This window comes from Chitinophaga caseinilytica (assembly GCF_038396765.1).
Lineage (GTDB): Bacteria > Bacteroidota > Bacteroidia > Chitinophagales > Chitinophagaceae > Chitinophaga > Chitinophaga caseinilytica.
The window spans coordinates 6,446,845-6,504,515 of the sequence record NZ_CP150096.1; the positions used below are offsets into that span (position 1 = coordinate 6,446,845).

Below are 57,671 nucleotides of genomic sequence, written 5' to 3' on the forward strand. Positions count from 1 at the left end.
GATGTGTTTCCCGTTTTTAGAAATCCTCAGCACCAGCTCGCATTCATAATGAAGGTTATCCGTGAATTCCGGATAATAAAATGGATGGTTGTTTTGCAGCAGGGCATTCTTTGGTTTCATGAAAATCACGGGTTCGGAGGGCACTTCGTTCTTCAATTCTTCTGCATGTTTGGCATAGTTTCTTCCAACGCAGATAATTTTCATAATGCGTGTATTTTGTAAGGTTAATAAAGCCTATGGTTAGACCCATAGCCCACAACACATTGCCCACTGTACGCACTATCATCCGGATGTTTGGAGAAAATATGCCGGTTGATATAACGATCAGTGGTACACGGATCATGACCTATAGCGGTTAAGGTAGGGGCACCTTTCGGCATGAAATATACAATTTACATTTCTATAATGGAAAAGTAAGGTTGTTATAATTGTTCATCGTGCGCGGCAGGCCGATCGCGGCGAAACTTTCCACGATTTCCACACATGTATTGATCTTCTGTTGTACGACCGGCTCTTCTTTGGCCGACCATCTGCCAAGCACATAATCTACCTGCCGGCCTTTCGGAAAATCGTTGCCGATGCCGAACCGGAGGCGGGGATACTGGTTGGTGGCGATGCTGTCCTGTATGCTTTTGAGGCCGTTGTGGCCGGCGTCGCTGCCACCGGGGCGGAGGCGGAGCGTTTCCAGCGGGAGGGCGAGCTCGTCCATGATCACGAGTACGTTTTCGACAGGGATCTTCTCCTTGTCCATCCAGTACTTCACGGCACGGCCGCTGAGGTTCATGTAGGTAGTGGGTTTGATGACCACGAAGATTTTGCCCTTCCAGCGGACGTCTGCCACGTCTGCCAGCCGGTCGCTCCGGAAAACCGCCTGATGTTTGGCGGCGAACGCGTCTGCCACATCGAACCCGATGTTGTGACGGGTGTGGTGGTATTCCGGCCCGATGTTCCCTAATCCTACGATCAAATATTTCATATGGGAGGCGATGAAAAATATCCCGGTTATACGGGATGCCAAAAATAAAAAGCCCGGCCGATATTCTGCCGGGCTTTTTAATATAATTATTTTGCCAATTTATTTCTTCTTGGACTCCTTCTCTGCCGCAGCTTCTTCCTGTTTCAGCTGACGGGTCATTACCACGGAAGCAACAGGGATACGGGGAGAGTTGATCAGCTCGATGCCATCAGCCTTCACGTCTTCTACACGGAGGTTTTCGTTCAGGTCGAGGTTCGTGATGTCCAGCTCCAGGTATTCGCGCAGATCTTTCGGGAGCGCTTTTACCTTGAGGGTTTTCAGTTTTACCACGAGTTTACCGCCGGCTTTAACACCTACGGACTGACCTACGACGCGGAGGGGCAGGGAAGCTACCACTTTCTTGTCTTCAACCAGTTCCAGGAAGTCGATGTGCGTGAGTTCGTCGGTAACGGTGTCGAACTGCAAATCTTTCAGGATCGCGCGGTAAGTTTTACCTTCCAGTTTGATTTCAGCAATCTGGAAATCGGGTGTGTACACCAGATTTTTAAAAGCAGTAGCCGGAGCGGAAAAAGCAACGATTTCTGCACCCCCATAAATAACGCAAGGCACTTTTTCCTCAGAACGGAGAAGGCGGGTGGCTTTTTTGCCGAATTCGCTTCTGAGTTGTCCTTCGATGGTTATTGATTTCATTGTTTAAACATTTATGTTGTAAAAAAATACACTTGGTTAAGGCATCCGGCGCTGGCTGTGAATGAACAGGCTGGTGATGGATTTGTTTTCGTACATGTTGCGGATGGCAACGGCGAAAAGTTCGGCCACGCTGATCACTTTTATTTTCGCGCTTTCCTGTCTGAGCGGAATGGTGTCGCAGACAACCAGCTCTTCGAGGACGGAGTTCTCAATATTTTCGTACGCCTTGCCGCTGAATACGGGGTGGGTACAAAAAGCCCTTACGCTGCGGGCGCCTTTCTCTTTCAGCAAGGCGGCGGATTTGGTGAGGGTGCCGGCGGTGTCGCAGATATCGTCGATCAAAACGATGTCCCTGTCCGTCACATCCCCTATCACCACCATGGAAGCGATCTCGTTGGCACGTTTGCGGTGCTTGTCGCAGATCACCATTTCGGCGCTGAAATAGCTGGCCACTTCACGCACCCTGGTGGTAGAGCCCACGTCCGGGGACGCAAAGGTAAGGTTTTTCAGCTTGAGATTCTCTATATAGGGAATAAAAATGGCCGAGCTGTCGAGGTGATCTACCGGGATATCAAAGAACCCCTGGATCTGCGGAGCATGCAAATCCATGGTAATCACCCTGTTAGCTCCCGCTGCGGTCAGCAGGTTGGCGATCAGCTTGGAACCGATGGCCACGCGGGGCTTGTCTTTCCGGTCTTGCCGGGCAAACCCGAAATACGGGATTACAGCGGTAATATACCCGGCAGACGCGCGCTTGGCGGCATCGATCATCAGCAGCAGTTCCATGAGATTGTCGGACGGGGCGTTGGTGCCCTGGACGAGAAAAACATAGTCACCACGGATGCTTTCCAGGAAAACCGGCTGGAATTCGCCGTCGCTGAACTTCTGGATATTCACTTTACCCAGACCGTTTCCATACCTGGCGGCGATACGCTCAGCCAGAGCGGGGTTACTGTTACCCGTAAAGATTTTAACCGATGGATTCATGACAAAGACAAAGACAAAGAAAAGAGGTTGCAAAACTAAGGATTTAATCATGGATATGCAGAAAAAAATCCAGGCAATGAGGGAAATGATTACTAAAAATTTTAGCATTTGCGAAAAAATGCGTACTTTGATGGACAATTCCTAAGATATATGCAAGCCGTTTTTGTTAACCCCGCCTACCGCGAACCCGCGCCGGTAAGGCATTTGAAGGTGCTGAGGCGCCGTCGCATGAAAGAATGGCCGGAAGATGACCGGCCGCGGGAAAAAATGCTGGCTACGGGCGCCGCATCGGTCAGCCTGGCCGAGTTGCTGGCTATCATCATCAATACGGGAACGCGGGATCAATCGGCGCTGGACCTGGCGCGGGAAGTGCTGGCTTACTGCGGCAACAACCTGCGGGAGCTGGGGCGCCTGAACATCCGGCAGCTGCGGAGTTTTCCGGGGATCGGCCTCAAAAAGGCCGCAACCATCCTGGCGGCGCTGGAGCTATGCCGCCGGCGCCAGCAAAGCCAGCAGCGGGAGCAGCGGGAAGTGACGTCTATCCCGGAGATCGCGGATTATTTCCGGTCGCTGTTGTCGGAGCATGCCTGCGAGCGATTTTTCGTGCTTTATCTCAATCATGCCAACAAGGTGGTGCACGAGGCTTGCATCAGTTCGGGCGGTATCACTTCTACTACCGTTGATCCCCGGATCGTGTTCGGTATTGCGCTCGAGCATCGGGCCACGCGGCTGTTGCTATGCCACAATCACCCTTCCGGTACTTTGCGGCCGAGCAAGGCTGACATGAGCACGACCCGCCGTTTCCAGGAAATCGGGCGCCTTTTCGATATCGAGGTACTGGACCATCTGATCGTCACGGAAAGCGGTTACCACAGCTTGCGGGAAGATGGGGCGTTGTGATGATCGGGGGTTTGGGATGAGTTACATCAGCCACGATCGGTTGCGCACCGGGTCAGAATTCAGGTACGTCGTTTACAATGAAATTTACTGCAGAAAGTAACTGTAAACTGTGGTGATTTCCCGGTCTTTTATGTACGGGAAGAAGTTGAAGCGCATACGATAATGATGGTATTTATCTGTAAGCTGTGGTGAATTCACGGTCTTTTATGTACGGGAAGAAAATGAAGTATAGCGCATACGATAATGATGGTATTATCTGTAAGCTGTGGTGATTTCACGGTCTTTTATGTACGGGAAGAAGATGAAGCGAAGCGCAACGCACACGATAATGAAGGCATTTTCTCCGGATTATCGCAGCAATGTCGTGACGCCTTTCTGGAAAATCCTGGTGTTCAGTTCGGTGTTCGTGAACTCGAGCACCCAGGCGTAAGTGCCTACAGATGCAGGTGAGCCATTGATCCGTCCATCCCACTTGTGCTGCCAGTTCCGGGATTCGAAAATGAGCTGCCCGTTTCGCGCGAACACCCGGAAAAGGAGGTCCGCCGTCTTGTATCCATTAACCGGGTACAGGAAATCATTGATCCCGTCATTATTCGGCGTAAATGCCGTGGGCACGGTCACATAGCAGCTGGGCACGGTTTTCAGCACATGAATGGCCGTATCCTCGCATTGGAGATTATCGGTTACGATCAGCCTGACGTTATAGGATTCCTCCCGCGAAGACATCGGGTAGCGCCATGCGGCCGGGGTCCGCAGGATCGAACCAGGCCCGACGCCCATGCTCCAGCGATAGGATGCGATGTTCCCCCGGCTCTCGTTCGTAACACGCACCATATCCAACGGGCATAACACGGTAGCGCCCAGCGTAAAGGCCGCCACCACTTCCACCGGCAAAGTAATCCTTTCGCTATGGACCGCCTGGCATTGCCTGTTGGCGACCGTGAGCCTTACGTCCCGGAAATTACTGGGCCCACGCACGAAATTTTTGGTGGCTTCGCGAGTGGACTGTGTAGTACCATCGTCGAATTCCCAGGTCCATTTCGAGACCTGGTGGGCACCGTCGTGCCGTAAATACAGGGTATCGGCATCGCAGTCCAGGCTCGTCCGGTAAGCGAATGCTGCATTCACGGTATCGCTGGTGGAAAAAGGGATGAATTGGCCAAGGGGCGTTTCCACACGGCATTCGCTGATCAACGTATTGCCATCGCTGCCGCGCACAAGGTTCAGGCGGTAGTCGCTTTCCCGTAAAATGGTCCCGCTGAGCAAAATCTCGATGCTGTCCGTCAACTGGTTATCGCAGAACACCTTCGCGCTTACGACGGAAACATTGGGACCGGTGCCCAGGTTCGCGATCACGAAATCGCTACCGTTTGCTGCTACGGAGTTACAGCGAACGGGCGACTTCAATCTTACCATCAGCCTGTCTGGCCGGCATTCTACGGGCTTGATGGAATCGAAAGGCGCGGGTTGAAAGATGGGAATGTCCAGGTTGATGGTTTCCCCTGCCGTCATGGGGTTATCACAGGCATCGAGCAGGGTATTGCCGTCGCTGCCCTGCTTCAGGCGGACCGTGTAGTTGCCGGGCGTCAGGGGCCGGTCGAGCTGAAGGATTACCGAGTCCATATCGAACCCGCTTCCACAGTTTACACCCTGTGCACCGGTGATACGCGCCGCTGTGCCCAGCAGCTCGAAATCGCTGCCATTGGCGGCCAGTGTGGCGCAACGGAGGCGTTTGGACAGTTTTACGGCCACGCGGTTATCGAGACATTTGTAGGCGGCAGACACGAAATCCCCGGTTTTGGGATCGGTAATCACGGCCGTGCCACCACCAAACGCCAGGGAGTAGCCGCTTTGCGTATTGGTAAAATGGCTGATGAGCAAAAGGTATTCGTGCCCCACTTGCAACGTGGGCATACTGCTGAAGTTGGGGTACGTAGGCCCGGCGCAATTGATGAGCCCCTGCCCTGCCGTGCTGGCACCCGTAACGCCGGGGTTCGAGCTCCAGTTCCCGCATACCTGCATAGACATGTCGGTGAAAATATCATTGACGTTCCTGCCCGTCACGTCGAAAACATGCCAGTCGTAATCATCGCCCAAATCTTTCGGCGTGATCGTGAAGCCCAGGGTGCCGGCCTGGTAACAGGTAAATTTGTAATAGTAAGGGTTACGATCGGTGTAATCCGTCCTGGGATCGACCCTGCTGCAGAAATCCAGCCGGAGCACACGCCCGCTGCAAAGCGGAACGGAATTTTGCACCAGGTTCCTCGTGCCGCAAATGGGAAATGCGCTCTGAGGCGTCTGCCCAAGGTTGGGACATGCCTGTCCCGCTGCCCGAAGCGAGCATAATAGCGGTAAACATATGGCCAGTACTAGAAAACGCATTTGGTTGTTACGGGGTCCTGCGAATATATATAAAGTAATAACATGTCGTTTTGTTACATTTGCAGGAATTTTCATAAAAATAACAGCGAATGCTTAAAATCGGCTTGTTTGGAGTAGGGCATCTGGGAAAAATTCACCTGTCCCAATTATCGACGATGAAAGACGTGGAAGTGACAGGCTACTTCGATCCCAGCGATGCCAACGCGGAAAGTATCCGGGAAACGTACCCTGATCTCCGCCGGTTCGAAGCCGCAGAAGAATTGATCCGCGCTTCCGATGCGATCGATATCGTGGCGCCTACCACACAGCACTTCCAGCTGTGCGAAACGGCCATCCGGATGGGCAAGCATGTTTTTGTGGAAAAACCCATGACCAACACCATGGAAGAAGCCAGGCTGCTGGTGAAACTGGTGGAAGAAGCCAATATCAAATTCCAGGTGGGCCATGTGGAACGATTCAACCCCGCATTCCTCGCCCTGAAAGGCGTCGATCTCAAGCCCATGTTCATCGAAGTGCACCGCCTGGCGGAATTCAACCCCCGCGGTACCGACGTGAGCGTGATCCTCGATCTCATGATCCACGACATCGATATCGTGCTCAGCATCGTACAATCCAGCATCAGCCGCATCTCCGCCAGCGGGGTTGCCGTGATGAGCGACACACCCGATATCGCCAACGTTCGTATAGAATTCCATAACGGCTGCGTCGCCAACCTCACTTCCAGCCGCATTTCCCTCAAAAAAATGCGGAAAATGCGCCTGTTCCAGAAAGATGCCTATATCGGTATCGACTTCCTCGATAAAAAAACCGAGATCATCAAACTGAAAACCCCGGAAGACGAAGGCCTGTTCACGCTCGACATCGCTACCAACAACGGCAAAAAAACCATTGCCATCGCCAATCCGGAAATCAAACAGTCGAACGCCATCCGCATGGAACTGGAATTTTTCCGCGACAGCATCCTCGAAAACAAACCCGTGCCGGTCAACGTGCGCGACGGGTTCCAGGCGCTGGAAGCGGCTCACCAGATCCTGCAAAAAATCGGGAAAGGCCAGTCGGAATAGCCTTTTCGGTCGCATCATCACTCAAAACCCGCCCCAATTAAATACTAGATATCATGAAGTTCGGAAGGATGCTATTTTTCGCAGCTGCTATGTTGATGATCGGATCATCCTGCAAAAAAAGTGAGCAGATACCTACATTAGACCACTCGCTGCAGTTTTCCGAAACCTATTGCAACGATCCCTGGTCTAACGACATACAGCGGACAGACCCCGACTTTCTCAAAAAACTGGACGCCTGGCTGGAAGCCAAAACCGGCGTCGCAATTCCCGAGCCGCTACTCAAATTCCATCCCGGAAACGCCGGTACGTGCTCGGCCTGCACCTGCAAAACAGGGAATGTGCTGACCATCTGGCTCCCCAAAGGCGTAGACGCCAAATTCACCGCACTGGGTTTTAAATAGCCGATGGCCCCAACTTCAGTTTCCCGTAACTTATCGTCGTAAAATGACGGTTAGCAGCTGTTATTTTCAGGTTTGTCCGCCAGCCATCCTGTAACCTTTCGAATTCCGGGGACGTTTCAGGAATAAATCACGCGTTTATGAAAAACGGCTACCTGTTATTCCTCGCTGCCGCTTCCCTCCTCCTTTTCTCCTGCCGGAAGAAAGATAAACTCAGCATGAAAGGCGCATTGGTTTTTAATGAAACCCAATGTTCGGACCCATGGCGCGGAGAAGTAACGGGGCCCAACATAGAAACATTTGTGCAAAACCTGGAGCTGTGGCTGGAGAAGGAAACCGGTGTCGCCATCAACAACATCAAACGCATCCCGCCCCGCCGCAACCTGATCGTATGTGAAGCCTGCACCTGTGCTTCCGGTTATCAGCTCATAATCTGGCCGCCCCCGGCTCGGAACAGGCATTCATCGACCTCGGCTTCTCAAAACCACAATAAACTGCTACTCCAAAAACTATGTTCATGCGTTACACACTGCCGCTGATGCTCGCCATCTCCCTCTTTACCGCCTGCAAGAAGGACAAATCCCCCGATCTGAAAGACGCCCTTCAATACACCGAAACCCAGTGCAGCGACCCCTGGGCCAAAGATGTAGAACGCGGCAACGATTTCGCGGCCCGACTGGAAAGCTGGCTGGAAACCAAAACCGGCGCGGCTATCGGGAAACCTTACATGAAATTCTTCAAAGACAAGGCCACTCTTTGCTACGCATGCTCCTGCACCACCGGCAACGTTATTTACGTTTGGCCGCCGGCAGGGTCGGAACAAAAATTCCTCGACCTGGGATTCACGAAACCGTAATTATTTTTTCAGGAAAACTTCCGCGATGGCAAGGTCCAGCGGACGGGTGATCTTGATATTCCGCTCCTCACCTTCCACCAGGTGGATTTCCGCGCCGAAACGCTCTGCCACGCTGGCTTCGTCTGTAAACAGGGGATCGTAGGGCTGTTCGAAAGCGGGTAAAAGTTGTTCGGACAGGAAGGTTTGCGGCGTCTGGATGATCCGGAAGCGGCTGCGGTCTACGGCCAGGTTGCCTTCGTCGTCGACCTCGCGCAGACTATCCTTCACTTCGATGGCGGGGATGGCGTTCCCTTTCGCCAGGGCACCTTCGCAGCAACGGCGGACGAGCTCCGGGGAAATAAGAGCGCGAACGCCGTCGTGCACAAATACCACGGCCGGTGCGGTGATGGTGGCAAGACCGTTTTTCACGGAATGGAAGCGGGTTTCGCCGCCATGAACGATGGTCATGGAAGGCGGTTCGTCGAAAGAAACCAGCAGTGGCGCGATGAATGCGCTGTGCGCTTCGGGGATGACGAGCACGATGCGGATGTCTGGATAGGCGGTCCGGAAGGCGTTGATAGTGTGATGGAGAACGGGCTTTCCGCCGATTTCCATGAATTGTTTGGGAATGGCGCTACCCATTCTCAGGCCGGAGCCGCCGGCAACGATGACCGCTATCTTATTCCTGTCTGGCATATTGCGAAGTAAGGATATTTTGACAAAAAAAGGCAAACAGCGGAAACTGTTTGCCTTTTACACATCCGGAAACCGGATTAAAGAATGAGCATGGCATCGCCATAGCTGAAGAACCTGTATTTTTCCTTGATGGCCTGCTGGTAGGCTTCCATGATCAGGTCGTAACCGGCGAAGGCGCAAACCATGATGAGGAGGCTGGTTTTCGGCAGGTGGAAGTTGGTTACCAATGCGTTAGGGATCGAGAAATCGTACGGAGGATGGATAAAGGTGTTCGTCCAGCCTTCGGCCGCTTTCAGGTGATTCTGCGCGGTAACGGAAGATTCTACGGCACGTACGGAAGTAGTACCAACGGCGCAGATCTTGCGGTTTTCTTCTTTCGCCTTGTTCACGATTTTCACGGCATATTCATCGATGTGGAAATATTCCGCATCCATTTTATGCTTGCTCAAGTCTTCCACCTCGATGGGGCGGAAGGTGCCCAGGCCGGTGTGAAGGGTCACTTCGGCGAATTTCACGCCCTTGATCTCGAGGCGTTTGATCAGTTCGCGGCTGAAGTGAAGACCAGCGGTGGGAGCGGCTACCGCACCTTCGTACTTGGCGTACACGGTCTGGTAACGTTCCTTGTCTTCTTCTTCCGGCTTGCGTTTGATGTACTTCGGCAGCGGGGTTTCGCCCAGGCTGTCCAGCACGGCCTTGAACTCTTCGTCGTTCCCTTCGAACAGGAAGCGGATGGTACGGCCGCGGGAAGTGGTGTTGTCGATCACTTCCGCCACCAGGCTCTCATCGTCCCCGAAATACAGCTTGTTGCCTACACGGATCTTCCTGGCCGGGTCCACGATAACGTCCCACAGACGGTTTTGCTTGTTCAGCTCACGGAGCAGGAACACTTCGATCTTCGCACCGGTTTTCTCCTTACGGCCGTATAAACGCGCAGGGAACACTTTCGTGTTGTTCACGATCATTACGTCTTTGTCGTTGAAATAACCCAGAATGTCTTTGAAAACCTTGTGCTCGATTTTGCCGGTGGCGCGGTTTACTACCATCAGGCGGCTCTCGTCTCTTGTCTTGGAGGGATGTTGTGCGATCAGGTTTAAGGGCAGATCGAACTTGAATTGTGATAATTTCATATTACGGTATGAATGAATTTAAAGTCTGCAAAGGTAGGAATAATAACGCATATCATGAAATAAGGTTCACCGGCCCGGGATCGCAGCGATCAATTCGCGCGTGTATGCTGAAGCCGGACGGTGGTACACCGCCTCCGCAGGCCCCATTTCCGCGATCTTTCCCCGCTGCATGACCATCATGGTATCGCTCATAAAATTCACAACCGACAGATTGTGAGATATAAATATATACGTGAAATTAAACTCTTGTTGAAGCGCCCGCAGGAGGTTCAGCACCTGCGCCTGCACGCTCACGTCCAGCGCCGAAACCGACTCATCGCAAATAATGAACTCCGGGTTGAGCGCCAGCGCCCTGGCAATGACGATCCTTTGCCGCTGACCGCCCGAGAATTCGTGGGGATACCGGTTGTAATGCTCCGGCAACAGGCCCACCTTTTCCAGTAAAGACAACACCCGCTCCCGGCGATCCCTGTCGTTGCCGAACATCCCATGCACCTGCATGGGCTCCAAAATGGCCTGGCCCACCGTCATCCGCGGGTTCAGCGAAGAATACGGGTCCTGGAAAATGATCTGGATATGCTTGCGCATCTCCCGCATTTCCCCGGCGGAAAGCGATAGCAGGTCGCGGCCGCGATAGCGTATAGCCCCGCGCGTTGGCTCCACCAGCCGCAGGAGCGTCCGGCTCAACGTGGTTTTCCCGCAACCGGATTCGCCCACCAGCCCCAGCGTTTCCCCTTCCCGCACCGTGAAACTGATATCGTCCACGGCTTTCGTCCAGCTTTTGGGCTTCCCGAAGAGCGATCGCCCCGTCGGGAACCAGGTGCTCAGGCCCTCCACTTCCAGCAACGGCGGCCTCTCCGCCAGCATTTCTGCCCGCGCCTTCGTTTCCTCCGCCGGCATTTCCAGCGAACGGACGAACGCCTCCACCTCCACCGGCTCCCGGCTGCCCGTGAAATCTTTCACAACGGGCAGACGGCGCAGGCGAAGGCCCATCGGCGGGCGACAAGCCAGCAACCCTTTCGTATAGGCGTGGCCGGGGCGCGAGAAAATCTGTTCCACCGTTCCTTCTTCCACGATTTCCCCTTTATACATAACGGCAACCCGGTCTGCGATATCGGCGATCACGCCCAGGTCGTGTGTGATGAAAACCACGCTCATCCCCATTTCGCGCTGCAATTCGCGCAGCAGTTCCAGGATGGTTTTCTGGACGGTGACGTCGAGCGCGGTGGTGGGCTCGTCGGCGATGAGCAGGCGCGGACCGCAGGAAATGGCCATGGCGATCATGACGCGCTGCTTTTGCCCGCCCGACAATTCGTGCGGATATTTATCGTAAGCTTCTTCCGGCCGGGGCAGTTTCACCCGTTCGAACAGGGCGATGGTTTGCCGGCGGGCTTCGCGCGGGGATACTTTTTTATGGAGGATGATGGCTTCCGCCACTTGTTTGCCGCAGGTGTGCAGCGGGTTCAGGCTGGTCATGGGCTCCTGGAAGATCATCGCGATCTCGTGCCCGCGGTAGCTGCGCATGGCCGCTTCCGGCAGGCGAAGCAAATCCACCGCCGGTTTGTTTTCCGGTTGATAGATGATTTCACCGCCGCTGATGCGCCCCGGTTCCGCAATGAGCCGCATGATGCTCAGCGACGTGACGGACTTTCCCGAACCGGATTCTCCCACGATGCCGAGGATTTCGCCGGTCCGAACGTCCAGCGAAATGCTTTTCACGGCCGTGACCGTATGGCCGTCGCCAAGGAATTCGACGGTCAGGTTGCGGATGGAAACCAGCGGTACAGGGCTCAAAATCGGAGATGTTTAACGGTTTGGTGACTGTTGATGAGATTTTTCAGGGAGTCGATCCCGATGCGGAGGTGCCGGTCTACGAATTCGCTCGTCACTTTTTTATCGCTTTCCTCGGTTTTCACGCCTTCGGGCACCATGGGCGAGTCGGAAACCAGGAGGAGCGCGCCGGTCGGGATCTTATTATAGAAACCTACCGAAAAGATGGTCGCCGTTTCCATATCGATGGCCATGGCGCGGATTTTTTCGAGGTATTTTTTGAAGTCGGCGTCATGTTCCCAAACGCGGCGGTTGGTGCTGTAGCAGGTGCCGGTCCAGTAATCGCAGCCGTATTCGCGGATAGTGGTGGAAATGGCTTTTTGCAGGGCAAACGCAGGAAGGGCGGGCACTTCAGCGGGGAAATAGTCGTTGGAGGTACCTTCGCCCCGGATCGCCGCGATGGGCAGGATGAGGTCGCCGATGGTATTTTTCTTCTTCAGTCCCCCGCATTTCCCCAAAAACAGCACGGCTTTCGGCTGGATGGCGCTGAGGAGGTCCATGACCGTGGCGGCGCCGGGGCTTCCCATCCCAAAGTTGATGATGGTGATGTCTCCGGCGGTACAGCATTGCATGGGGCGGTCGGCACCCACGATCTTCGCGTTATGCCACTGGGAAAATTGCAGTACGTAGTTGGAAAAATTGGTCAGCAGGATGTGTGAACCGAAGTTCTCCAGCTTCTCGCCCGTGTACCTGGGCAGCCAGTTAGCTACTATCTCTTCTTTCGTCTTCATAGCCTTTTGACAAGTGAATGTAATGTTTTTTCGGCAATCGGGCATCAATCCCTAGTTTTACGGCATGATTTCCATCCGTTTCCCGCAACCCGACTTCAAGATCACGGCCAATGGCGGTAAAGACATGATTTATGATGCTTACCGGAAGAAATATGTGGTGCTGACGCCGGAGGAGTGGGTCAGGCAGAATTTCCTGAATTACCTCGTAAAATCCCGCCAGTATCCGGGGGCGCTGCTCAGTATCGAAAAGGAACTGCATCTCGGGGAGCTCCGCAAGCGGTGCGACATCGTCGTGTATTCCCGCGAAGCCACGCCCTGGATGATCGTGGAGTGCAAGGAAATGGGCGTTCCGCTGAAACAGCCGGTCCTGGAGCAGATCGTTCGGTATCACATGGCACTTCCGGCGCCCTGGCTGGTGATCACCAATGGCGTGAACACCTGGTGCTGCCGGTTAGACGGGGCCGCGGGTAGCTGGGTTTTCGAGCAGGATTTACCGGATTATCCGCCGGTGGATGCGATCTCGCCGCTTCAATAACCGTTTTTTTATTCATTGACAGAGTAGGCTCGCGTATCAACCACAAATAGTTGATAATCAATCACGTCCATCCTTCCATAATCGATTTTTTCACCAGCTCAAGCGGCGTTTTAACATTACTCTTCGCCAGAATATTCTTGCGATGACTATTGATCGTATGAATGCTTACAAATAATTCACCGGCAAGCTGCCGGCTGCTTTTACCTTCAACGATGCCTTTGAGGATTTCCTTTTCCCTGGCGGTGAACAAGCTTTTTGAAGAAGTGCAGGACATCGATTTCTGAATGTCGTAGTAGCATGGCAGGCCGTTCATGCCTATCAGGGATAAATGGGGCTCCCCTTCGCCTTCACCTTTAATATGTGTAATATCCGTGTGCAAATGAAAACTATGCTTTAAGTCATGCCCCTGATGATTTACAATAATATACTGTATGAGCATCCTTGCATAATTCCCGTCCTTTTTCTTAATCCGCAGATCATACTGCATCTTATATTGGCATATCAGATCTACAGCCAGCTCGTTATAGAAATTGGTGATATGTTGCTCAAATTTTAAGAAGTAGGGCATATCCTGCGGATGAATTCCGTTCACATATTCCTCCATGGTCAGTTCTCCCTGGCCGTAGCCCAGTACATCCATCAATCCGGGGCCTACTTCCGCAATCTCACCATTGTAGATGTCGACCAACAGGAAAAAGTAGTTCCCTGCCTGAAAAATGTTGAATAAACGCTTATGTGTTTCAATTTGCAACTGGAGAGACCGGAAGTCTACATGGCCTTCTTTGCCCGCTACATTTGTCCAATACTTTTTAACCTCCAGGTATAAATCACTTTTACTGCTCATGTTTGGGGATTTGAAAAGTTAAATAGCTGCCCTAATTCCTGCTTTGAAAAACAGCGACATATTAGAGGTGATCGGAAGGAAAAATCATGTGATACGATTATCAAAAAATAAACGGATTTCAATTGTTCACCTACATACAAAACTGACTACTTATGATATTGCCAATTTAAAAAATTACTGCTTAATGAGGAAAAAACCATCACTGCTGTCATGAAAATAGCTAGAACTAGCTATATCGATGGATAAAAAAAGGGTGACCCATTTGGGCCACCCGATGTCGTACAGTCCATATCGGTGCAAAATCAGGGGAAAATGCCCAGCTGCTCATAAGCGGCGCCTACCTTGTCGATAGCGCATACGTAAGCGGCGGTACGCATGTCCTTGATTTTTTTATGTTCGAGGGATTTTTCGCGCACTTCGTGGAGGGCGGTGATCATGGTTTCTTCCAGGCCGGAATATACCAAGTCTACTTCGTCGGCACCGTGCGCGATGAATTTCCTTTCTTTCTCGGATACTTTTTTGCCGGTCAGTTCTTCGATCTGGCCGAGGATGTGGATGTTCATGTTTTCGTCGAAGCGTTTGCCGAGGCGGCCGTAACGCACGTGGCTGAGGTTTTTCAGCCATTCGAAGTAAGACACGGTAACGCCGCCGGCGTTGAGGAACATATCGGGTACAACGATCACGCCTTTTTTGGCGAGGATGTCGTCTGCTTCGGGAGTGAGGGGGCCGTTGGCGGCTTCGCCGATGATCTTCGCTTTGATTTTGGGTGCATTTTCAGCGTGGATCACATTTTCGAGGGCGGCGGGGATGAGGATATCGCATTCCACTTCGAGGCCATCGGTGTTCTTTTTCAGGTTTTTGGCGCCGGGGAAGCCGGTGATGGAGCCGGTTTCCATTTTGTGTTTCAGCACGGCGTCGGGGTCGAGGCCTTTGTGATTGTAGATGGCGCCATCCCATTCGATGAGGCATACTACTTTGGAGCCGGCTTCATGGAAGTATTTGGCGGCGTGGTAGCCCACGTTGCCCATACCCTGAACGGCTACGGTTTTGCCTTCGAGGCCGGGCTCGAGGCCGATGCGTTTCATATCTTCCTTCACGTTGCAGAGCTCGCGCAGGCCGTAGAACACACCGAGGCCGGTGGCTTCCTTGCGACCGCGAACACCGCCCTGGGACACGGGTTTGCCGGTCACGCAGCCGTAGCCGTCGATCTCTCCGGGGCGGAGGCTCATGTAGGTGTCGAGGATCCAGCTCATTTCGCGTTCGCCGGTACCGTAGTCGGGGGCGGGAACGTCGATACCGGGGCCGATGAAGTTTTTCTTCACGAGTTCGGCGGTGTACCGGCGGGTGATATTTTCGAGCTGGAAGGGGGTGTAGTTACGGGGATTGATGCGGATGCCGCCTTTCGCGCCGCCGAAGGGCACGTTTACGATGGCGCATTTGTAGGTCATGAGTGCGGCGAGGGCCATCACTTCGTCCTGGTTCACTTCGTCGCTGAAGCGGATCCCGCCTTTACAGGGCAGCTTGTGATGGGAGTGCTGCACACGGTATGCCTCGATCACTTCGATCCCGTCGCCCACGCGAACGGGGAATTTCATGCGGTATACGGCGTTACAGGCTTTGATCTGCTCCAGGATGCCATTCTCCCATTTGGTGAATTGCGCAGCCTTGTCGAAACTCATTTCCACGCTGTGGAAGAAGTTATAATGCGGTTCTTGCGTCAGCGCTTTTGCTTTAGCCATAAAAAACGGTTTAGATATGTTGTTTTGGTGTTGTAAGCAGACTTGTATTTGGGGCGGCGTAGCGGGCTATTTTTCTTTTTCGAGCCTGGAGATCTTCCGGTCGAGCCGGACGAGGTAGATCGTGATACAGCTGAAGATGATCACCAGAATGCCCACGGCCACATAAATTTTGCTGTTGCTGCGGAAAAACTCGTTCACGGGACCGGTCTCGGTATTTTGCTGGGTAGCAGCCTGTTGTACGGTTTCGGCGCTTTCCTGGCCGAAAACGGCGGTTACGAGCAGCATGAGAGCGGTGAAAATGGAAAAGGATATTCTGTTAACCATGAAGGATATTTTTAAGAGCCAATCTTTTATAACGGTTGCGAAGGGTGTAGATCCAGATGCCGAGGAGCGTGAAGCCGATGAAGGCGGGCCAGAGCACCATTTTGATAGTGCCGGCGGTGTCTTTATCGCTGAAGCCGGGGCTGCTGGCGCTTCCCGGGTGAAGGGAATCCACCGTTCGGGGGATGATGTAAGTGAGGGGGATGAGCAGGGCGAAGGCGAAAACATTGTAGATCGCCGAAACGCGGGCCCTTTTGTCGATATCGGTGAACGACATGCGGAGCACCAGGTACGCCATGTAGATCGCCAGGGCGATGGCGGTGGTCATCTGCTTGGGATCGTTCACGATGGTGCCGCCCCAGGTATAGGTGGCCCAGAGCATGCCGGTCAGGAACCCCATCACACCGAACAGTACGCCAACGCTACCGGCGCTGGAAGCGCGGACGTCCCTTTTGAGATCGTTGGTTGCGAGGTACCATATGGAATTTACGACGGAGATCGTGAGCAGGGTATACATTGCCATCCACATCGGCAAGTGAAAGAAGATGCTGCGGGCAGCCTGCTGGTTGTTGCCGATCACCGGCACCGGGACCATGAACCCTCCGATGATCACATAAAGGAGCAACATCACGGAGAGTATTTTCCACCAATTTCTAGCCATTACTCAAATTGAAATATTGGGGGCAAACCTACACGATTCTCCGCTAACGGCAAAGCAAATTGCGGATTTTGATGAACCTGCAAAGCATCCGTTCCGCATTGAATAATCCGCACCCCGGAAGGTATTTTGTTAAAAATTATTCTTTCCAGAGGAAGGGGAAGAGGATGAGCGCCAGCGCCACCACCAGCAGGTCCATCCCCGCCAGCATGAGGAACATCCCCCCCAGCCCCGGCTGCACCACCGGCGAAAACGCGCTCTGGGAAACGTTGCTGAGCAAAATCAGGATGGGCATGATCAGTGGGAAACCCATGATCGCCATCAGCGCCGCATTCTGGCTCGCCTGCGCCGCAATGGCCGCCAGCATGGTAAACAGCAGGCTCAGGCTCACTCCGCCCAGGAGCACCACCCCCAGGAAATACCAGGGCTTCACCAGGGGGTTGCCCAGGAACATCATGCAGCAAAGCAGCGTCACCGCGCTGAACAACAGCATCAGCAACACATTGTAAATCAGCTTCGCCGCGATGAAATAACGGGGGTGTACCAACGAATAAAAGTACAACAGCCGCCCCCGGCTCTCCTGCAAAAAACTCTTCGCCACCGCATTCACGCACACAAACAACTGCACCACCCAGAACAACGCATTCCACATCCGCTCCTCCGGCTCCCGCACCATCAGATTGATGACGAACACCGTCGAGAAAACATACAGGAGTATGCCGAAAAGAGCGTGGCGCTGGCGCCATTCGAGCAGCACATCCTTGCGGACCAGTGCGTAAATCTGGGAAATGGGACTTTTCACAAAGGCAAAGATAACTTTGATCCGCCAATTTGAAATCCATTAACTTTAGCGTTTTATCGCAATGCCAAGCATATGAAGAAAATCGTTGTCGCCAACCGGGGAGAGATCGCACTGCGCGTCATGCGCTCTGCCCGCGAGATGGGAATCGCTACCGTAGCCGTTTATTCTGAAGCCGACCGTACCATGCCGTTCGTTCAATATGCAGACGAAGCCGTGTGCATCGGCCCCGCCCCTTCTTCGCAGAGCTATCTGCTGGGCGACCGGATCATCGAAGTAGCGAAATCCACCGGCGCCGACGCCATCCATCCCGGTTACGGCTTCCTCAGCGAAAACGCGAAATTCGCACAGGCCGTGGCCGACGCAGGGCTCATCTTCATCGGGCCTTCCGCTTCCAGCATTGAGACCATGGGCAGCAAACTCGCCGCCAAACAGGCCGCGCAGAAATTCGGCGTACCCATGGTGCCCGGCACCGAAACGCCCCTCACGAGCATCGACGAAGCAAGGGAAGTGGTCAAAAAAACCGGGTTCCCCATTCTTATCAAGGCCTCCGCAGGCGGCGGCGGCAAAGGCATGCGCGTGGTGGAAAAAGAAAGTGAACTGGAAGAACAGATCAGGCTGGCCAAAAGCGAAGCCCTCAGCGCCTTCGGCGACGATGCCGTTTTCATCGAAAAATATGTGGGATCGCCCCGGCATATCGAGATCCAGGTGTTGGGAGACCAGCACGGCAACGTGGTGTACCTCTTCGAAAGGGAATGCTCCATCCAGCGGCGGCACCAAAAACTGATCGAAGAAGCCCCCTCCTCCTGCCTCACCCCGGACATCCGCCAGGCCATGGGCCAGTGCGCGGTAGACGTGGCGCGCGCCTGTAATTATTATGGCGCAGGAACGGTGGAATTTCTCGTCGACGAAAAACTGAATTTCTATTTCCTCGAAATGAATACCCGCCTGCAGGTGGAACACCCCGTCACGGAAATGATCACGGGGCTCGACCTGGTGAAGGAACAAATCCGCGTAGCCCGCGGAGAAAAACTCCCTTTCGGGCAGAACGACTTGAAAATCAACGGTCACGCGATCGAGCTGCGGCTTTGCGCGGAAGATCCGGCCAATAACTTCCTCCCCGACACCGGCAGGCTGGAAACCTACATCCGGCCGCAGGGCCCCGGCGTGCGGGTTGACGATGGGTATGAAGCGGGGATGGACATCCCCATTTTCTACGACCCCATGATCTCCAAACTGATCGCCTGGGGGGCAGACCGGGAAGAAGCGCGCCTGCGGCTGATCCGCGCCATCGACGAATACCGGGTTACAGGTATTAAGACCACCTTGCCTTTCGGCCGGTGGGCATTGCAACAGACGCCGTTCATCGACGGGAATTTCGATACGAATTTCATCGGCCGTTATTTTACGCCACAGGCGCTCGACGCCTCGCCCGACGATGAAGCCGCCCGCGCAGCCGCCATCCTGGCCGCCGTTCTTTGGGAACAGCCCGCTGCGGCCCCATTACAGGTGAACGGCAGCGGGAAAGCCCCGTCGCGGTGGAAACAGCGGAGAAAAGCGCGTTGATCCGCGGCAAAAGGGATGTTAAAACCCGTATTCCGGCTGGAAGAATTCCTTTTTCGTTCGTAGCTTTGCCCCGTTTTTTACGATGAAGCAGTTGATTTTACATATCCTGGCCTTTTTCTACCGGCCATTCGCGAAGGTGATGCCCTTCCAGACCTTCCGTTACCTGGCATGCGGCGGGGGCAATACCGTGCTGGATATTTTCCTGTTTTTCGTTTTTTACAATTTCGTGCTGAAGAAAGAAGTGGTGCAATTGCCATTCATTGCGCTGAGCCCGCACATTGCGGCGGTGTTCATGGCTTTCCTGGTGAGCTTCCCGACAGGGTTCCTGTTAAATAAATACATCGTTTTCTCCGACTCCAATCTTCGCGGGCGGGTGCAGCTGGCCAGGTACTTTTTGCTGGTGGCGGTTTGCCTGTTGATGAATTACGTGCTGATGAAGCTTTTCGTGGACTACTGCGGCTTCTATCCCACCATCAGCAAAATCCTTACTACGGCCGTTGTCGTATGTTTCAGTTACATCACGCAGAAGAAATTCACGTTCAAGGTGAAAGTAGACCCCGAAAGCCTTGCGGAAACGGAGGCTCAGGCATCTTCTCCCAGCGCGTAACAATGACGGCACCGGGGCTCGTAGTGGTCCTTTTCACCCAGTAAAACCGTTTGCGATCCGACAGATTTCCGGTAGGAATGTGTCGCAATGTTACCGCATCGCACACAAATGGCATGTAGTTTGGTGATATAGTCGGCCTTTGCAAGCAAGGCAGGGATGGGCCCGAAAGGTTGCCCGCGGAAGTCCATATCAAGGCCCGCCACGATGACACGGATGCCCTGGAGCGCCAGCTGGTCGCACACATTGGGTAACTCGGCGTCAAAGAACTGGGCTTCGTCGATACCGACTACGTCTACCCCCTGCCCCAGCAGCAGGATTTGTTGCGAACTTTCGACGGGTGTGGAAAGGATACGCGATTCGTTGTGAGACACGATATGTTCATGATCGTACCGGACGTCCATCGCAGGTTTAAAAATCTCGACGGTCAGGTTAGCGATCTTCGCCCGTTTCAGCCGGCGGATCAGTTCTTCCGTTTTACCGGAAAACATCGATCCGCAAATCACTTCGATCCATCCTCTCCGGCCTCCTGTAAGCGAAGGTTCAATAAACATATTGTACTATTTTGATAAACAAGTGGTTAAAAAATTATAACTTAGTTGCAAATAAAATAATTTTTTGCGGACTACGTTATCATCACAGATTTACGGAACAAAATTCAATTAACGCATGGAAAAGATATATGCCTTAATTGACAAACTGCAGGAACTGAAGAACTCGGCCGGCAGTTTGCAATCCATGTCCTACTATACACAGTTGCTGCAGGCGGAGATCCTCCACCAGCGGAACCTTCAGAAACAACAGGAGCACGCTTCCCATGGTCACGTTGCAGTGATCATGCCGGCGCACGTCCATGTTGCGGAACATATCCCTGAACCGGTTCCCGCTCCCCCGCCTCCCGCACCTGTTCCCGCTGCACCTGCCGCGGTTGCGTCTCCCATTGCGGCGCCGTCTTCAAACGGCCATACCAATGGGTACGCGCCCGACCGTGTGCCGGTGAAACAGCCCACGCGCCCTTCGGAGAAACCCGCCGCCAGCGCCACTCTTTTCGATCCTCCCGCGCCAGCGCAGCCTGTACAACAACCCGTGCAACAGCCTGTCCAACAACAGCCTGTGCAGCCGCAACCCGTTCAGCAGCAGCCTGTTCCGGCGCCCGAAGGCAACGGCATCCGCCGCGATCTCAACGAGTTGGTAGGCAAGCCTGCCGCTTCGCTGAACGACCGCTTCAGCAGTAAAAACATGGAAGTGGGAGAAAAGATCGGCAATATGGGCGTGCCCGACCTGAAAAGCGCGATCGGGATCAACGATAAGTTCCAGTTCATGCAGGAACTTTTCCGCGGCGATAAAGACCATTACGAGCGTTCGGTGAAAACCATCAACGAATGCCAGTCGCTGCAGGAAGCGGAATACTGGATCGAACGGGAGCTGAAGATCAAGCTGGGATGGGACGAATCCGATGCCGTGGCGCAGCACTTCTACTCGCTCGTCAGGAAGCGTTTTTCCTGAATATAGCCCATGATTTTCCCGGTTGCCCCCTTGTGGTCTTCCACAAAGCGGGCGGCGATTTCCGCGCTCTGCCCATAATAAAATGGATCGTTGAGCGCCGTGATCGCTTTCGACAGCTCATCGGCGTCCTTCACCACGATCGCCCCTCTCAGCTGCACGAGCATCATGGCTTCGTGGAACTGGTGGAATACGGGCCCGATGATCACCGGCCGGCCGTAAGTTGCCGGTTCCAGGAGGTTATGAATCCCCGCTTTCCCGAATCCCCCGCCCACATAAGCGATGCGGCCGTACCGGTACAGGGCGGACAGCATCCCCACATTATCGATCACCAGCACATCTGGCTGGCGGCCGTTCAGCTCGGAGTAACGTACGGCGTCGGGGAAAAGTGACTGAATTTTATCGAGATGGGCGGCATGGATCTCATGCGGCGCCAGCACCAGCTGACGGCCTTCCTTTCCGCCGCCATACCACCATTTGGCCAGGGCTTCCTCATCCGCTTCCCAGGTACTGCCGGCCACGAGCACTTTTTCCACCCGCAGCGCCGCTTCGATAGCCGGCAACGTGACAGGGTGCTGGCGAAGCGCCCAGACCCGGTCGAACCGGGTATCTCCCGCCAACGTCACCTGCCGGATGCCGATGTTATGCAGCAGGGTGATGGAAGTTTCGTTCTGGACGAAGAGATGGTCCATTTTCCTGAGCAAACCCCTGAACATGCCGCCATATGGCTTGAAAAACAGCTGTTTATGCCGAAAAATCCCGGATATGAGCAGTACCGGTACCTGCCGGGCGTACAAGGCCTGCAGGAAATGGTACCAGAATTCGTATTTGATGAAAATAGCCAGTTGTGGGCGTACCTGGCCGAGGAACCGGGCTGCGTTGGCCGGGGTATCGAGCGGGAGATAGCAGATAAAATCCGCTCCCGGCCAGTTTTTGCGGACTTCATAGCCGGAAGGCGAAAAAAAGGTCAGCACGATGCGGTGATCGGGATATTCCGTTCGGAGGGCTTCCAGGATGGGCCTCCCCTGCTCGAATTCCCCCAGCGAGGCGGCGTGCACCCAAATAGCGGGTTTAGGGCTGGCCATGGCGGCTTCCAGTTCGGGCCAAAGCCGCTCCCGGCCTTCGATCCAGGCTTTCGCCTTTGCTTTTCCGGCCCTTGCGGCCAGTCCTACCGCAGCCCGGTACATCCGGATGCCCATGTTATACAGAAAAATCGATACGCCCACGTTATTGAACTTTAATCAGATAAAAACTATTTGCCCTGCAAAGATAGTCTCTGCAGCCTAACCCAAAATTTGTAAATTTGCCCTCTCATAAAAAGACATCGTTCATGGTCCCAATTCAGATGGTGGATTTAAAACGCCAATACAACAAAATCAAGCCCGAGGTAGACGCAGCCATGTTGGAAGTGCTGGACAGCGCCGCATTCATTAACGGAGCCCCCGTCCAGCAATTCGCGCAGGAACTGGGGCAATACCTGGGGACCAGGCATGTCATCCCCTGTGCCAACGGGACGGACGCCCTTCAGATCGCCATGATGGCGCTGGGGCTTCAGCCCGGAGACGAGGTGATCACCCCGTCGTTCACCTTCATCGCCACCGCCGAAGTGATTGCCCTGCTGCAGCTCAAACCGGTGTTCGTGGACATCGACCCCAAAACATACTGCATTGATCCCCAGGCGATTGAAAAGGCCATTACGCCGAAAACGAAAGCCATCGTGCCGGTACACCTTTACGGTCACAGCGCGGATATGGACAGCATCATGGAAATCGCCGAAAAGCACGGCCTTTACGTGATCGAAGATAACGCCCAGGCCATCGGTAGCGATTATACCTCGAAAAACGGCGTTACCAAAAAAGCCGGGACCTTCGGCCACATCGGCTGCACTTCCTTCTTCCCCAGCAAAAACCTGGGATGCTATGGCGACGGCGGCGCGCTCTTCACCGACGACGATGCCCTGGCCGCGAAGATCCGCATGGTAGCCAACCACGGCCAGTCTGCCCGTTATTACCACGACGTAGTAGGCGTCAACAGCCGGCTGGATACCCTGCAGGCCGTGGTGCTCCGCATCAAGCTGCAACAGCTCGACCAATACATTGCCGCGCGCCGCGAAGTGGCTGCCGCTTACGACAAGGCTTTCGCCGGCAACAAATACATCGTTACGCCCTTCCAGGCGCCTAACCAGGTGCACGTGTTCCACCAGTACACGCTCCAGATCGAAGGGAAAGACCGCAACGAACTGCAGGCCTTCCTCGCCGAGCAGAAAGTGCCGGCGATGATCTATTACCCCGTGCCCGGGCATCGCCAGAAAATGTTCGAAGGCATGACCGAAACCCATCAACACCTTCCTGTTACCGATACACTGACCTCCAAGGTCATCTCACTTCCCATTCATACAGAAATGGACGCAGACCAACTGAATCACATCATTGAATCCGTTCTTTCATTCTTAAAATGATCCCCCATGAAAATTACAGTGGTTGGCACCGGTTATGTTGGTCTTGTGACCGGCACCTGTTTTGCTGAAACGGGCAACAACGTTACCTGTGTCGACATCGATGCCGGCAAAGTGGCGAAACTCGCCGCCGGACAGATTACCATTTACGAGCCAGGTTTGGAAAAATTGTTCGAGCGCAATCTCAAGGAAGGCCGCCTGCAATTCACGACCCAACTGAAGGAAGGCGTGAGCGATGCCGACGTGATTTTCCTCGCGCTCCCCACCCCTCCGGGAGAAGACGGCTCCGCCGATCTTTCCTACATCCTGAAAGTTGCCGATCAACTGGGTTACATCCTGGAAGATTACAAAGTGATCGTCGACAAGAGCACGGTGCCGGTTGGTACGGCCGACAAGGTGCGCGAAGCCATCGCCAGGAACGCGAAAGTAGAATTCGACGTGGTGTCTAACCCCGAATTCCTCCGCGAAGGCGTGGCCGTGGAAGATTTCATGAAGCCCGACCGCGTAGTGATCGGGACATCTTCGGAAAAGGCCCGCAAGGTAATGGGCGAACTGTACGCGCCTTATGTTCGCCAGGGCAACCCGGTGATCTTCATGGACGAAAAATCGGCCGAGCTGACCAAGTACGCCGCCAACTCATTCCTCGCCACCAAGATCTCCTTCATGAACGAGATCGCCATTCTCTGCGAGCGCCTGGGCGCAGACGTAGACATGGTGCGCCGCGGTATCGGCAGCGACGACCGCATCGGCAAACGCTTCCTCTTCCCCGGCATCGGTTACGGCGGCAGCTGTTTCCCGAAAGACGTGCAGGCACTTGTAAAATCTTCGCAGGATGCAGATTATGATTTCCGCATCCTCAATGCCGTGATGGACGTGAACGAGCAACAGAAAGTGTTCCTCCTCCCCAAGATCGAAGCGTATTTCGACAACGATCTGAAAGGAAAGCATTTCGCGCTGTGGGGCCTTGCGTTCAAACCCAATACGGACGACATCCGCGAAGCACCCGCATTATACATCATCGACCGTTTGCTGGCGGCGGGCGCTTCCGTTTCCGCGTTCGACCCGGAAGCCATGAGCAACGTGAAACAGCTGATCGGCGACCGTATCCGTTACGTAGACCACCAATATGAAGCATTGGAAAATGCCGATGCGCTGATCATCGCCACCGAATGGAGCGTATTCCGTACGCCCGACTTCGACAAGATCCGTACCCATCTCAAAGATCAGGTTATCTTCGACGGCCGGAACCTGTTCGATGTTCCCAGGATGCAGGAACTCGGTTTCCATTATGAAAGTGTAGGTAGACAAGCCGTTACCCGTTTAAACTCTGTAGTAAAATGACAAAAAAACGTGTGCTCATCACAGGTGCGGCGGGGTTCCTCGGTTCCCACCTTTGTGATCGCTTCATCAAAGAAGGATTTCATGTGATCGGGATGGACAACCTCCTCACCGGCAATATCAAGAACATCGAACACCTTTTTCCATTAAAGGAATTCGAATATTTCCATCATGATGTGACCAAGTTCGTCCATGTACCCGGCGAACTGGATTACATCCTGCATTTCGCTTCACCCGCCAGTCCGATCGATTATCTGAAGATGCCGATCCAGACGCTGAAGGTGGGTTCCCTCGGTACGCATAACCTGCTGGGGCTGGCCAAGGAAAAGAACGCCCGCATCCTTGTGGCGTCTACTTCCGAAGTATATGGCGACCCTAACGTTCACCCGCAGCCCGAAGAATACTGGGGCAATGTGAACCCCGTGGGCCCGCGCGGCGTGTACGACGAAGCGAAACGCTTCATGGAATCCATCACCATGGCTTATCACAACTTCCATGGCGTGGATACCCGCATCATCCGCATCTTCAACACCTACGGCCCGCGCATGCGGCTCGATGACGGCCGCGCATTGCCGGCGTTCATGAGCCAGGCGCTTACCGGCCAGGACCTCACCGTTTTCGGCGACGGTTCGCAAACACGTTCCTTCTGCTACGTGGCCGACCTCGTGGAAGGGATTTTCCGCCTGTTGATGAGCGATTACCATATGCCCGTCAACATCGGCAACCCGGCAGAGATCACCCTGCTCGAATTCGCGGAAGAGATCATCAAACTGACCGGCACCAAACAGAAAATCGTATTCCAGCCGCTGCCGAAAGACGATCCGAAACAACGCAAGCCCGATATCACCAAGGCGAAAGCATTGCTCGGATGGGAACCGAAAGTAGACCGTGCGGAAGGATTGAAAATCACCTACGAGTATTTCAAACAGGCGCTCGGGAAAGCCTGAGCCAATAAACACCGTATGAAGAAAACCATTTTGATTACAGGGGGAGCCGGTTTTATCGGCTCCCATGTTGTAAGGCTTTTTGTTAACAAGTATCCATCGTACACCATCGTTAACGGGGATGCGCTGACATATGCCGGGAACCTGGAAAACCTGAACGATGTCCAGAATAAACCGAACTATGTTTTCGAGAAAATTGATATTACGGACGAGAACAGCGTTTATGCAGCTTTCGAAAAATATCAGTTTGACGGTGTGATCCACCTCGCTGCAGAAAGCCATGTAGACCGATCCATCCTCGATCCGCTGGCGTTTATCCGCACCAACGTGCTCGGTACCGCCGTGCTGCTGAACGCTGCGCGTAAATACTGGAAAGACGATATGGAAGGAAAACGCTTCTACCATGTGTCTACAGACGAAGTATACGGTTCCCTCGGCGAAGAAGGCTTCTTCACGGAAGAGACCGCCTACGATCCCCGTTCGCCCTACTCCGCGTCCAAAGCCAGTTCCGACCACTTCGTACGGGCATATCATCACACGTATCATCTCCCGGTGGTGTTGAGCAACTGTTCCAACAACTACGGCTCCCATCACTTCCCGGAAAAACTCATCCCGCTGGCCATTCACAATATCCGCAACAATAAGCCCATCCCCGTTTACGGGACCGGCGAAAACGTGCGCGACTGGTTGTTTGTGGACGATCATGCCCGCGCCATCGATACCATTTTCCATAACGGCGTAACCGGCGAAACATACAATATCGGCGGCTTCAACGAGTGGAAGAACATCGACCTCATCCGCCTGCTTTGCAAGATCATGGACAGCAAGCTGGGCCGCGAACCGGGTACTTCCGCGCAGCTGATCACTTTCGTGAAAGACCGTGCAGGCCACGATCAACGTTATGCGATAGACGCTACCAAGCTCAACAAAGAGCTGGGCTGGGCGCCGAGCCTGCAATTCGAGGAAGGACTGGAAAAAACGGTAGAATGGTACCTGGCCAACCAGGACTGGCTGGACCATGTGACCAGTGGCGCTTATAAAAAATATTACGAAGAACAATACCAACAACGATAATGCCATTAACCGCCACCGGCTTCCCCGGGCTGTATATTTTCGAACCCGTTGTGCATACCGATGCGCGCGGGTATTTTTTCGAAAGCTACAATGCCAACACGTTTCGGGAAGGAGGCCTGGACATCCAGTTCAGGCAAGACAACCAGGCGCGCTCCACTTATGGCGTATTACGCGGGTTGCATTACCAACTGGACCCATATTCCCAAACGAAGCTGATCCGCGTGCTGGAAGGCCGTATTTGGGACGTTGCGGTGGATATCCGCAAAGGGTCGCCCACATACGGACAAGTATATACCATCGAGCTTTCGGCTGAAAACAAAAAGCAATTGCTGATACCACAGGGGTTTGCACACGGTTATTCCGTGCTGAGCCCTACTGCTGAAGTGTTCTACAAATGCGATAATTTCTATCACAAGGCGAGCGAAGGCGGCATCCGGTACGACGATCCCTCGCTGAACATCGACTGGGGCTTCCCCCTGGCCGATGCCATCATTTCCGGGAAAGACGCGGAATTGCCATTGCTGGCAGATTGCCGGCATAATTTCACCTTCCAGCCTTAAAAAAAGACGCCATGAAAAAAATACTGGTAACCGGTGCCAAAGGTCAGCTAGGCCTGTCCATGCAAGCCGTTTCCTCCAAATTCCCCGATTTCCAGCTGGTGCTGACCGACCGTGAATCGCTCGACGTCACCGATGCCGACGCCATTACCGGATTCCTGGATAGCCAGGAGATCGACGGGGTGGTGAACTGTGCCGCCTATACGGCTGTTGACAAGGCGGAAACCGAAGAAGAAGCGGCTTTCCTGCTCAATTTCCAGGCGGCCCTGCTGCTTGCTGAAGCCGCCCAGGCGAAAGGTATCGCATTCATCCAGGTGTCTACCGATTACGTGTTCGACGGCCGTCAGAACCGCCCTTACACCGAAAGCGACGATGCCTCGCCCCAGAGCATTTACGGCGCGTCCAAGCTCCGTGGCGAAGCGGCGGTGCTGGGTTCCTATCCCAACGCCATCGTGGTGCGCACGTCGTGGCTGTATTCCCGCTATGGCGTGAATTTCGTGCTGCGCATGCAGGAGCTTATGAAGGAAAAGGAAAGCCTCAACATCGTGTTCGACCAGACCGGAACGCCTACCTATGCGCCCGACCTGGCGGAAGCTATCTTCACGATACTCTCCCACCCCGCCCCCGAAGGCGGCGTGTACCATTACAGCAATGAAGGTGTAGCCACCTGGTACGATTTCGCGGTAGCGATCCGCGAACTGACCGGCGCAGCCTGTAAAGTACAGCCCATCACCTCCGATCAATACCCTACACCGGCGCAACGCCCGGCTTACAGCGTATTGAACAAAGGCAAGATCAAGGCGGCTTTCGGACTGGAGATACCTTACTGGAAAGACAGTTTGGCAGTATGCCTGGGAAAATAGTCCGCTAAGCGACTATTTTCCCATCCTTCATGACGAGTTGCCGGTCGCTGAGCGTGGCCAGCTCCTCGTTATGGGTAACGATAATAAAAGTTTGACCGAACTGGTCGCGGAGCTGCAGAAAGAGTTGATGCAGCTCTTTCGCATTATGGGAGTCGAGGTTGCCGGTAGGCTCGTCTGCCATCACCACATCGGGTTTATTGATGAGGGCCCTGGCAACGGCCACGCGCTGCTGTTCGCCGCCGGATAGCTGCGTGGGGCGGTGATGGAGGCGGTCTTTGAGGCCGAGCGTTTCAAGCAGGTATTCCGCCCTTTCACGCACTTCGTTTTTGCGGGTGCCGGCGATAAAACCCGGGATACACACGTTTTCGAGGGCGCTGAATTCAGGCAGCAGGTGGTGGAACTGGAAAATGAAGCCGATATGGCGGTTCCTGAAATCTGCCAAGGCATCGCCTGCCAAATGGCTGGTTTGCACATCGTTAATGAAGATTTCCCCGCCGGAAGGCGCATCCAGCGTACCGAGGATATGCAGCAATGTGCTTTTCCCTGCGCCAGACGACCCTACGATCGTAACGATCTCCCCTTTACTGACAGAAATATCCACCCCCTCAAAACAGGCAGGTTGGAATAATTTTTGGTGACATTGCGAGCAACAAGCATAACCGAACGATAAATAACCGTTAAAATAGTAATAGTTGTTTATTTCAAATTAAATAATACTTTTGCGAAAATTTGGAAAAGTAAAAATTTATATACGATGTACTGGACCTTAGAACTAGCGTCGTACCTGGAGGATGCTCCATGGCCGGCCACAAAAGACGAGCTCATAGATTACGCCATCCGCTCCGGTGCACCCATCGAAGTTATCGAAAACCTTCAGGAACTGGAGGACGAAGGGGAAATTTATGAGGGCATTGAGGATATTTGGTCTGACTACCCGTCACAAGACGACTTCTTCTTCAACGAAGACGAATACTAAAAGACGCCGTATTCCTGCCCCATTGACATTCGCCCCTTAGCGTATGCCTATGCTGCAAAAAATTAAACCGTCCTGGTGAGCAACTCCCGGGACGGTTTTTATTTTTTGGGCCCGAAGGCGACAGGCTTATTTTTCCATTTGTTCGATCACGTCGCGGGAAACGCCGGTGAAGGAGAAACCGCCGTCGTGGAACAGGTTCTGCATGGTTACCATGCGGGTGTAGTCGGAGAACAGGGTAACGGTGTAATCCGCGCACTGGTCGGCGGATGCGTTACCGAGGGGGCTCATTTTTTCAGCGTAGCTGATGAACCCGTCGAACCCTTTTACGCCGCTGCCTGCGGTGGTACGGGTGGGCGACTGGGAAATGGTGTTGATGCGCACTTTATTCTTCACGCCGTAATGGAAACCGAAGCTCCGGGCGATGGATTCCAGCATGGCCTTGTTGTCTGCCATATCGCTGTAATCGGGGAATACGCGCTGAGAGGCGATGTACGTAAGCGCCACCACGGAGCCCCATTCGCTGATCGCATCCAGCTTGTAAGCCGTTTGCAGCACGCGGTGGAGAGACATGGCCGAAATATCGTTCCCTTTATGGAAAAAGTCGTAGTCCAGGTCGGTATAGGGTCTTCCTTTGCGAACGTTGACGCTCATCCCGATAGAATGCAGGATAAAGTCAATTTTACCACCGAAATGTTCCATGGATTTGGTGAACAGGTTATTCAGATCCTCCATGCTGGTGGCGTCTGCAGGTATTACCGGGGCGTTGCAGGTTTCGGCCAGCTTGTTGATCTCCCCCATGCGCATGGCGATGGGAGCGTTCGTCAGCACGATTTGCGCGCCTTCTTCCACACAACGCACGGCTGTTTTCCAGGCAATGGAATTTTCATCCAGCGCACCAAAGATGATCCCTTTCTTCCCTTGTAATAAGTTATGAGCCATTGATTAAAATTTGGGCAAATTTAGCAGTTAAAGTCGAAAATTGAAATCTTATTGCGTAACCATCTCCCGCGCGTTCTCCAGTGCCGCCTGCGTGGGCTTCTCCCCGCCCAGCATTTTCGCGATGGCCGTGATCCGCTCTTCCTGCGAAAGCAGTCGCACGCCCGTCTTCACCTTATCGTCCACCAACTGCTTGTACACAAAGTAGTGTGCGTCTGCCTTACCGGCCAGTTGCGGCTGGTGGGTGATGCAGATCACCTGGTGCCCGCGCGCCAGTTCTTTCATGATGATCCCCACCTGCTTGGCGGCCTCGCCCGAAATACCGGTATCGATCTCGTCGAAAATGAGCGTGGGCAATGATACAGAACGCGCCACCAGCGATTTGATGCACAGCATCAAACGGCTGAGCTCCCCGCCCGAAGCCACTTTGCGGATGGGCCCGAACTGGTTGCTGCGGTTGGCATCGAACTGGAACTCGATCGTATCTTTCCCGAAAGCCTGTAACGCACCCTCGGCGATATCCACCCGGATGCGCGCGTTGGGCATGCCCACCTGCGCCAGCAAATCGTTCACTTTCGCTTCGAAGGGCGCCGTTTGTGCCTTGCGCTGTTCGGAAAGCTTTTGCGCGTCTTTCTCCAGCACTTCCTGGCTTTCGGCCAGTTGCTTTTCGGTTTCGCGGATGCGGTCGTCGAGGTTGAGGACGCCGTCCAGCTTTTCCTGGAGCTGGTCGCGGATGGCCAGCAGCGCGGCCGTATCCTGCACGCCGTGCTTTTTCAGGAGCTTGTAGGCAACGGCCAGCCTTTCGTTCAGCTGCTCCATCCGCTCCCCGTCGAACTGAACGCCGTCATTGAGGCGCTCCACTTCCGCGGCGAGGTCTTGCAGCTCGAGATAGCTCGACTGCATCCTTTCGGCGATGGGCGGCACGTCTTTATGGAAGGCCGACAGCCCCTGAAGGCTTTGTTGCAACTGCCGGAGCTGCTGGAGGAGGGGTTGTTCGTCTTCCTTCAGCTGGAAATAGATCCGGTTCAGCGTGCCCTTGATCTCTTCGGCGTGGCTCAGCAGCTGCTGTTCGGCTTCGAGTTGTTCTATTTCATTGTCCTGCAGGTTGATATCGAGCAATTCGTCGAGCAGGAACCGGTTGTAATCGGCTTCTTTATTGGCATTGTCGCGCAGGGCCGTCATTTCCCGCATTTCGCGTTGCAGGCGGGCATATTGACTGAACCGCTTGCCGTAGGCCTGTAAAAGCTCCGTATGCCCCGCCAGCGCGTCTACCACTTCGCGCTGGAAGTTGGATTTTTCCAGTTCCAGCGTGTCGAACTGCTGGTGGAGGTCGACGAGGAGGGAACTCAGTTCCTGGAGTTGGGACAGGTTGACAGGCGTATCGTTGATGAACGCGCGCGATTTGCCGGCGGCGCTGATCTCGCGGCGGATGATCACGGGATCGTCGAGGTCCAGCTCATTGGCCTCGAAAAAGGGTTGCACCTGTGCCGTTTTTACACGAAAAGCGCCTTCTATGACGCACTTCCGGGTTTTATCGAACAGCACGGCCGGGTCTGCCCTTTCACCGAGGATGAGGCTGAGGGCGCCCAAAAGGATAGATTTGCCGGCGCCGGTTTCGCCGGTAATGACGTTTAGGTTGCGGGCGAAATCGACTTCCAGCTCGTCGATGATCGCGTAATTCTGAATAACCAGGCGGTATAACATATCAGTGTTGTTCCGTTGTGTTTTATTTACCGTCGAGCCGGAGCATGCCGGATTTGGCGCGCTGGTCGAGGGAATTTTTGTAATCGTGGCCTTCCATATCGAGGCAGGTCTGGAAGTAAGTACGGGCTTTCTGTTTGTCGCCCGCTTTTTCATAGATGTACCCGGCCTGGAGCGCTGCCCTTGCGGCAAAGTATTCCGGCCGGTTGGTGCCGATCTTGATGGTGGCGTCGTACAGGCGAAGCGCGGCCGAATCGTTCCCCATTTCGTCGTAGATCCGGGCCAGGCGGTAGGCGTATTCCAGCTTTTGTTCCACCAGGGAGAAATCGGTCGTTTTTTTGGACAGGAGCAGGTCGCGCGCTTCGGTATAAAATCCACCGTCGCTCAGCAACCGGGCTTTCAGCAGTACGGCGTTGGGCCATTTGCCGCTTTTGGCTTCTTTCTGCGCCTGTTTGTCGGCGTCCGTTTCCATATTGCCGCGTTGGGGAACGAGGTTCCGGTAATATTGCGCCTTCGTCATGTCGCCTTTCAGGTAATACGCCCAGCTCAGTCGCTGGAGGGCTTCCTTCATATAGAATTTGCCCCTGAAGCCGTTCACGAACTTTTCGAGGTGAGCGATGGCGTCGGCGTCGCCGCGTTCGAATTTCATGAGGCCCATTGCGTACTCGCTGTACCAGAGGTGTGCGTATTCAGGGCTCGGGCGGCGTTCTTCCAGCACCCGGATGCCCTGGTCGGCTTTCTGGTTATTGAGGCTCAGGTTGGCCACCATCAGGGCGAAAAGATAGTTATTTTTTGTGTCCAGCTGTTTTTTCTCCACGAAATCCCAGAGTTGTTCCGGTTTGTTTTCGATGAACAGCTTGAGGTAGCAATAGTAATAGTAGGATTCTTCGCGGAAGATATCGGCCACGGGGTCGCGGCTTTCGATGACCTGCGAGAGGTTGCCCATTCCCTGTTTGATGCTGCCGCGGAGGCCGAGGATGTTGGTGATCCATTTATAGCCTTCGGGGATGGTGCCGAACACGGTTTGCATGGGCCCGAGGATCATTTTATTGGGCAGGAAGCCAGGATACTTGCGCTCATTGTCTTTCAGGGTGATGTAAGATTTGCGCACTTCCCAGACGGCGTCCCACTTTTCCCCGAATTTCACTTTGATGAGGGCCCACTGGAATTTCACCACCGCCTGTGTGTAGAGGTAAAACGGACTGTCTTCCGGGCCTTCCGCGAGCTTGTCCAGCCGCGTGGCGCGCATTTTCCGTTGCTGGGCGTAGGCGCCGGCGTCTTCATTGAAAAACAGGGTGAAGAAATCCGCATAGTTCTCGATGAAATATGGCAGGAGGTTGTCGGGGTTTTCGCGTTTTTCCGCTTCCAGGAGCCCGATGCCCGTTTGCAAACGGAGCTGCATGATCGCGTGATAGGCTTGCTGGCAGCGGTCGTTGAAATCGTACCGGGGCTGCCGCGCGCTCACGGGCACGACTATACTGCATATCAGGGCGAAGAGGAGTATAAAACGCATAGGGGCAAAAATAAGGAACTCCGCGCAATGGATATGCGCGGAGTTCCTAACATGTTATTATTTCGGCTACCGGAACTTAAATGGTTACGGTGGCGTCGAGATCATTATCTACCAAGATACGTCCGCAATGTTCGCAAACGATGATCTTTTTGCGGTGGCGGATTTCCGCCTGGCGTTGCGGGGGGATGGCGTTGAAGCAGCCGCCGCAGGAATCGCGCACGACGGTTACCACGGCCAGGCCGTTGCGGTAGTTCTTGCGGATTTTTTCGTAAGCGGCGAGCAGGCGGGCATCCACTTTGGTGCGGGCATCTTCGCTTTGCTTTTCGAACCCTTTTTCTTCTTTTTCGGTTTCGCCGATGATTTTCTCCAGTTCCCCTTTCTTATGTTTCAGGTTGGTTTCCTTGTCGCCGATGGTGCGCTTGGCTACCTCGAGGGAGCGGGATTTTTCCTTGATATCGTCGTTAGCGTCGCGGATGTGCTTTTCTGCCAGTTTGATCTCCAGCTGCTGCATTTCGATCTCTTTGGAGATGGCTTCGAATTCGCGGCTGTTCTTCACGTTATCCTGCTGCTTCTCGTATTTCTTGGCCAGCGCTTCCGCGTCTTTGATGGCGTTTTTCTTGGCGGCTACGAAATCCTGGATGCCTTTGATCTCGTCTTCGATATGAGCCAAACGGTGGTTCAGGCCCTCAATCTCATCCTCAAGATCCCGCACTTCGATCGGCAACTCCCCTTTCAGGATCTGGATTTCATCCAACTTGGAATCGATCTTCTGTAACCGCAGTACAGAAACCAGCTTTTCCTCGACGTTGTATTCTTTTACAGTAGCCATGTATTATAAATAATTTACCGGGTTTGTGTTGATGGTAGATTTTAGAGGCGCGAAGTTACTAAAATTTTCAGTCAATATATGATAAAATAAGTCTACTGCGAACTGTTCGCTTTCAAAATGTCCGACATCTGCTATAATTAATTGATTTTCAGCATCAAAAAATTCATGGTATTTGAAATCGGCCGAAATGTAGGCATCCGCCCCGGCGCTCCGGGCCTGCCTGAGCAGGAAACTCCCCGCCCCGCCGCACACCGCCACTTTCCGCACATTTTTGCCCCGCAGGGGGGTATAGCGCACGCATCCCGTGCGGAAACGCTCCTTCACCATGCGGAGAAAAGCCATTTCGTCCATCCCTTCCGGCAGCTCGCCGATCAGCCCCGATCCTACCTCGGCCCAGCGGTTTTCCAGCTTCACCACGTCGTACGCCACCTCCTCGTAAGGATGCGCCTGGTGCAGGGCGGCCGTCACCGCTCCTTCCAGCTGCGCCGGGAATATAACCTCCACCTTCACTTCCGCCTCGCCATGCCGCTCGCCGGGCTTGCCGACGAAGGGGGCCGTTCCCTCGCCGCCCTTGAATGTCCCCGTTCCTTCATGGTAAAAGCTGCATTCGCTGTAATTCCCGATATGCCCCGCCCCCGCGGCAAACAGTGCATCCTGCACCGCCGACGCGTGCCCGGCCGGCACAAAGGTGTACAACTTGCGCAAAAGGCCCTGTTTCGGGTCGAGGACGCGGGTTTTCTCCAGCCCCAGCTGCTTCGCCATCATGGCGCTGACACCGGCGCGCACATTGTCGAGGTTCGTATGGGCCGCATACACCGCAATATCGTTCTTGATGGCCTTGATCGCCACCCTTTCCACGTAATTGCGGCCCGTGATGCGCTTCAGCCCCCCGAAAACGATCGGGTGATGCGCGATCACCAGGTTGCAACCCTTTTCGATGGCTTCGTCGATCACCGCCTCCGTGGCGTCCAGTGTGAGGAGCACGCCTTTCACCTCCCATCCGGCCTGGCCGAACAGCAACCCCGCATTGTCATAACTTTCCTGGTAAGCCGGCGGCGCAAACCGCTCGATCACTTGTATGATGGATTGAATCGTCATATCTTCAAGATAGTCAACATTCCGCATCCGCAATTGTTGGCGCGGATTAGTTGATTAGATTTGTAAAATAAACCGCTTTTCATGACAGTGCAAAAAACTTCAGCAGACCTTTACCAGGACTATACCGCCCGGATGCAGCAAATCGCCGACGTACGCAATTCCGTGTCCATCCTCGGATGGGACCAGGAAACTTACCTCCCCGAAAAAGGCGCGGAATTCCGCGGCCGCCAGATCACCACGCTCAGCACCATTTCCCACGAACTGTCTACCTCCCCCGCCCTCGGCGATCTCCTCCAGGAGCTGAAAAGCCGCCAGGACCTCGACGACGTGCAGCGCCGCAACGTGGAACTGTCTGCCGAAGACTTCGAAAAACAGCGGAAATACCCCAGCTCCTTCGTAGCCGAACTTTCTACCGCCTCCAACGCCGCCTATCACGCCTGGATCAAATCCCGCAAGGAAAAAGACTTTTCCGTGTTTGAACCGCTGCTGGCCAAAATGGTGGAACTGAAGAAAAAGGAAGCCGACATCCTCGGATACACCGGCCATCCTTACGACGCGCTGCTCAATGAATACGAAAAAGGCGCAGACGTATCCATGCTCGACGCCATTTTCCGGGACGTGCGCCAGTCGCTCCACCCCCTGCTGCAGCAAATTGCCCTTCAAACCCCGCCAGACAAGAAGTTCCTGAACCGGCTCTATCCCAAAGACCAGCAATGGCAGTTCGGGATCGATATCCTCAAAGCCATGGGCTATGATTTCGGCGCGGGCAGGCAGGATGTGTCCGAACACCCTTTCACCACGAGCTTCAACCCGCTGGACGTCCGCGTAACCACGCGCATCGACGAGCAGGACCTCGGCAACATGACCTGGAGCTGCATCCACGAAGGCGGCCACGCCCTGTACGAACAGGGTTTACCCGTGGAACAGTACGGCCTTCCCTGCGGCGAAGCGGCCAGCCTGGGCATCCACGAATCGCAAAGCCGGCTCTGGGAGAACAATGTAGGCAGGAGCCTCATTTTCTGGCAGAAACATTACGGCCATCTCCAGGGGCTGTTCCGCGCCAACCTGCAAGCCGTACCCATCATGGATTTCTACAAAGCCATCAACCAGGTGCAACCATCGCTGATCCGCACCGAAGCCGATGAGCTCACCTACCATTTCCATATCATGATCCGTTACGAAATCGAAAAGGGATTGATCGGTGGCGATTTGCAGACGAAAGACCTGCGCGACATCTGGAACCAATACTATCTCGATTTCCTCAATGTGAAAGTGACAGACGATATGCACGGGGTGCTGCAGGACATTCACTGGAGCCACGGCGCCTTCGGATACTTCCCGACGTATTCGCTCGGCAGTTTTTATGCGGCGCAGTTCTTTTCTGCCGCCCGCAAGCAGATCACGGGGCTGGACAGCGCCATCGCCGATGGCCGGTACAACGGGCTGCTGCTTTGGCTGAGGGATAATATCCACCGCCATGGCAGGTATTACACGTCCAACGAGTTATGCGAAAAAGTGACCGGTGAGAAGCTCAATTTCAAACATTTCATGGCGTACGCGCAGGAGAAATACGGGAAGATGTATAATTTGGGGGTGTGAAAACATATCCATTCCTGATGCTATCAACATCCTTGACAGACATAAAAAAAGGGGCTTAACGGCCCCTTTTTCATTTATTTCATCGCTTTGCGGAATTCTTCCGGTTCCACGGCCCCGGATTTCCGCCAGACTTCCTTCCCGTTCCTGTACAGGATAAAAGTAGGCAATTCGGTGGCGTTGATGGCCTTCATGACATCGGTGTCGTTTCCGCCGTCGACGTTGAGGATTTTGATTTTCTTTTCTTCGGTGAACTGTTTCACCATGGGCGCCATTTTGCGGCAGGGCGGGCACCATTCGGCGCCAACGTCTACCAGGATCCACTGGCTGCTGGAGATGGCCTGTTTGTAGAGGTCCATGCTCATTTGCGGCACTTTTTCGCCCCCGGCGATGGGTTTGCTTTCGGCTCTCCAGGCGTTGATGCCGCCGGAAAGGTCGGTCACGTCTTTGAAACCGTTATCTGCCAGCCATTTGGCTGCAGCGCCGCTCCGGCCGCCTACGAGGCAGTATACGAATACGGGTTTGGACTTGTCGAGGGATTTGACGCGATGGGCGAATTCTTCCTTGTTGGTGAAATCGGCCTGGAGCGCGTTGGGCAGGTGGCCGGTCTTGAATTCCTTGGCGGTGCGGACATCGAGCAGCTGAACGTCTGTCTGGCGAAGGCCTTTTTCAAACATATCGGCCGAAACGGTCTGTTGGGCGTTGGCAAAGGTTACGCTACAGAGCAAAGCGGCAATGGCTATGAGATTTTTCATCGGTTTCCTTGATTGTTTTGTCTTTAACGGCTAATCCCATAAAGATACACAATCCGCGGGAAACCTTACGACCGGCGGCGGCCTACGCTGTCGAGCTTCCGGAAATTGATGAACACTTCCCGTCCCGACCTTGCGGGATGCGAGTTATAGCAGGGGGCGAAGGTTTTGAAAGCGAAATACGGTTCGAACATCCTGCGGTAGACTTTGATGCCGCCGCCGAACGGGGGGCCGGGCTCGTCGAACTCGCGGTTGAAGAGCACCCCTACCAGGCGACCTTCTTCCCAGAGGAGGTCGTACATATGCCGCGCGTAGGCTTGCCGGAGGGCGGGGTCCAGCGCGCAAAGGAAGGTTTGTTCCACGATCAGGTCGTACTCCGCCTCATGCTCGAAAAAGTCCCCGGTTTCGAATTTGATCCCCGTCCCGGAGAATTTCTGCTTCAAACGGTCGATGATCACGGAAGAAATATCCAGCACGGTAATATCGCGGAACCCACTGTCCCACAAATACTTGGCTTCATAACTGTTGCCACCGCCCGGGATGAGCACCCGGAGGTTCTTGTTGGGCAGTTGATCGAAATAATCCCGCAAAGGGGGTGATACGGTTCCCATGTCCCATTCGGTTTCCCCGCGCTCATAGCGCGCATTCCAATAAGCTTTATCCAATTCAGCCATATCCATTTGGTTTGGAATTCGGACGTAAATCCAAGTAAATGTACTTCTTACACATCCGTTACGGGGGCAAATAAATAATTAATCGCTTAACACGATGAAAACATAATGTTAATATAAACAGATAATTCTTTTTTAAATATTATTTTTACCTCTTTGACACAAAAGCCCCGAGCGGGTATACCTCCAATTTTCGGGTAAACCTATGATCAACCGACGCCAACTGAAAAACCATATTGCGGCCGTATGCTGCTGCCTGACTATTTTCTGTTCGTTCACTGCCCGTGCACAACAAGCCTCGTTTTCCGCCGACGTCACCGCCGGCTGCGCACCACTGACGGTTTCCTTCAACAATACTTCCGACGCCGGCGCCACCTGGGACTGGGATTTCCAGCTGGGCGCCCATTCCACCAACCAGCACGCTTCCAAGGTGTTTACGGTGCCCGGCACCTATAACGTCCGGTTAACCGCCACCTACCCCGGCGGTACCCGAACGGCCACGCAGACCATCACCGTATACCAGAACCCCGTGCCCAGGTTCTCCGCCACACCACTGTCGGGCTGCACGCCCATGAACGTCCAGTTCACCGACGCCTCCACTCCCGGATCGGGCACCATCCGCTCCATCACCTGGGATTTCGGCGACGGCAACTCCGCTTCCGGGGCCAGTGTTTCCCATACCTTCAACGTCAACGGCGCCTTCTCCATCTCCACCATCGTGGAAAACAGCTTCGGCTGCAAGGAAGGCCTCACCCTGCCCCAATATATCCGCGTGGGCAGCACGCCCCAGATCGATTTCGTGTCGGACGTTCAGACTTCCTGCACCACGCCCCTCACCGTCAACTTCCGCAGCAGCGGGCCCGGCGGGCTCACCTACGCCTGGGATTTCGGGGACCCGGTTTCCGGTGCCGCCAACACATCCGCCGCCCAGCATCCCGCGCATACATACGCCAATGAAGGCAGCTACACCGTCACGCTCCGGGCACGCACGCCCGAAGGTTGCGAGAACACCGTCTCCAAAACGGCGTTCGTGGTGATCCAGCGCACGCGGACGGATTTTGTGGTAGACGGCACTGCCTGTATCGGCGCGCCTACCCGGTTCCGGAATACCACGTCGCCGAACCCCACCCTTTCCAGCTGGACTTTCCCGGACGGGAGCACTTCTTCCGGCAGGGACGCGTCTTTCAACTTCACGGCGCCCGGCACGTATAACGTGACGCTGACGTCGGGCAGGCCGGGCTGCCTGGAAACCGTGACCAAAGCGATCACCGTGCACCCAAGGCCCACGGCGGGTTTCACGGCAACGCCCAGGATCAGTTGCGCCGCGCCGTTCGATGTGCAGTTCACCTCCACGTCTACCGGCGCATCTACCTACCAGTGGACGTTCGGCGACGGCACCACCGGCACCGGCCCTTCCCCGCGGCATACCTACAACAACTTCGGCCAGTTCGACGTAACGCTCGATGTTTCCAACGCCGCAGGCTGTACCGACCGGCTTTCCATGAACGATTTCATCATCGCCGAGCGGCCGCAGGCGGTGATCGACGTGCCTGACCCCGAGGGCTGTATCCCCCACACCGCCGCATTCAGCGCCCGGTTGCTGACGGCCGGCGTCATCACCGGCTACCAGTGGGATTTCGGGGACCCGGCTTCCGGCGCCGCCAACACTTCCACTTCGCCCAATCCATCGCATACCTATACTAACGAAGGCGCCTATACGGTGCGCCTGGTGCTCATGGTGAACGGTACCTGCCGGGTAGATCTGCAAACTACCGCGCGGGCGGGCCGCATTCCCGTCGTGGAGTTCGACGCGAACCCGAAAGCGCCCTGTCAAAGCGACCCCGTGAGCTTCACCAACCTTTCCCAGCCCCGCGGCACGGAATGGGAATGGGTATTGCCGGAAGACGGCGGGATGATCCTGCGCACCGAAAACCCCGTGTACCGGTTCCGCAACCTCGGCCTGCACGATGTTACCCTCACCGTCAACAATTACGGTTGCCGCCGCACCCTCACCAAACCCGATTTCATCCGCATCCTCCCGCCCATCGCCAATTTCGGGATGAGCAATCCCTGTTCCGATAAAATGCGCGTAACGTTCACCGACCTTTCCGACTTCGGCCCCATTCCCGGAACGCCGCGGTTCTGGAAATGGGAATTCGGCGACGGGAATACATCCACCAACCCATCGCCCACACACGTTTACGCCACGCCCGGCACGTACAGCGTGAGGCTGGTCGTGACCGACGGGAATTGCGAATCGGAAATGACGCAGGTGGTAGACATCATCGATGAGCGGCCCGTGATCAGCGCCGCACCGGAAGTCTGCGCCGCCAATCCGCTCGTGTTCTCGCGCAGCAATGTGGACGAAAACAATATCGTTCGCTGGGAATGGAACTGGGGAGACGGGACGTATGCGCCCGTTGGTGGTAACAATATCGCCAAGGTTTTCTCGCAACCGGGGCGTTATAATGTAGTGCTGACCGTGACCGACCGCAATAACTGCGTGACTTCGTCTAACGTGCTCGACATCCAGGTGAACGGTTCCACGGCCAATTTCGCGGTGACGGGCAGGCGTTGTGAGGGCGATGAGCAGACATTCAACGACGCGTCCACTTCCTTCCACGGCAAAGCGATCGAAAGCTGGACCTGGAATTTCGGGGACGGGACGGCCGATGAAATCGTGACAACCAAACCCACTAATTACAAACACGCTTTCGCTTCCAGCGGCACTTTCAACGTGGTGCTCCAGGTGAAAGACGAAGCCGGCTGCCTGACTTCGATTTCACGGCCGGTGACCGTGCGCGACGTAGAAGCGGGGTTCCAGGCGCCTGCGCAGGTGGCCTGTAAGAATACCGGGTTCCAGTTCAGCAATACTTCCACCGGCACCAACCTTACCTATGCCTGGGATTTCGGGGACAATTCCTCCTCCACCGACCGGCATCCGCTGAAAACGTTTACCACTGCGGGTATTTACACCATAAAACTGACAGTGACGGACGATGAAGGATGTACGTCCACTGAAACCAAAAACCAGTTCATCACCGTTCCCGATCCGCAGGCGAAGTTCACCGTTCCCGGACAGGTGGCGCAATGCCCGCCGGCCCTCGTTTCGCCCGACAACCAAAGTACCGGATATGCACGCGCTGTATGGGAATTCGGGGACAACAGCCGCTCCAGCCTCGACGAGCCTGATCACGTGTACAATCTTCCCGGCAACTACACCATTACCCTGAACGTGTATTCCGCCGGCGATTGCGTGAGCACCACCACGCAGGATATCTTTATCGAAGGCCCCATCGGCACCAAGACCATCACCAATAAAATCGGTTGCGCACCGCATACCACCTCGTTCAGCGCCAGTTCGCCCAACACCACCAAATACACCTGGGACATGGACAACGGCACCGTGACCACCACCAGTACCAATACTTTCTCCTACGAATACACGCAGCCCGGCGTTTACTATCCCCGCGTGGTGCTGGAAGACGCGAAAGGCTGCAAGGTGCCCGCCCAGGGCCTGCCCGACAGCATCGTGGTAGACAAGGCCACGGCCGGTTTCACCATGAGCACGCTCGCAGCCTGCGACGAAGCCGATGTACTGTTCACCAACGCTTCCACATCCCTGTCTGCCGAACGCCATGGCGATGCCATGCAATACCGTTGGGATTTCGGGGTGGACGGAAGAACGGATGACGTAAGTACCGACGAGCACCCGCGTTTCGATTATACCGGCGCGGCCGATTACCGCATTAAACTCCTGACCGTCACCCGCTATGGTTGCGAGGATTCCGCTTTCCTGACGCTGAAGATCGACCCGAAACCGGAAGCCGCCATTGCCCCGGCCGGCCCCGTTTGCGTGAACGAGACCGTGCAGTTCTCCGGTTCCGAAAACCGCGGGCTGCCCGCCACCAGCTGGACGTGGACGGTAGATGGCCAGCCCGGCAACAGCCCTTCCCTTCCCCCGAACCTCGTTTACCGGCAGGCCGGCCCGCACGACGTCCGCCTCGTGATCCGGAATTCCGAAGGCACCTGTCCTGATACGGCGGAATTCAGACTGGTGGTGAACCCGTTGCCATCGCTCGCCGTAACGCCGCGCCAGGCGCTCGTTTGCGAAGGTCAATCCCTGCAAGTCATCAGCAACGGCGGCCCCGCGCAATACAGCTGGACGCCTTACAATATTTCCAGCGCCACGGCCGAAAACCCCGTGATCAGTCCGGTGGTGGACACCCTTTACCGCGTAACCGCCGTCAACCAGTTCGGCTGCCGCGCCATCGATTCCCTCCGCATCCGCGTATCGCATCCTTTCACGGTCAATGCGTCCAACGCCGAGATCTGCGAAGGCAAACAAACCCGACTTCGCGCCTCCGGGGCCGTCCGCTACCGCTGGATCCCGGCCGACGGACTGAACGACGCGGGCCTCCAGGACCCCGTGGCCACCCCGCAGGCCACCACGCAATACCGGGTAGTGGGTTATGGCAACGACGCCTGTTTTACCGATACCGCCCGCGTGACCGTAACCGTGCACCAACCGCCGGTGATCACCGTTCCGCAGACCCTCAACGTTCCCAGCGGCACCGTGATGCCCGCTCCAGTAACCGGCAGCCCGGATATCATCACCTGGGCCTGGTACCCCGAGAAATGGCTCAGCTGCTACGACTGCCCCCAGCCGGAAATGCAGACGCAGGGGCCGGTGACCTACCAGATCACCGCCACCAACGTGTATGGCTGCCAATCGACCGTTCTGCTGCCCGTAAAACTGTTCTGTTCCGGAAGTACCGCGTTCATTCCCAACACTTTCACACCGAATGGCGACGGTCAGAACGATATTTTTTATGTGCGCGGCCGTGGGGTGAGGACCATTAAATCGTTCCGGGTGTTCAACCGCTGGGGGCAGCTCGTGTTCGAACGGGCGAATTGCCAGTCGGACGACCCGGGATGCGGATGGGACGGGCGTTTCGCCGGACAGGCCCTTCCGCCGGACGTATTCGTTTACTATGCGGAGATCGTGTGCGACAGCGGGGAGCCCATGACCCTCAAAGGAAATGTGACCTTGCTGAGATAGGGGAAATGGAAAAAATATAATAAATTTGTATAATCCATAAACCTATACTTTCCCATATCCTGTGAAAAAATGAAAGCACCTGAGAAGAAAAACCTGATCCGATTGTTGTGGGCGTTGCTGGCTTTGCCGGCGGGCGCCTCGGCCCAGCAGGCCGGGTTTACCTATACGGTGGCGCCGGTGTCGCAATGCGCGCCGGCCACGGTGACGCTGAAAAATACCAGTACGGGCGGCGCGGCGTCGTACCTCTGGGATTTCGGCGACGGGAGAAGTTCCACGGAAACCGATCCCAAGGTGACCTTCAACACACCGGGCCCCGTTTCCATCAAGCTCACGGCATATTATACCGCGGCCACGGCTACGGCTACCGCCAATTTCACGATATATCCCATGCCCGTGGTGGCATTCAAGGTGGATAAGCAAAAGGCCTGCGGCACTTACACCGCCACTTTCACCGACGAAACGCCGGGCGCAACCGTCCGCACCTGGGATTTCGGGGATGGATCGGCGCCCGTGACCTCAAGCGCGCCCACTGTTCAGCATACTTTCAGCAAGATCGATACGTTCGATGTTTCCTTAACGGTGACCAATTCCACCGGCTGTACGCAGACTTTGCGGAAAGACGATTTCATCATGGTTTCTGCGCCGGTCATCACCATGAATTCCACCCCGCAGGAAGGCTGCCTCCCGTTCACGGCCGCGTTCAACGCTTCCGTGCAGGCGCCCGCCGGCGACCCGGTGGCCTCCTACAGCTGGGGCTTCGGCGACAATACCACGGCCAGTTCCACCACGCCCGTCATCACCCATCAATACACGACCGCCGGCGATTTTAACGTGACGCTGACCGTTACCACGCAGCAGGGCTGCGCCGTGATGCAGACGTTCCCGAAACAGGTAAAAACCGGCAGCAAACCGTCTAACGTAAGCTTCACCGTTTCCCGGCCAGACGATTGCGCCGGCACCATGGCCCGGTTGCTCGCCAGTGCGGTGGATGCGTCGCGGTACCGGTGGGATTTCGGGGACGGTTCCACCTACGAAGGGCCGGAAAACGATATCAACCACGCGTTTCGTGCAGCCGGCAACGTGACGGTCAGGATGAGCGCGGGAAACAACGGCTGCTATACGGACGCATCGCCGGTTACGGTAACGAATACCGGTCCTGTAGCGGATTTCAGGTATTCGAGGGATTGCGGGAGCGGGGGGATGACGTATACCTTCACGAACACGTCCACCGCTACTACCAGCGATACCTATGAATGGAATTTCGACGACAATTCTCCTTCCGTCAACACCATCCACCCCACCCATACCTTTTCCCAACCCGGCACCTACAACGTACGCCTCATTGTGCGGAATGCGGCCCAGACCTGCATGAGCACCATTTATCATACCATCCAGGTGTTTGCGGCAGATTACCATACCGGCGTGGGCTCCATTTGCCGCAACAGCCAGGTGCATTACGGCGTGGTGCAGGTGCCCCATGCCCTGGTGCGCCACTACGACTGGCGGTTCGGCGACGGCGAACGGATCGTGACTACGGATGTGGATATACGCAGGATGGTCAATACCAAAGGCGTATTCTCCGACACGCTCATCATCTTCTACAACGATGCCGCGCTTTGCCCGGACACGATCATCAAAAAAGATCATCTCACCGTCATGGCGCCCGAAGCGCGTTTCGCAACAGGGGCTTCCGCCTGCGCGGGGCAACCGGTGCAGTTCATCCAGCAATCCGTTCCCACGCCCAACATCCCGCTGATCGGCTGGAAATGGGAATTCGGGAATGTGGCTACGTCCGACAAATCCACGCCAGACAAGCCCACCTTCAATTCCAGCGGTAACTTCCCCGTGAAACTGGTGATCACCGACGCGCGGAACTGTGTGGATTCCATCACCCTCAACGTGGCCATCAATCCTACGCCTTTCCTCAACGTACAGGCATCCACCGCCAAAATCTGCGAAGGCGGTACTTCCAACCTCCAGGCCATTTCCAACGGCAACGTTACCTGGGAACCGGCGTGGCAGCTGAGTTGCAGTAATTGTCCCACCCCGGTGGCCTCCCCTACCGAAGACACATCCTACATCGCAACGGCCATCAATACCTTCGGCTGTATCGTGAAAGACACCCTTTCCCTGCGTGTAGTTCCGAAGATATTGCTCGCCGTGAGCCCCGATACCGCGATCTGCGCCGGCAGCAGCGCCCGCCTCCGCGCAAGCGGTGCCGCCTACTATGACTGGGCGCCGACGGTAACCGAAGGCGGCAACACGGCGATGCCCCTCATCACGCCCACCGTAACTACCACTTACACCGTAACGGCCGGCAACGATCCCGCCTGCCCCACCGAAACGCGGCAGGTGAAGGTGACGGTGAAACCCTCGCCCACCGTGAACGCCGGGCCAGACCAGGTGCTCGTGGCCGGTAATACCGTAGTGCTCGAAGCAACGTACAGCGCCGATGTGGTGCGCGGCGAATGGAAGCCCAACACCTGGATCGATTGCGCTACCTGTCCGCAAACCGTGGCCACACCGCGTTCCGGTATCGACTACGCGTATGAAGTGACGAATGGTGAGGGTTGCAAGAAGTCGGACGTGATGAATGTCCGCCTGATCTGCGACCAGGGCAACGTGTTCCTCCCCAGCGGGTTTTCGCCGAACAACGACGGGATGAACGACGATTTCTATCCCCGCGGCAAGGGCGTGCGGAGCATCAATTCTTTCCGGATTTACAGCAGGAGCGGCCAGGAAGTGTTCAGCAGGAGCAATTTCCAGATGAACGATCCGGCGGCGGGCTGGAAAGGCCTACAGAACGGGAAGCTCCTGGCGCCCGACGTCTACATCTGGCTGCTGGACGCGGTTTGCGACACCGGCGAGCGATTCACCCTAAAAGGAAATGTAACCTTATTACGATAATCACATGAAAACGCTGAAAAGCATGAAGAAATACTGGTTAAGCGGAATGCTCGCGTGTATCGGGCTGCCGTTGTGCGCGCAAGACATCCACCTGTCTCAGTTCATGGAAACGCCCATCCTCCGCAACCCCGCGCTGATCGGGCTTTTCAAGGGCGATGTGCGGTTCCAGGCCGTATACCGCAACCAGTGGAACAGCGTCACGATACCTTACCAGACCGGCACGCTCAGCGGGGAAATGAAATTCCCGGTCGGGCAGTATAACGACCACGTTACGGCCGGGGTACAAGCTTCGTTCGACAGGGCGGGCTCGTCCAACCTGCAATCCGTCCAGTTCCTGCCGGCGCTCAACTATCATAAATCCCTCAGCGAAGACAAGAGCAGCTTTTTGTCGGTGGGCTTCATGGGCGGTTACGTGCAGCGGCAGTTCAACCCCGCGCATCTCACGTTCAACAATCAATATACCGGCGGGCGCTTCGACCCCGCGGCGCCGACCGGCGAGGAAGGCCGCCTGAGCAAGATCGGTTACGGGTACTGGGACGCGGGCGTGGGGATGAGCTACAACGGCGTATTGGGCGAGGCTACCAACTGGTTCGTGGGCGCGGCGTATTACCATTTCAATAAACCGAAAGTGTCTTTTTACGACGACGATAAGGTGACGCTCGACCCGAAGCTGAGCTTCAACCTGGGCTTTACGGTGCCGGTGTCTGAACGGGTGCGGGTGATCGCGCATTACAACCAGGTGCACCAGGGGGCGTATTCCGAGTTCATCGGCGGTGCGTTTGTGGGGTACGGGTTGATGGACGACGGGCTGGAATCTGACCGGGGGATGTACGGTGGGCTGTTTTACCGCTGGAACGACGCTGTTGTGCCCATGTTCCGCCTCGATATGGGGGCCTGGGAGATCGGGGTGAGCTATGATGTGAATGTGAGCCGGCTGCGAACGGCCAGCCAGGCCATGGGAGGGTTCGAAGTGTCGATGGTTTTCAAGAATTTCCTAAATCGCTGGAATTCAACGCTTAACAGTGTAACCTGTCCGAGTTTTTAGGTTGCCAACGGACGGCGGCGGAAAAAATTGTTAAAAACGTTAAAATTTCAGAAAAAAGAGCAGAGAAATTGCACAATTTGGCAGACCGTTTGTTATCTTTATATAGCAACCAAACCGCAAATATTTGGGTAATATTTAAAAAAATTTATATCTTTGGGTACTATGTACAAAACCGTTACTCTCATCCTATTTACTTTCTTCTGCGCCCTGTCGTTACCGGCATGGTCCCAAAGCAAGTCTACCAATCCCTCTACATTCCCCGAGGGCGAGAATACGAGTAAGGTAGTGAAGGCTTATCCTAATCCCGCTACAACTAAGATTTATTTCGAAATTCAGCGTAATAACGATAAGGTTTACGAGATTATTGTATATAACTTCCTGGGCAAGAAGGTGGACCACCTGAAGAACCTTGCCAACCGCGCGCAACTTCCTTTGGACAATTATTACAGTGGTCTTTACATTTTCCAGTTGAGGGAAAAAGACGGGACACTGGTGGAATCGGGGAAGTTCAACGTCGTCAAATAACATTACGAGTAGGAATATTTAAGATATAAAAGGCTGACAGGATGCAAAAGCACTGTCGGCCTTTTTTCTTTCTCTTGCATGCCATGAAAAACGGCGCCCCCATGCCGGGAGCGCCGTTTTCTATTTTCGTTTTCTGTAACCGGGATTGTTATTGTACTTCCACGACGAGGAACTTCAGGTACGTCGTGTTTTCGATGTTCCAGAGGATGGGATGGTCTTGCGCCTGCGTCTGGAACGTAACCTGGCGGAGGCGTTTGCGCGCGTCTTTCGCTGCCATGTCGATCGTTTCGAGGAACATGGACGGGTCTACCAGGTTGGTGCAGCTCGCCGTTACCAGGAAGCCGCCCGGCTTCAGGAGCTTCATCCCGCGGAGGTTGATCTCCTTATATCCCGTGATCGCTTTCTGGATGTTTTCGCGGCTTTTGGTGAAGGCCGGCGGGTCGAGGATCACCACGTCGAACTTGCGATCTTCGCGGGTCCATTGTTTCAGCTGGTCGAACGCGTTCACCGCCTGGAATTTACAGATATCCTGCAGGCCGTTCAGCTCCGCGTTGCGACGGGCCGTGTTCACGGCGTGCTCGGAAATATCGAGCCCCAGCACGCTTTTGGCGCCATAATGCCCCGCGTGGCAGGAGAACGTGCCAGTGTAGCAGAACGCTTCGAGCACGTCTGCCCCTTTTACGATGTGCTGGATGGCGCGGCGGTTATCCTGCTGGTCGAGGAAATAACCGGTTTTTTGTCCACCCACGATATCCACATGGAATTTCAGGCCGTTTTCGTTGATGATGATATTGGTGTCGAACGGATCGCTGAGGAAGCCTTTCTTTTGTTCGAGGCCTTCGAGCTCACGCACGGGCACGTCGTTCCGTTCGTAGATGCCTTTGGGTTGGAAGATTTCGTGGAGGGCGTTCACGATGGCCGGTTTCCAGCGGTCGATGCCGAGGGCCATGGTCTGGAGCACGAAATAATCGTTGAACTTGTCGATGATGAGGGCCGGCATATCGTCTGCTTCGCCGAAGATGAGGCGGCAGTTTTCCACATACCCGAGCTTCTTGCGGTATTCCCAGGCTTTGCGGAGGCGGTGGAGGAAGAACCCTTCGTCGATGGTCTCGTTCCGGTCGCGGGTGAGCAGCCGCACGAGGATCTGGGATTGGGGGTTGATGTATCCCCGGCCTACGAAAATACCGTTATGCGTGAACACGTCCACGATATCGCCGGCGTTCACTTCCCCTTCGATCTGGCCCACTTCGTTGCCGAAAACCCAGGGGTGCCCCGTCAATACGCGGTTCGCTATCTTTTTCTTGAGAAATACCTTGGTCATTGTTTATTATTGGAGCGCAAAGGTACAAAATGCAGGGAATCCTTCCCGATCCTGCCAAATTGTCCAGAAACGGGCGCTTGGCAAAGTTATTGTCGAGGGGTAACTTGCAGACAATAAGTACGATTATGACAGAAAAAGACAAAGATATGCAGGCAAATGGGCAGGATCCCCGTGAAATGGACATCAATTCCGATGAAAACCAGGCCGGTTCCTCCCACTTGAACGATGCGCTGCCGGAAGAGGACGAGGCGGACAAGCTCCGTTCGGACCTCGACGAATTACGTAAAAAATATCTCCTGCTGAACGCAGATTTCGATAATTTCAGGAAGCGGAACGCCAAAGAACGGATCGAGCTGATCAACACTGCCAACAAAGAGGTGATCGTTGCCCTCCTCGACGTGCTCGATGATTCCGAAAGAGCCGCCAAACAGCTGGAAACATCGGGAGAAGCTACCGCTGTGAAAGAAGGCGTAATGCTGGTTTTCAACAAATTCCAGAACGTACTGCAATCCAAAGGCCTCAAACCCATGGAAGCCATGCACGAGGAATTCAACCCGGACCTTCACGAAGCCGTGACCGAAATCCCTGCCCCTACAGACGATCTGAAAGGCAAGGTGCTCGACGTACTGCAAAAAGGCTACTACCTCAACGATAAAATCATCCGCCATGCCCGCGTGGTAGTCGGAAAATGACGTTGTGACAGCAGTTTTGCCAGTCCATAGAATTTTCATAGCCTGTTCCATTGGAATGGGCTTTTCAAGTGTATAAACATGTCGACCAAGAGAGATTATTACGAAATATTAGGGGTTGCCAAAACCGCTTCCCAGGATGAGATCAAGAAATCGTACCGCAAGGTGGCGATGCAGTTCCATCCCGACCGGAACCCCGGCAATAAGGAAGCGGAAGAAAAATTCAAAGAGGCGGCGGAAGCATATGAAGTGCTCAGCGACCCCGACAAGCGCGCCCAATACGACCGCTTCGGCCATGCCGGCATGGGCAACCGCGGCGGCTTCGGCGGCAGCGGCCATATGAACATGGACGATATCTTCTCCAACTTCGGGGATATTTTCGGGGAAGACATCTTCGGCAGCTTTTTCGGCGGCGGCGGTCAACGTGGCGGCGGCGGTGGCGGACGCAGGCAGCGGGGCACCCGCGGCAGCAACCTCCGCGTGAAGATCAAACTGAACTTCGAAGAAATCGCCAAAGGCACCAATAAAAAGATCAAAGTCAAAAAACACGTCACCTGCAACACCTGCAACGGCCTCGGCGCGAAAGACAAAAACGCCTTCCAGTCGTGCACCACCTGCCATGGTTCCGGACAGGTACGTAAAGTGACCCAGACTTTCCTCGGCCAGATGCAGACCGTGACCACCTGCCCTACCTGTAACGGGGAAGGACAGATCATCACCAACAAATGCACCAGCTGTAAAGGCGAAGGCCGGCAATACGGCGAAGAAACCGTTTCGATCGACATTCCCGCCGGCGTCATGGAAGGCATGCAGCTGTCTATGAGCGGAAAAGGCAATGCCGGCGAACGCGGCGGCGCACCGGGCGACCTGCTTATTCTCGTGGAAGAAGAACCGCACCCGGAACTGCAGCGCGACGGCCTCAACGTCGCCTTCGACCTGCACATCTCCTTCCCCGACGCGGCTTTCGGCGTTCAGCTCGAAGTGCCGACCATCGACGGGAAGGCCAAGATCAAGGTTCCGCCGGGCACGCAGAGCGGTAAAATCTTCCGGCTCAAAGGCAAAGGGTTCCCTTCCGTCAACAGCTACGAAAAAGGCGATCAGCTCATCCAGGTGAATGTCTGGACACCGCAGACGCTGACAGCCGACGAAAAAGCCATGCTCGAAAAGATGCAGGAATCCGGCAACTTCAAGCCCAATCCCGAAAAATCCGAAAAAGGGTTCTTCGAGAAAGTGAAAGACATCTTCAGCTGATTTTTCAGTAAACGATATGGCAACAGCCGGAACGGACCTCGTTCCGGCTGTTGCTTTTTAAGCCGTTCGTTGGCGCATCCGGGAGGAAAATCGCATATTTGCACACGATTATGTCCGATAAGTACCAGATGTTCGAAAACCGGCTGGCCAAGGTATACAAGCACCTGGCCAAGACCGCCCGGCGGCAGGGGATCACCTGTTTCCGCCTTTACGACCGCGACCTGCCGGAATTCCCGCTCATCATCGAGCTGTATGAAGACAAGGTGTCTGTGGCCGAATACATCAGCTCGCATGGGATGGACGACGACGCGTACGACGCGTGGCTCGAACAGAGCGTGGTTGCTGTCGGGAAAGTGCTGGAAGTGCCGCGGGAAGACATTTTCCTCCGTACCCGCCAGCGCAAATCCGACCGGCAGAGCCAATACGAGAAAATCAGCATTGAAAAAGCGGAGATCAACGTAAAGGAAGACGGGCTGACGTTCAAAGTCAATCTTTCCGACTACCTCGATACCGGCCTCTTCCTCGACCATCGCATCACGCGGCATATGGTGCGGGAGGAATCGGCGGGCAAGCACGTCCTCAACCTGTTCTGCTACACCGGTTCGTTTTCCGTGTACGCCGCTGCCGGGGGCGCCGCTTCCGTTACATCGGCCGACCTGTCCAAAACCTATCTCAAATGGGCGGAAGACAATATGGAGCTCAACGGCATTTATGATCCTTCCAGACATCATTACGTGCATGCAGACGTGTTGCAATATCTCGACGAACTGAAGATCAATACGTTCGACCTGGTAGTGATGGACCCGCCCACGTTCTCGAACAGCAAGCGGATGAAGGATTTCCTCGACATCCAGCGCGACCACGTTTCGCTGATCAATAAAGTGCTCATGGCGATGAAGAAAGACGGCGTGCTGTATTTCAGCAACAACCTGCGCCGTTTCGAGCTGGACGAGCCCGCCATAGCAGCCAGTTCCATCAAGAATATCACGGCGCAAACCATTCCTTTCGATTTCCAGGGGAAGCTGCAACGGCATTGCTTCCGCATCACCAAATAACAGCATATGCTCACGGGCTTCGTTCTGATCTACCTGCTCATCACTATCCTGATCGGCCGCTGGGCGGCGCGGCGGGTGAAAAGCGCCGGCGACTTCATCGTGGCGGGCCGGAGCCTTCCGCTGGGCATCAGTACCTGCGTGATCTTCGCCACCTGGTTCGGCTCGGAAACGATGCTGGGCGCCACGAGCGAGTTTGCGCAGCATGGTTTGCTCGGGGTGATAGAAGACCCGTTCGGTGCGTCGTTGTGTTTATTGTTGGTGGGGTTGTTTTATGCGAGGAAACTGTACCGCGTCAATGTGCTGACGTTTTGCGATTACTTCCGGGTGCGTTTCGGGAAGAAGGCGGAGATCGTGTCGGCCCTGCTGATGATCCCCTCCTACTTCGGCTGGATCGCGGCGCAGATCGTGGCCATGGGGATCGTGATCAATACCGTGATGGGCGTTTCGCAGGAAACGGCCATGGTGGCCAGCGGGCTCATTGTTATGTGCTACACGTACATGGGCGGGATGTGGTCGGTTTCCGTCACGGATTTCATTCAAACCATCATGATCATCATCGGCATTCTCGTTATCACATTTTTGGTGGTGAATGAGGCGGGAGGCATCACGGCGGTGGTGGAACGCGCGCCTGCGGGCACTTTCCGCTTCTTCCCCGACCGCGACTGGCATAGCTGGCTGCACTACATGGCCGCGTGGTTCACGATCGGCCTGGGCTCCATTCCGCAGCAGGACGTATTTCAACGGTTGATGAGCTCCAAAAGCGAGCGTGTGGCGCAATACAGTTCGTACCTCGGTGCACTGATGTACCTGGTGATCGGTTCGCTGCCGCTGCTGATCGTGCTTTGCGCGAAACAGCTGTATCCCGGTCTTGGCGCAGCCGACCCTTCCACGATTTTGCCTGACATGGTGATGCAGCATGGCAATCTTTTCATACAGATCCTCTTCTTCGGCGCGCTGCTGTCTGCCATCATGAGCACCACCAGCGGCGCCATCCTCGCTCCTGCCACGGTGCTGGGCGAAAACCTCGTCAAACCGTTTTTCAAAGACATCAGCGATAAAAAGTTCCTGCTCATCATCCGGTTTTCGGTGGTGGTGGTTTCGCTCATTTCTATTGGAATGGCCTTCGCCAGCCAGGACATTTACGAGCTGGTGGCTTCGTCATCCGTGCTGAGCCTCGTTTCGCTGTTCGTGCCGCTTACGGCGGGGCTGTATTGGAAACGCGCCAACCAGGCCGGCGCCAATTTGTCGATTTTGCTCGGTACGGCCGGTTATATTTATTCGGAATGGATGGAAACCGCTACCCCGCCGCTTTTCGTGGGGTTATTGTGGAGCATCGGCGGGATGCTGGCGGGCTCGTTGTTCTGGAAATCCGCGCCGGAAGAGGTGACCGCCGCGTAATCGGCTACTTCAGCCACGGCGTATGTTTCTTCAGTTGTTTGATGAGTTTGAGGAATTCTCCGCGGTAACCGCCGGGATCGGGGCCCAGCGAGCGTTTCGCGATGCGTGTCACCATTTCTGCATTCCCGTTGCCGGCGTATTGCGATTTGCGGAGCAACATGCCGAAAAGCGCCACGGAAGCCGCGAACCGGCAGTCGTCGGGCGCTTCGTCGAAACTGGAGACGGAGGAATTGATCGTCTTTTCCAGCTGATATTGCCGCTCTTCCCCATCCGGCCGCCAGGTGAGCGAAACCGTTGCCAATGGCCCGTCTGATTCGGGGTTCGCGGGCTCTATCTCGTACATCGCCACCACGCAATGCCCCGACCCCACGATGCCGCCGGCCACCTTCAGGCTATCGCCGTTCTCTTCTTTCAGGATTTTATTTTCGTACCCCAACAGGCGGTAAGCCTTCACCCGCCGCGCGTCAAACGTAACCTGGGCGTGAACTTCACGGGCCACGGTGAACAGTGTGGAGCCGAATTCCCGGGCAAAAACCTTGTTCGCTTCCTCCAGGTCGTCGATATACGCAAAATTTCCGTTGCCTTTACTGGCGAGGGTTTCCAGCTTCGAATCCTTGTAATCCTTCATCCCGAAACCGAGGCAGGTCAGCAGTACGCCGCTTTCCTTCTGTTGTTCGATAAGGTCTTCCATATCCTGGTCGCTCGTTTGCCCGACGTTGAAATCCCCGTCTGTGGCCATGATGACGCGGTTGTTGCCGCCGGGGATGAAGTTTTCGCCGGCGATGTGGTACGCCATTTTGATGGCCGCTTCTCCTCCGGTGGCGCCGCCGGCGCTCAGGTAATCGATGGCATGGAGGATCTTTTCCTTCTGGTTGCCCGGCGTACAGGGCAACACGAGGCCGGGCGTGCCCGCATACGCCACGATGGCCACTTTATCCCGCGGCCTAAGATTATTGACCAGCACCCGGAAAGCCGCTTGCAGCAAAGGAAGTTTATTGGGCGTTCCCATGCTGCCGGAACAATCGATGAGGAACACGAGGTTACTGGAAGGCAGGCTGTCGGTTTCGATCTGCCGGGCCCGCACGGCCACCTGGAGCAGGTTGTGGCGCGGCTCCCAGGGGCAATCGGTATAATGGCTGTACATGGCGAACAGCGAATCTTTTCGCGGCAGCGGATAACTGTAATGGAAGTAGTTCAGCATTTCCTCGATCCGCACCGCATCCACCGGCACGGGCTGTTTCAGCCGCGCGAACCGGCGCATATTGCTGTAGGCGGCCCGGTCTACGTCCAGCGCGAAGTCGGACACGGCTTTTCGGCGGGTATCCACGAACTTGTTTTCGTATAGCCGGCCATAGGTTTCGTCGTAAAAGCTGGTGATGGTGACGCCGAGGCTTGTATAATTGGGGTTGGAGCTGGCGGCAAAGCGCGCACGGGCCTTGGCCGTGGCAATCTCGTTGCCGGCATCGGAATTTTTCTTTAGCGGACTGAGCTCAATAAGCATGCGGTCATGCTGAAGCGGCACGGATTTACTGACGTAACCGGGGTGCTCGAAAACCAGGTGGGTGCTGCCGTTGGGGACTTCTATCCTGAATAATCCGTATTGATTGGTCTGCACGGAAGCAGTGTCTGGCCAAACGGTGACCTTTACGCCCGATACCGGATCGTGCCGGATGCTATCCTGCACGGCGCCGGTCACCACTTTTCGCTGTTGCGCCACTCCGATCATGCTCCAGCTTGCGCAGAGGAACAACATGAGGAGCTTATACATCGAAATAATTTACATACACCGATATATAAATGTAAGCATTTCCTTGTTTCGACGGCCGCAGCGGCAAAAAATTACTCGGCCAGCTGGTAGATTTCGGGGAGATTCCGGCCCAGGCCATCGTAATCGAGGCCATAGCCGAGGAGGAATTTGTTGGGAACGGAGAAGCCGAGATAATCGATCTTGACGGGATGCGTGAGGGCCTCGGGCTTGGTGAGCAGCGACGCCACCATGAGCCTTTCCGGCTGCTGGTGCTCCAGCTGCGGAAGGAACTGGCTCAGCGTTTTGCCCGTGTCCACGATATCCTCGAGGATCACTACGGTGCGACCGAAAAGGTCTTCGTCGAGCCCGATGGCGGTGATGACGTTGCCGGTGGATTTGGTGCCTTTGTAAGACGCCAGTTTGATGAAGGAGATTTCCGCTTCGATGTGCAGATATTTGAACATATCGGCGGCGAACATGAACGATCCGTTGAGGATGGCGATAAAAAGCGGTCTTTTCCCTTCGAGATCGAGGCTGATCTGCTGCGCCATTTCTTTGATCCGCGCCTGCAGTTTCTCTTCAGTGATATAGGGGACGAACTTCTTATCATGTACCTGGATCATCGTATGTATTCGGTTTAGCGGTTATTTTTTCACGATCAGCTGCTGACCGATCTTGATGGCATTGTCTTGCAGGTTGTTCCATTGCTGCAGTTGCGCCACGGTGCAGCCGTATTGGCGGGAGATGCTGTACAGCGTTTCCTTTTCGCCGACGGTGTGCGTTTGTTCGCGGGAGGAGGTTTGCGCTCCTGCTTTCTTGAGGTCTTCGATCATGCCGGGGGGCAGGGCCGACGGGGCTTTTTCCGGTGCGGGCGGTGGCGGGGCCGGCCGGTTTTCCGCAACGGGCGCCTGAGCCGAGGCTTTCTCGATTTCCTTTTTGATATCCTGGATGATCTCGCGGGGCTTCAGGTCTTCGTGCTCATCCACTTTCGCGACGGAATTGCTGCCGAGGCGCGGTTTGGCGGATGCATAGCCGTCCAGCGCGATGCGTTCTCCTGCCGCGGGCTGCTCGCCTTCCTGGAGCTTGTTGCGGCGGCGCACCCAACGGAGCTGCACGCCTTCCGCCTGGGCAATGTCGTGGAGGCTTTCTCCGGCAGCCACAATGTGGAAGTCGTTGGAGCCGCGCTTGCTTTTGCTTTGCAGGAAGATGACCATGTCTTTTTCCAGGGGCACGTCGGCCGCGAGGTCGTTATATTTCAGCAAAGAACTGAGGCGGATGTTCCGGGCGGAAGCCACCTGGATCAGCGCCGTTCCTTTTTTAACAAAGATGGCTTTGCGATTGTTGATGCGGAACTCGCCGGTTTCGGGATACTTCTTCGCGGGCGCGGCGGCCGTCACCACCGGGCGGGAGGCCGTCGAAGGCTGCGCGGGTGTGTAGGAGCCGGGGTCTCCGGCAAAAACGTCGCCGGTCCTGATCTCGCCCTTGCCCATCGCGATATCCGTGTATTGCTGGAGCTGGTAGGTTTCGATGATCTGGATAAGCTGCTGCGGATAGGTGCGGCTGGTGGCATAACCTGCCGTTTTCAAGCCGTAAGCCCAGGCTTTATAATCGTTCGGGTTGAGATCGAACAGGAATTTGTAGCGGGGATTGTTGCGGAGGAACTCCGAATGGTCTTTCCAGGATTCCTGCGGCGAACCGTATTTGCGGAAGCATTCGCCGCGGGCGTCGTCGTCGTACGACACGCTGGGGCCGGTCCAGTTATTTTTGCATTTGATGCCGAAGTGGTTGTTGCTGTTGAGGCAGAGCCATCCGTTGCCGGATTGCGTTTCCAGGATGCCCTGTGCGAGTTTGATGGCTGCGGGAACGCCGGACCGGCGCATTTCCTCCATCGCGATCAGCTTGTACGTGTCGATGTACTGTTGGGTGCTGATGGTTTGGGCAAAGCTTTTTATGGCTCCGCCAAGCAGCAAACAGATGGCCAGGCAGTATGACTTCACTTGCATTATATGTCGAATTTAATGGGTCGAATTATTTTTTGCGGATGAGGAGTACCCCATCGCGCAGGGTGAGCAGCAGCGTTTCGGCGCGCTCGTCTGCCACAGCCTTTTCCACGAAGCGGACCATGGCTTTGGCGTTGTTGCTTTGTTCGGTTTCCGGCAATACCACTTCTCCGTGATACAGCA

General features: G+C 55.1%; 53 protein-coding genes (2 of these 53 only partly in view). 24 read left to right on the forward strand and 29 right to left on the reverse strand.

The genetic code is table 11. The features are described 5' to 3' along the window. The 4 genes from WJU22_RS26920 to WJU22_RS26935 all read right to left on the reverse strand — a co-directional run. Positions 1-204: the beginning of a fumarylacetoacetate hydrolase family protein gene (locus tag WJU22_RS26920; protein WP_341841221.1), read on the reverse strand. It extends 408 nt beyond the left edge of the window; 204 of the gene's 612 nt are visible here — the first part of the coding sequence; its start codon is at positions 202-204; its stop codon lies beyond the left edge, outside the window. 196 nt (positions 205-400) lie between these two features. Next, positions 401-976 carry an aminoacyl-tRNA hydrolase gene (pth, locus tag WJU22_RS26925; RefSeq protein ID WP_341841222.1) on the reverse strand — a complete coding sequence of 192 codons (576 nt, stop codon included), beginning with the start codon at positions 974-976 and terminating at the stop codon, positions 401-403. A gap of 99 nt (positions 977-1,075) precedes the next feature. Continuing rightward, positions 1,076-1,666: a 50S ribosomal protein L25 gene (locus tag WJU22_RS26930; protein ID WP_341841223.1), complete on the reverse strand. Its 591-nt coding sequence runs from the start codon at positions 1,664-1,666 to the stop codon at positions 1,076-1,078. 36 nt (positions 1,667-1,702) lie between these two features. After that, a complete protein-coding gene (locus tag WJU22_RS26935) occupies positions 1,703-2,653 on the reverse strand; it encodes a ribose-phosphate pyrophosphokinase (RefSeq protein WP_126247465.1) in 951 nt (316 codons plus the stop codon). Between the two features lie 150 nt (positions 2,654-2,803). On the opposite strand from WJU22_RS26935, the gene radC reads away from it, so the two are divergent. After that, complete coding sequence (radC, locus tag WJU22_RS26940) at positions 2,804-3,553, forward strand: RadC family protein (protein WP_341841224.1); 750 nt, start codon at positions 2,804-2,806, stop codon at positions 3,551-3,553. A gap of 348 nt (positions 3,554-3,901) precedes the next feature. On the opposite strand, the gene WJU22_RS26945 is transcribed toward radC, so the two are convergent. After that, the gene (locus WJU22_RS26945; protein WP_341841225.1) at positions 3,902-5,809 is read right to left on the reverse strand and encodes a gliding motility-associated C-terminal domain-containing protein; all 1,908 of its coding nucleotides are present in this window, start codon (positions 5,807-5,809) and stop codon (positions 3,902-3,904) included. Between the two features lie 215 nt (positions 5,810-6,024). On the opposite strand from WJU22_RS26945, the gene WJU22_RS26950 reads away from it, so the two are divergent. The 3 genes from WJU22_RS26950 (at position 6,025) to WJU22_RS26960 (ending at position 8,253) form a co-directional block, all read left to right on the forward strand. Next, the gene (locus tag WJU22_RS26950; RefSeq protein ID WP_341841226.1) at positions 6,025-6,999 is read left to right on the forward strand and encodes a Gfo/Idh/MocA family oxidoreductase; all 975 of its coding nucleotides are present in this window, start codon (positions 6,025-6,027) and stop codon (positions 6,997-6,999) included. A gap of 53 nt (positions 7,000-7,052) precedes the next feature. Further along, complete coding sequence (locus WJU22_RS26955) at positions 7,053-7,400, forward strand: hypothetical protein (protein ID WP_341841227.1); 348 nt, start codon at positions 7,053-7,055, stop codon at positions 7,398-7,400. Between the two features lie 514 nt (positions 7,401-7,914). Next, positions 7,915-8,253, forward strand: a complete 339-nt coding sequence (locus WJU22_RS26960) for a hypothetical protein (RefSeq protein ID WP_341841228.1) — start codon at positions 7,915-7,917, stop codon at positions 8,251-8,253. Here the strand turns inward: WJU22_RS26960 and WJU22_RS26965 are convergent, their stop codons facing one another. The 4 genes from WJU22_RS26965 to WJU22_RS26980 form a co-directional block, all read right to left on the reverse strand. Continuing rightward, a complete protein-coding gene (locus WJU22_RS26965; RefSeq protein WP_341841229.1) occupies positions 8,254-8,928 on the reverse strand; it encodes a 2-C-methyl-D-erythritol 4-phosphate cytidylyltransferase in 675 nt (224 codons plus the stop codon). A 77-nt stretch (positions 8,929-9,005) separates the two neighbouring features. Beyond that, entirely contained in the window at positions 9,006-10,055 is a 1,050-nt protein-coding gene (gene queA, locus WJU22_RS26970) for a tRNA preQ1(34) S-adenosylmethionine ribosyltransferase-isomerase QueA (RefSeq protein ID WP_126247479.1), read from the reverse strand. A gap of 66 nt (positions 10,056-10,121) precedes the next feature. Next, positions 10,122-11,849 (reverse strand): ABC transporter ATP-binding protein, encoded by a 1,728-nt coding sequence (locus tag WJU22_RS26975; RefSeq protein WP_341841230.1) that lies wholly within the window; start codon positions 11,847-11,849, stop codon positions 10,122-10,124. Further along, positions 11,846-12,616 carry an AMP nucleosidase gene (locus WJU22_RS26980; RefSeq protein WP_341841231.1) on the reverse strand — a complete coding sequence of 257 codons (771 nt, stop codon included), beginning with the start codon at positions 12,614-12,616 and terminating at the stop codon, positions 11,846-11,848. The genes WJU22_RS26975 and WJU22_RS26980 overlap by 4 nt, the downstream gene beginning before the upstream one ends. 64 nt (positions 12,617-12,680) lie before the next feature. On the opposite strand from WJU22_RS26980, the gene WJU22_RS26985 reads away from it, so the two are divergent. Beyond that, on the forward strand, positions 12,681-13,151 hold the full coding sequence (locus WJU22_RS26985) for a type I restriction enzyme HsdR N-terminal domain-containing protein (protein WP_341841232.1): 471 nt from the start codon (positions 12,681-12,683) through the stop codon (positions 13,149-13,151). A gap of 61 nt (positions 13,152-13,212) precedes the next feature. Here WJU22_RS26985 and WJU22_RS26990 read toward each other — a convergent pair whose 3' ends face one another. The 5 genes from WJU22_RS26990 to WJU22_RS27010 form a co-directional block, all read right to left on the reverse strand. After that, complete coding sequence (locus tag WJU22_RS26990; RefSeq protein ID WP_341841233.1) at positions 13,213-13,995, reverse strand: LuxR C-terminal-related transcriptional regulator; 783 nt, start codon at positions 13,993-13,995, stop codon at positions 13,213-13,215. A 302-nt stretch (positions 13,996-14,297) separates the two neighbouring features. Then, entirely contained in the window at positions 14,298-15,734 is a 1,437-nt protein-coding gene (locus WJU22_RS26995) for a Glu/Leu/Phe/Val dehydrogenase (RefSeq protein WP_341841234.1), read from the reverse strand. Positions 15,735-15,800: 66 nt separating this feature from the next. Further along, a complete protein-coding gene (locus tag WJU22_RS27000) occupies positions 15,801-16,058 on the reverse strand; it encodes a CcmD family protein (RefSeq protein WP_341841235.1) in 258 nt (85 codons plus the stop codon). Further along, positions 16,051-16,716: a cytochrome c biogenesis protein CcsA gene (gene ccsA, locus WJU22_RS27005; RefSeq protein ID WP_341841236.1), complete on the reverse strand. Its 666-nt coding sequence runs from the start codon at positions 16,714-16,716 to the stop codon at positions 16,051-16,053. Before ccsA ends, WJU22_RS27000 begins: the two co-directional genes overlap by 8 nt. Before the next feature lie 136 nt (positions 16,717-16,852). Further along, positions 16,853-17,515, reverse strand: a complete 663-nt coding sequence (locus WJU22_RS27010; protein WP_341841237.1) for a heme exporter protein CcmB — start codon at positions 17,513-17,515, stop codon at positions 16,853-16,855. A gap of 72 nt (positions 17,516-17,587) precedes the next feature. Between WJU22_RS27010 and accC the strand changes: the two genes are divergently transcribed. Further along, on the forward strand, positions 17,588-19,078 hold the full coding sequence (accC, locus tag WJU22_RS27015; protein ID WP_341841238.1) for an acetyl-CoA carboxylase biotin carboxylase subunit: 1,491 nt from the start codon (positions 17,588-17,590) through the stop codon (positions 19,076-19,078). Positions 19,079-19,160: 82 nt separating this feature from the next. Next, positions 19,161-19,685 carry a GtrA family protein gene (locus WJU22_RS27020; RefSeq protein WP_341841239.1) on the forward strand — a complete coding sequence of 175 codons (525 nt, stop codon included), beginning with the start codon at positions 19,161-19,163 and terminating at the stop codon, positions 19,683-19,685. On the opposite strand, the gene WJU22_RS27025 is transcribed toward WJU22_RS27020, so the two are convergent. Next, complete coding sequence (locus WJU22_RS27025) at positions 19,661-20,236, reverse strand: thymidine kinase (RefSeq protein ID WP_341841240.1); 576 nt, start codon at positions 20,234-20,236, stop codon at positions 19,661-19,663. The genes WJU22_RS27020 and WJU22_RS27025 overlap by 25 nt on opposite strands. A 115-nt stretch (positions 20,237-20,351) precedes the next feature. Here WJU22_RS27025 and WJU22_RS27030 point away from each other — a divergent pair, with 115 nt between their 5' ends. Further along, entirely contained in the window at positions 20,352-21,188 is an 837-nt protein-coding gene (locus tag WJU22_RS27030; RefSeq protein WP_341841241.1) for a hypothetical protein, read from the forward strand. On the opposite strand, the gene WJU22_RS27035 is transcribed toward WJU22_RS27030, so the two are convergent. After that, positions 21,158-22,411: a 3-deoxy-D-manno-octulosonic acid transferase gene (locus WJU22_RS27035; protein WP_341841242.1), complete on the reverse strand. Its 1,254-nt coding sequence runs from the start codon at positions 22,409-22,411 to the stop codon at positions 21,158-21,160. The genes WJU22_RS27030 and WJU22_RS27035 overlap by 31 nt on opposite strands. A 104-nt stretch (positions 22,412-22,515) precedes the next feature. On the opposite strand from WJU22_RS27035, the gene WJU22_RS27040 reads away from it, so the two are divergent. Genes WJU22_RS27040 through rfbD form a run of 6 tightly spaced genes read left to right on the forward strand, consistent with a single transcriptional unit; the run spans position 22,516 to position 28,416 of the window. Continuing rightward, positions 22,516-23,643, forward strand: a complete 1,128-nt coding sequence (locus tag WJU22_RS27040; protein ID WP_341841243.1) for a DegT/DnrJ/EryC1/StrS family aminotransferase — start codon at positions 22,516-22,518, stop codon at positions 23,641-23,643. 6 nt (positions 23,644-23,649) lie between these two features. Next, positions 23,650-24,981, forward strand: coding sequence for a UDP-glucose/GDP-mannose dehydrogenase family protein (locus tag WJU22_RS27045; RefSeq protein ID WP_341841244.1), 1,332 nt, complete (start codon positions 23,650-23,652; stop codon positions 24,979-24,981). Next, entirely contained in the window at positions 24,978-25,925 is a 948-nt protein-coding gene (locus tag WJU22_RS27050) for a UDP-glucuronic acid decarboxylase family protein (protein WP_341841245.1), read from the forward strand. The genes WJU22_RS27045 and WJU22_RS27050 overlap by 4 nt, the downstream gene beginning before the upstream one ends. A gap of 15 nt (positions 25,926-25,940) precedes the next feature. After that, positions 25,941-26,996 (forward strand): dTDP-glucose 4,6-dehydratase, encoded by a 1,056-nt coding sequence (gene rfbB, locus WJU22_RS27055; RefSeq protein ID WP_341841246.1) that lies wholly within the window; start codon positions 25,941-25,943, stop codon positions 26,994-26,996. Further along, positions 26,996-27,556, forward strand: coding sequence for a dTDP-4-dehydrorhamnose 3,5-epimerase (gene rfbC / locus WJU22_RS27060; protein ID WP_341841247.1), 561 nt, complete (start codon positions 26,996-26,998; stop codon positions 27,554-27,556). Before rfbB ends, rfbC begins: the two co-directional genes overlap by 1 nt. Before the next feature lie 11 nt (positions 27,557-27,567). Continuing rightward, positions 27,568-28,416, forward strand: a complete 849-nt coding sequence (gene rfbD / locus WJU22_RS27065; RefSeq protein WP_341841248.1) for a dTDP-4-dehydrorhamnose reductase — start codon at positions 27,568-27,570, stop codon at positions 28,414-28,416. Between the two features lie 4 nt (positions 28,417-28,420). Here the strand turns inward: rfbD and WJU22_RS27070 are convergent, their stop codons facing one another. Then, positions 28,421-29,017, reverse strand: a complete 597-nt coding sequence (locus WJU22_RS27070) for an ABC transporter ATP-binding protein (protein ID WP_341841249.1) — start codon at positions 29,015-29,017, stop codon at positions 28,421-28,423. A gap of 153 nt (positions 29,018-29,170) precedes the next feature. Here WJU22_RS27070 and WJU22_RS27075 point away from each other — a divergent pair, with 153 nt between their 5' ends. Next, positions 29,171-29,392: a DUF2795 domain-containing protein gene (locus WJU22_RS27075; protein WP_012794455.1), complete on the forward strand. Its 222-nt coding sequence runs from the start codon at positions 29,171-29,173 to the stop codon at positions 29,390-29,392. 126 nt (positions 29,393-29,518) lie between these two features. On the opposite strand, the gene WJU22_RS27080 is transcribed toward WJU22_RS27075, so the two are convergent. The 5 genes from WJU22_RS27080 to WJU22_RS27100 form a co-directional block, all read right to left on the reverse strand. Then, on the reverse strand, positions 29,519-30,331 hold the full coding sequence (locus WJU22_RS27080; protein WP_341841250.1) for an enoyl-ACP reductase FabI: 813 nt from the start codon (positions 30,329-30,331) through the stop codon (positions 29,519-29,521). Between the two features lie 48 nt (positions 30,332-30,379). After that, positions 30,380-32,032, reverse strand: coding sequence for a DNA repair protein RecN (gene recN, locus WJU22_RS27085; RefSeq protein WP_341841251.1), 1,653 nt, complete (start codon positions 32,030-32,032; stop codon positions 30,380-30,382). A gap of 22 nt (positions 32,033-32,054) precedes the next feature. Then, a complete protein-coding gene (locus WJU22_RS27090; RefSeq protein WP_341841252.1) occupies positions 32,055-33,542 on the reverse strand; it encodes a tetratricopeptide repeat protein in 1,488 nt (495 codons plus the stop codon). A gap of 76 nt (positions 33,543-33,618) precedes the next feature. Then, complete coding sequence (locus tag WJU22_RS27095) at positions 33,619-34,371, reverse strand: zinc ribbon domain-containing protein (protein WP_341841253.1); 753 nt, start codon at positions 34,369-34,371, stop codon at positions 33,619-33,621. 3 nt (positions 34,372-34,374) lie between these two features. Next, positions 34,375-35,469 (reverse strand): Nif3-like dinuclear metal center hexameric protein, encoded by a 1,095-nt coding sequence (locus tag WJU22_RS27100; protein ID WP_341841254.1) that lies wholly within the window; start codon positions 35,467-35,469, stop codon positions 34,375-34,377. Between the two features lie 81 nt (positions 35,470-35,550). Between WJU22_RS27100 and WJU22_RS27105 the strand changes: the two genes are divergently transcribed. Beyond that, positions 35,551-37,068, forward strand: coding sequence for a carboxypeptidase M32 (locus WJU22_RS27105; protein WP_341841255.1), 1,518 nt, complete (start codon positions 35,551-35,553; stop codon positions 37,066-37,068). 74 nt (positions 37,069-37,142) lie between these two features. Here the strand turns inward: WJU22_RS27105 and WJU22_RS27110 are convergent, their stop codons facing one another. After that, positions 37,143-37,820: a rhodanese-like domain-containing protein gene (locus tag WJU22_RS27110; RefSeq protein ID WP_341841256.1), complete on the reverse strand. Its 678-nt coding sequence runs from the start codon at positions 37,818-37,820 to the stop codon at positions 37,143-37,145. A 65-nt stretch (positions 37,821-37,885) separates the two neighbouring features. Then, positions 37,886-38,428 (reverse strand): methyltransferase domain-containing protein, encoded by a 543-nt coding sequence (locus WJU22_RS27115; RefSeq protein WP_341841257.1) that lies wholly within the window; start codon positions 38,426-38,428, stop codon positions 37,886-37,888. Positions 38,429-38,693: 265 nt separating this feature from the next. On the opposite strand from WJU22_RS27115, the gene WJU22_RS27120 reads away from it, so the two are divergent. The 4 genes from WJU22_RS27120 (at position 38,694) to WJU22_RS27135 (ending at position 48,027) form a co-directional block, all read left to right on the forward strand. Beyond that, positions 38,694-43,550, forward strand: coding sequence for a PKD domain-containing protein (locus WJU22_RS27120; RefSeq protein ID WP_341841258.1), 4,857 nt, complete (start codon positions 38,694-38,696; stop codon positions 43,548-43,550). 69 nt (positions 43,551-43,619) lie between these two features. Next, entirely contained in the window at positions 43,620-46,457 is a 2,838-nt protein-coding gene (locus WJU22_RS27125) for a PKD domain-containing protein (RefSeq protein WP_341841259.1), read from the forward strand. A gap of 4 nt (positions 46,458-46,461) precedes the next feature. After that, complete coding sequence (locus tag WJU22_RS27130; protein ID WP_341841260.1) at positions 46,462-47,502, forward strand: PorP/SprF family type IX secretion system membrane protein; 1,041 nt, start codon at positions 46,462-46,464, stop codon at positions 47,500-47,502. Positions 47,503-47,664: 162 nt separating this feature from the next. Continuing rightward, positions 47,665-48,027 carry a T9SS type A sorting domain-containing protein gene (locus WJU22_RS27135; RefSeq protein ID WP_126247538.1) on the forward strand — a complete coding sequence of 121 codons (363 nt, stop codon included), beginning with the start codon at positions 47,665-47,667 and terminating at the stop codon, positions 48,025-48,027. A 148-nt stretch (positions 48,028-48,175) separates the two neighbouring features. Here the strand turns inward: WJU22_RS27135 and WJU22_RS27140 are convergent, their stop codons facing one another. Beyond that, on the reverse strand, positions 48,176-49,348 hold the full coding sequence (locus WJU22_RS27140; RefSeq protein ID WP_341841261.1) for a class I SAM-dependent rRNA methyltransferase: 1,173 nt from the start codon (positions 49,346-49,348) through the stop codon (positions 48,176-48,178). A gap of 125 nt (positions 49,349-49,473) precedes the next feature. On the opposite strand from WJU22_RS27140, the gene WJU22_RS27145 reads away from it, so the two are divergent. From WJU22_RS27145 to WJU22_RS27160, 4 genes are all read left to right on the forward strand, one after another. Further along, positions 49,474-50,040, forward strand: a complete 567-nt coding sequence (locus WJU22_RS27145; RefSeq protein WP_341841262.1) for a nucleotide exchange factor GrpE — start codon at positions 49,474-49,476, stop codon at positions 50,038-50,040. 78 nt (positions 50,041-50,118) lie between these two features. Continuing rightward, positions 50,119-51,288 carry a molecular chaperone DnaJ gene (gene dnaJ / locus WJU22_RS27150; protein WP_341841263.1) on the forward strand — a complete coding sequence of 390 codons (1,170 nt, stop codon included), beginning with the start codon at positions 50,119-50,121 and terminating at the stop codon, positions 51,286-51,288. Between the two features lie 98 nt (positions 51,289-51,386). After that, complete coding sequence (locus tag WJU22_RS27155) at positions 51,387-52,343, forward strand: class I SAM-dependent methyltransferase (protein ID WP_341841264.1); 957 nt, start codon at positions 51,387-51,389, stop codon at positions 52,341-52,343. 6 nt (positions 52,344-52,349) lie between these two features. Beyond that, the gene (locus WJU22_RS27160; RefSeq protein WP_341841265.1) at positions 52,350-53,741 is read left to right on the forward strand and encodes a sodium:solute symporter family protein; all 1,392 of its coding nucleotides are present in this window, start codon (positions 52,350-52,352) and stop codon (positions 53,739-53,741) included. A 4-nt stretch (positions 53,742-53,745) separates the two neighbouring features. Here the strand turns inward: WJU22_RS27160 and WJU22_RS27165 are convergent, their stop codons facing one another. From WJU22_RS27165 to WJU22_RS27180, 4 genes are all read right to left on the reverse strand, one after another. Beyond that, entirely contained in the window at positions 53,746-55,509 is a 1,764-nt protein-coding gene (locus tag WJU22_RS27165) for a YfbK domain-containing protein (protein WP_341841266.1), read from the reverse strand. A 71-nt stretch (positions 55,510-55,580) separates the two neighbouring features. Beyond that, positions 55,581-56,111 carry a hypoxanthine phosphoribosyltransferase gene (gene hpt / locus WJU22_RS27170; RefSeq protein WP_341841267.1) on the reverse strand — a complete coding sequence of 177 codons (531 nt, stop codon included), beginning with the start codon at positions 56,109-56,111 and terminating at the stop codon, positions 55,581-55,583. A gap of 21 nt (positions 56,112-56,132) precedes the next feature. Beyond that, a complete protein-coding gene (locus tag WJU22_RS27175) occupies positions 56,133-57,491 on the reverse strand; it encodes a glucosaminidase domain-containing protein (protein WP_341841268.1) in 1,359 nt (452 codons plus the stop codon). Between the two features lie 25 nt (positions 57,492-57,516). Next, positions 57,517-57,671, reverse strand: partial view of an O-methyltransferase gene (locus WJU22_RS27180; RefSeq protein ID WP_341841269.1) — the final stretch only. The gene runs 487 nt beyond the window's last position; the window shows 155 of its 642 coding nt (coding positions 488-642); its start codon lies off the right edge, out of view; the stop codon is at positions 57,517-57,519.

Bases quoted from the DNA above. Each gene is read 5' to 3' on its own strand.
- WJU22_RS27115 (WP_341841257.1), bottom strand. From the start codon at position 38,428: ATGGGAACCGTATCACCCCCTTTGCGGGATTATTTCGATCAACTGCCC.
- queA (WP_126247479.1), bottom strand. From the start codon at position 10,055: ATGAAATTATCACAATTCAAGTTCGATCTGCCCTTAAACCTGATCGCA.
- hpt (WP_341841267.1), bottom strand. From the start codon at position 56,111: ATGATCCAGGTACATGATAAGAAGTTCGTCCCCTATATCACTGAAGAG.
- WJU22_RS27100 (WP_341841254.1), bottom strand. From the start codon at position 35,469: ATGACGATTCAATCCATCATACAAGTGATCGAGCGGTTTGCGCCGCCG.
- WJU22_RS27120 (WP_341841258.1), top strand. From the start codon at position 38,694: ATGATCAACCGACGCCAACTGAAAAACCATATTGCGGCCGTATGCTGC.
- WJU22_RS27080 (WP_341841250.1), bottom strand. From the start codon at position 30,331: ATGGCTCATAACTTATTACAAGGGAAGAAAGGGATCATCTTTGGTGCG.
- WJU22_RS27095 (WP_341841253.1), bottom strand. From the start codon at position 34,371: ATGGCTACTGTAAAAGAATACAACGTCGAGGAAAAGCTGGTTTCTGTA.
- WJU22_RS27160 (WP_341841265.1), top strand. From the start codon at position 52,350: ATGCTCACGGGCTTCGTTCTGATCTACCTGCTCATCACTATCCTGATC.
- WJU22_RS27125 (WP_341841259.1), top strand. From the start codon at position 43,620: ATGAAAGCACCTGAGAAGAAAAACCTGATCCGATTGTTGTGGGCGTTG.
- WJU22_RS27020 (WP_341841239.1), top strand. From the start codon at position 19,161: ATGAAGCAGTTGATTTTACATATCCTGGCCTTTTTCTACCGGCCATTC.
- WJU22_RS27030 (WP_341841241.1), top strand. From the start codon at position 20,352: ATGGAAAAGATATATGCCTTAATTGACAAACTGCAGGAACTGAAGAAC.
- pth (WP_341841222.1), bottom strand. From the start codon at position 976: ATGAAATATTTGATCGTAGGATTAGGGAACATCGGGCCGGAATACCAC.
- WJU22_RS27130 (WP_341841260.1), top strand. From the start codon at position 46,462: ATGAAAACGCTGAAAAGCATGAAGAAATACTGGTTAAGCGGAATGCTC.
- rfbD (WP_341841248.1), top strand. From the start codon at position 27,568: ATGAAAAAAATACTGGTAACCGGTGCCAAAGGTCAGCTAGGCCTGTCC.
- WJU22_RS27145 (WP_341841262.1), top strand. From the start codon at position 49,474: ATGACAGAAAAAGACAAAGATATGCAGGCAAATGGGCAGGATCCCCGT.
- recN (WP_341841251.1), bottom strand. From the start codon at position 32,032: ATGTTATACCGCCTGGTTATTCAGAATTACGCGATCATCGACGAGCTG.
- WJU22_RS26935 (WP_126247465.1), bottom strand. From the start codon at position 2,653: ATGAATCCATCGGTTAAAATCTTTACGGGTAACAGTAACCCCGCTCTG.
- WJU22_RS26985 (WP_341841232.1), top strand. From the start codon at position 12,681: ATGATTTCCATCCGTTTCCCGCAACCCGACTTCAAGATCACGGCCAAT.
- WJU22_RS27110 (WP_341841256.1), bottom strand. From the start codon at position 37,820: ATGAAAAATCTCATAGCCATTGCCGCTTTGCTCTGTAGCGTAACCTTT.
- ccsA (WP_341841236.1), bottom strand. From the start codon at position 16,716: ATGGCTAGAAATTGGTGGAAAATACTCTCCGTGATGTTGCTCCTTTAT.
- WJU22_RS27105 (WP_341841255.1), top strand. From the start codon at position 35,551: ATGACAGTGCAAAAAACTTCAGCAGACCTTTACCAGGACTATACCGCC.
- rfbB (WP_341841246.1), top strand. From the start codon at position 25,941: ATGAAGAAAACCATTTTGATTACAGGGGGAGCCGGTTTTATCGGCTCC.
- dnaJ (WP_341841263.1), top strand. From the start codon at position 50,119: ATGTCGACCAAGAGAGATTATTACGAAATATTAGGGGTTGCCAAAACC.
- WJU22_RS27050 (WP_341841245.1), top strand. From the start codon at position 24,978: ATGACAAAAAAACGTGTGCTCATCACAGGTGCGGCGGGGTTCCTCGGT.
- WJU22_RS26955 (WP_341841227.1), top strand. From the start codon at position 7,053: ATGAAGTTCGGAAGGATGCTATTTTTCGCAGCTGCTATGTTGATGATC.
- WJU22_RS27075 (WP_012794455.1), top strand. From the start codon at position 29,171: ATGTACTGGACCTTAGAACTAGCGTCGTACCTGGAGGATGCTCCATGG.
- WJU22_RS27135 (WP_126247538.1), top strand. From the start codon at position 47,665: ATGTACAAAACCGTTACTCTCATCCTATTTACTTTCTTCTGCGCCCTG.
- WJU22_RS26965 (WP_341841229.1), bottom strand. From the start codon at position 8,928: ATGCCAGACAGGAATAAGATAGCGGTCATCGTTGCCGGCGGCTCCGGC.
- WJU22_RS27140 (WP_341841261.1), bottom strand. From the start codon at position 49,348: ATGACCAAGGTATTTCTCAAGAAAAAGATAGCGAACCGCGTATTGACG.
- WJU22_RS26995 (WP_341841234.1), bottom strand. From the start codon at position 15,734: ATGGCTAAAGCAAAAGCGCTGACGCAAGAACCGCATTATAACTTCTTC.
- WJU22_RS26930 (WP_341841223.1), bottom strand. From the start codon at position 1,666: ATGAAATCAATAACCATCGAAGGACAACTCAGAAGCGAATTCGGCAAA.
- WJU22_RS27040 (WP_341841243.1), top strand. From the start codon at position 22,516: ATGGTCCCAATTCAGATGGTGGATTTAAAACGCCAATACAACAAAATC.
- accC (WP_341841238.1), top strand. From the start codon at position 17,588: ATGAAGAAAATCGTTGTCGCCAACCGGGGAGAGATCGCACTGCGCGTC.
- rfbC (WP_341841247.1), top strand. From the start codon at position 26,996: ATGCCATTAACCGCCACCGGCTTCCCCGGGCTGTATATTTTCGAACCC.
- radC (WP_341841224.1), top strand. From the start codon at position 2,804: ATGCAAGCCGTTTTTGTTAACCCCGCCTACCGCGAACCCGCGCCGGTA.
- WJU22_RS26990 (WP_341841233.1), bottom strand. From the start codon at position 13,995: ATGAGCAGTAAAAGTGATTTATACCTGGAGGTTAAAAAGTATTGGACA.
- WJU22_RS27045 (WP_341841244.1), top strand. From the start codon at position 23,650: ATGAAAATTACAGTGGTTGGCACCGGTTATGTTGGTCTTGTGACCGGC.
- WJU22_RS26980 (WP_341841231.1), bottom strand. From the start codon at position 12,616: ATGAAGACGAAAGAAGAGATAGTAGCTAACTGGCTGCCCAGGTACACG.
- WJU22_RS27090 (WP_341841252.1), bottom strand. From the start codon at position 33,542: ATGCGTTTTATACTCCTCTTCGCCCTGATATGCAGTATAGTCGTGCCC.
- WJU22_RS26960 (WP_341841228.1), top strand. From the start codon at position 7,915: ATGCGTTACACACTGCCGCTGATGCTCGCCATCTCCCTCTTTACCGCC.
- WJU22_RS26950 (WP_341841226.1), top strand. From the start codon at position 6,025: ATGCTTAAAATCGGCTTGTTTGGAGTAGGGCATCTGGGAAAAATTCAC.
- WJU22_RS27175 (WP_341841268.1), bottom strand. From the start codon at position 57,491: ATGCAAGTGAAGTCATACTGCCTGGCCATCTGTTTGCTGCTTGGCGGA.
- WJU22_RS27165 (WP_341841266.1), bottom strand. From the start codon at position 55,509: ATGTATAAGCTCCTCATGTTGTTCCTCTGCGCAAGCTGGAGCATGATC.
- WJU22_RS27025 (WP_341841240.1), bottom strand. From the start codon at position 20,236: ATGTTTATTGAACCTTCGCTTACAGGAGGCCGGAGAGGATGGATCGAA.
- WJU22_RS27000 (WP_341841235.1), bottom strand. From the start codon at position 16,058: ATGGTTAACAGAATATCCTTTTCCATTTTCACCGCTCTCATGCTGCTC.